This is a genomic window from Nocardia sp. NPDC051990 (assembly GCF_040680755.1).
GTDB lineage: Bacteria > Actinomycetota > Actinomycetes > Mycobacteriales > Mycobacteriaceae > Nocardia.
The window spans coordinates 404,652-462,322 of record NZ_JBFAXH010000003.1 but is presented as its reverse complement, the minus strand read 5'-3'; the positions used below and the strand labels follow the sequence as shown (position 1 = coordinate 462,322).

Genomic DNA, 57,671 nt, shown 5'->3' with positions numbered 1-57,671 from the left:
CGGCCGCGACCACCTCCTGCTCCCGGATGCGCTCACCGTTGGCGATGGCATTCAGATAGCGCTTCACCGACAGCGGGGTCGACTGCATTTGCTGCGGATACGCGAAGGCGACGCGTTGCGCCTCGTCCGGGCCGGGCGTGCGGTTGGTGACGCCCCAGGCGAACGCGGAATCCGCGGCCGCGAAGACGGCGGTGACACAGACACCGACGATCAGGACCCGGTGCTTGCGCACTAACGCGCGGTGGTCGGGTTTGGGACGGTCCTCCCACAGTGCGCGCAGGTCGGGTGTCGGTTGCCGACGCAGCCAGACCAGGCCGTCCCGGCACTCGCCGAGCACCTCGCGCGCCCGTCCCGGCAGCGCACGCAGCTCGGATTCGTGTCGTTCCCGCACCGCGGCGCGCCAATCGGGGGATATGACACCGATGCCACCCACCCCGGGTACTCGGTCCAGCCGCGCACGGCGTGCCTTGTCAAGCATTAACGCCGACAATAACCCGGGCCGGACGCCGCGCACCTGCCGAAACACGCGGTCGGTCGCATTTCGGTATCCGACAAAGTCGAGTATCGGCGCCAACCCGATGTTCGGGACCGTCTACCGTACGACGGGTGTCCAGAGAATCTCGCCGGTCGACCATTCCACCTTTCTACGTGATGGATGTCTGGAAAGCCGCCGCGGAACGGGCCAGGACGCAAGGGGATGTGCTGGTGCTGGCGGCCGGGCAGCCGTCGACGCCGGCACCGGCCCCGGTGCTGCGCGCGACCAAGGCGGCAATCGATGCCGAATTACTCGGTTACACAGAAACATTCGGCATTCTGTCGCTGCGCGAGGCGATTGCCGAGCACCATCGCGATACCTACGGATACGCCGTAGAACCCGACGATGTCGTGGTGACGACCGGATCCTCCGGCGCGTTCACCCTCATCTTCCTGGCCGCATTCGACGCCGGGGATACCGTCGTGGTGGCCAGGCCGGGATATCCGGCCTATCGCAACTCCCTGGCCGCGCTGGGGTGTCGCGTCATCGAACTCGATTGCGGTGCGGAGACCCGATTCCAGCCGACGGTCGCCATGCTGGAGGCGCTTCCGGAACCGCCAGCGGGTCTGATCGTGGCCAGCCCGGCCAACCCGACCGGCACCATGATCGATCCGGATGAGCTCGCCGCGCTGGCCCGCTGGTGCGAGGCGCACGGCACCCTGCTCATCTCCGACGAGATCTACCACGGCATCACCTACCAGGGCGTCAGCGTCGGACGGACGTCATCGGCCTGGGAGACCTCGCGCGAATCCGTGGTCATCGGCTCGGTCTCGAAGTACTTCTCGATGACCGGCTGGCGGCTCGGCTGGATGCTGGCCCCGAGCGGATTGCGGCCGGCACTGCAGCGGCTCGCATCCAATATGACCGTGTGTCCGCCGGCGATCTCGCAGTACGCGGCGCTGCACGCGTTCGGCGCCGAGGCCAAGGCGGAACTCGACGGTCACGTCCGGCGCTACGCGGTGAATCGGCAACTACTGCTGGAGGGGCTGCCGAAGCTCGGCATCACCGACCTGGCTCCGGCCGACGGCGCCTTCTATGCCTACGCCGATATCGGCCATCTCACCGACGATTCCAGGCGGTGGTGCGCCGAGGTGCTCGACCGCACCGGCGTCGCCTTGGCGCCCGGTGTCGACTTCGATACGGCGGCGGGGCACCGGACGGTACGGTTCTCCTTCGCCGGAGCCACCGCGGACATCGAGGCGGCACTTGTTCGGTTGGATCACTATCTACGTGGTTGATCATGCTGTCCGACAACGAGTTTGCACGGTTCGGCACCATGAACGAGCAGATGCGGTAAAACAACGATGGCTGGGTTTCATTCTCTAGGTTTCCTCTCTGATTCGCACGGATGAACTGATGACGACTGGCACGATGGCACGGTGATCACCGCGACGACCCCGAAAGGCGAACGGCGTCGCCAGGCTTTGGTAGCGGCCGCCGCCGAGTTGTTACTCGAAGGCGGATTCGATGCGGTGCGGCATCGCTCGGTCGCGACGCGCGCCGACCTTCCGCTGGCGTCGACGACGTACTACTTCGAGTCGCTCGATGATCTGATCGCGCGCGCGGTCGAATTCAGCGGCAATACGGAACTGGACGCGATGCGGCGTCGGGTCGGCGAGGTGAGCCACCGCAGACGCGGCGCGGAGGCGACCGTCGATTTGGTGTTGGACCTTTTGGTGGGGGCCGACGGACACGACGAGGGCGCCCGCGGGCAGCTCATCGCGCGCTATGAGCGTTCGGTGGCCTCGGCACGGCATCCGGAACTGCGGGAGGTCCAGCTACGACTAAGGGCGCAGCTGGACGAGTTGCTCGCCGATGTACTGCGCCGCTCCGATCGGGCGGTCCGGTCGGAACAGTTGCGCAGGATGGTCGCGGTGGTCGACGGGGCCGTGGTGTCGGCGCTGAGTGAAATTGATCCGGAGCCAAGGCGAATGGCGCGCGGAGCATTGCTCGAGGTCATCGATATCGTCGCGCCCGCGACGCCGCAGCAGGTCGATAGGTTCCGGACACTAGAGTGACTACACGTGAGAGAGCGCAGCGAGCGAACCAAAGGCACAGCGCCTAGGCGTACGACGGAGCCGAGCGCTAGCGAGGCGCAGTCGTGAGCCTTGTCCCGAACGTCCTCGCCACCCGATACGCCAGCCCCGAGTTGGTGCATCTCTGGTCGCCCGAGAACAAGATCGTGCTCGAGCGGCGGCTGTGGCTGGAGGTGTTGCGGGCGCAGTCCGAACTCGGCATCGACCTGCCCGCGGGCGTCATCGCCGATTACGAGCGGGTCATCGATCAGGTGGATCTCGCCTCGATCGCCGAGCGTGAGCGGGTCACCCGCCACGACGTGAAGGCCCGCATCGAGGAATTCAACGCGCTGGCCGGGCACGAGCAGGTGCACAAGGGCATGACCAGCCGCGATCTCACCGAGAATGTGGAGCAGCTGCAGATCCGGCTTTCGTTGGAGCATGTGCACGCGCACGGTGTCGCGGTGGCGGCGCGGCTGGCCGAGCGGGCCGCCGAGTACCACACGCTGGTGATGGCGGGACGTTCGCATAATGTCGCCGCCCAGGCCACCACTCTGGGCAAGCGGTTCGCCTCCGCCGCCGACGAGCTGTTGATCGCGCTGACCCGCCTGCGTGAACTCATCGACCGCTACCTGCTGCGCGGTATCAAGGGGCCGATGGGCACCGCGCAGGACATGCTCGATCTGCTCGGCGGCGATTCGGCCAAGTTGGCGACGCTGGAGCAGCAGGTCGCGCGGCATCTCGGCTTCGCGAATGTGCTGACCAGTGTCGGGCAGGTGTATCCGCGCTCGCTCGATCACGATGTGCTGTCCGCGCTAGTTCAGGTCGGTGCGGGTCCGTCGTCGTTCGCGCACACCATTCGGCTGATGGCGGGCCACGAGCTGGTCACCGAGGGCTTCCAGCCCGGCCAGGTCGGCAGCTCCGCCATGCCGCACAAGATGAACACCCGGTCCTGCGAGCGCGTCAACGGCCTGCAGGTGGTGTTGCGCGGTTATGCCTCGATGGCCGCCGAACTGGCTGGCGCGCAATGGAATGAGGGCGACGTCTTCTGTTCGGTGGTGCGCCGCGTCGCGCTGCCGGATGCCTTCTTCGCCGTCGACGGCATGATCGAAACCTTCCTGACCGTGCTCACCGAATTCGGTGCCTATCCGGCCGTCATCTCCCGTGAACTCGACCGCTACCTCCCCTTCCTCGCCACTACCCGGATGCTCATGGCTGCCGTCCGGGCCGGTGTCGGTCGCGAAACCGCCCACGAGGTAATCAAGGAACATGCGGTAGCCGTCGCCCTGGCCATGCGGGAACAGGGCCGCGAACCCGATCTGCTGGACCGCCTGGCCGCCGACTCGCGCTTTCCTTTGGACCGCGCCGAATTGGAAGCCGCCCTGGCCGATAAGTCGGCCTTCATCGGCGCTGCCGAGGCCCAGGTCTCGGATGTGGTGGCCGCTGTCCAGAAGCTGGTGGACCAGTACCCCGACGCGGCCCGCTACACCCCGTCGCCGATCCTCTAGCCGCGACATCGGTAACCGGCGATAGTGTTCGGCCGTGAATCCGTACACGATCTTTGGCGACATTGTGGCTGGGCTGGCGGAGGCCAGCCGAGTCTATGAGGACGATGATGTGGTGGCGTTCATGGACATTCGGCCCATGACGCCCGGGCATTTGCTCGTGGTGCCGAAGGTGGCGGCGCGGAGTCTGGCCGAGCTGGATCCGGCGGTCGGAGGGAAGTTGTTCCAGGTGGCGCAGAAGCTCGCGGGCGCGCTGCGGGCCAGCGAGGTGGGGTGTGATGGAGTCAACTTCTTCTTGGCCGACGGGGTGACCGCAGGTCAGGAGGTGTTCCATGTGCATTTGCATGTCATTCCGCGGACGCCGGGTGACGGATTCGGATTACGTGGGCGGCCGACCAGTCCGCACCGCGCTGACCTCGACTATCTGGCGAGTTCGATCCGCGGCGCGCTCGCTCGCTGAGCGGTCGCTGTGACTGCCGTGCTGGCGTGAAAGCCGGGCCATAACCGATCTGCACCGGGTGGGCGCGGTCCTCGACGAGATCATCCGAGCGGCCGGCGGTGGCCGGCCCGAACAGTAGGGTGGACCCCATGGCTCTCGACAGTGGAACCGGAACGCTCGCCGGTCCGGGTGATGAATCGGCCGTGGTGACGGCCCCGATCGCCAAGACGGTGCGCACCGAGCGGGTGCACCACGGCGATGTCTTCATCGATGAGTACGAATGGCTCCGCGATAAGGAGAACCCGGAGGTCATCGCCTACCTCGAGGCCGAGAACGCCTACACCGAGGCGCAGACCGCGCATCTCGGCGGACTGCGGAGCAAGATCTTCGACGAGATCAAGACACGCACCCAGGAGACCGACCTGTCGGTGCCGATCCGGATGGGCGAGTACTGGTACTACTCGCGCAGCTTCGAGGGCAAGCAGTACGGCGTGCACTGCCGCTGTCCCATCGATGCCACGGCCGAGGGGATCGATGCCTGGGCCCCACCGCAACTCGAGGTCGACACCGAGATTCCCGGGGAGCAGGTGCTGCTGGACAGCAACGAGGTCGCCGCGAGCCACGACTTCTTCTCCCTAGGCGCGTTCTCGATCAGCCATGACGGCAACCTGCTCGCGTACTCGGTCGACACCTTGGGTGACGAGCGCTATCTGCTGCAGTTCAAGGATCTGCGCACCGGCGAGATGCTCGGCGACGAGATCGCGGGCACCGCACCCGGCGCGACCTGGTCGCTGGACGGCACCCACGTCTTCTATCAGACTGTCGACGAAGCCTGGCGGCCCGACACCGTGTGGCGGCACCGGCTCGGCACAGCCAAGGATGACGATGTCAAGGTCTTCTACGAGCCTGACGAGCGCTACTGGGTGAGCATCGGCGCGACGCGCTCGGAGAAGTACCTGATGATCTCGGTCAACTCCAAAATCACCACCGAGGGCTGGGTGCTCGAATCCGATAATCCCGAAGGGGAATTCCGGGTCATCCTGCCGCGCCGCGAGGGCGTCGAATACGCGGCGGAACATGCGGTGGTCGGCGGCGAGGACCGTTTTCTGATCCTGCACAACGATGTCGTGGACGGGGTGAAGGCGGAGAACTTCGTGCTCGCCGAGGCCCCGGTATCGGATCCGTCGAATATGACGCCGCTGATCGGACATCGCGACGATGTGCGGCTCGAGGATATCGACCCGTTCGCCGGTCATCTGGTGCTGAGCTACCGGCGCGAAGCGTTGCCCCGCATTGCCATTTGGCCGCTGACCGAATCCGGCTACGGCGAGCGGCGCGAACTCGAATTCGATCTGGAACTCTTCTCGGTCGGTTCCGGGTCGAATCCGGAATGGGAACAGCCGACGCTGCGGATCGGGCTGACCTCGTTCATCACGCCGACGCAGGTCTTCGACTATGTCCCCGCCACCGGTGCGTTGCTGCTACGCAAGGAGCAGCCGGTACTCGGCGGCTTCGACGCGGACGACTATGAGCAGCACCGGGATTGGGCGCTCACCGCGGACGGCACTCGGATTCCGATCTCGCTGGTGCGCAAGAAGGGGCTGCCCGCGGGCCCGAAACCGCTGCTGCTGTACGGATACGGCTCTTACGAGACCAATATTGATCCGTCCTTCTCGGTGTCGCGGATCTCGCTGCTCGACCGCGGCATGGTGTTCGCGGTGGCGCATGTGCGCGGTGGTGGTGAAATGGGACGGTTCTGGTACGAGAACGGCAAGACACTCACCAAGAAGAACACCTTCACCGATTTCGTCTCCTGCGCACGGCATCTCATCGATATCGGTGCCACCTCGGCGGATCGGCTGGTCGCCGACGGCGGTAGTGCGGGCGGTCTGCTGATGGGCGCGGTGGCGAATATGGCACCCGAGCTGTTCAAGGGAATTCTGACCAGCGTGCCGTTCGTCGACCCGCTCACCTCGATCCTGGACCCGTCGCTGCCGCTCACCGTCATCGAATGGGACGAGTGGGGAAATCCGTTGGCGGACAAAGAGGTCTACGACTATATGAAGTCCTACGCCCCCTACGAGAACATCGAAGCCAAGGACTATCCGGCCATTCTGGCCATCACGAGCATCAACGACACCCGCGTGCTCTACGTGGAACCCGCCAAGTGGGTCGCCAAGCTGCGCGCCACCAAGACCGGTGACACACCGGTGCTGCTCAAGACCGAAATGAGCGCGGGCCACGGCGGCGTCAGCGGCCGCTACGAGGTGTGGAAGGAAGTCGCCTTCGAATACGCCTGGTTGCTCGACACGCTCGGTCTGGCCGACGCGTAGGTCGGTGCGCGGCCGGTCCACCCCGGCCGCTCACCCGGCGGGTACCAATAGTTTGCCGAGCAGCGCCGTGAGCTGGCGGCGCTCAGCGGCGGTCAGTGCCGCGAAGGTCTTGTCGAGGTAGGCCGGAATCGCCGCCTTCGCCTGGTGCTGCTCGCCGCTCGTGCTCGCGGACTCGGCACCACCTGGACCAGCGCGCACGGAGCAGGGCTGCCTTCACGCCGGAGATCCTAAGGGGGGATGTGCCGCGGGTGTGACGCAGTGTTCGTCGGCGGGTCATCCACCCTGCACGCCGAGTACATCTGCGGCTGGCACCGTAAGGTCATGAACGCTGAGCTGATCGTCTCGATTTCCGGAATCCGGGACACCACGCGGGACGCGGCTATCGAATTCGCGGCCGAAATGGATCGGCGCGATGTCCGACTTTCGCTGCTGGTCGCGCCCCGTTTGCAGGGAGGCTACCGGCTGCTGGAAGACCCGGCGACGCAGTCCTGGTTGCGCGGTCGGCGGGCCCGCGGCGATGCGATCGTGCTGCACGGTTACGACCAAGCGGCGACCAAGCGGCGTCGCGCCGAATTCGCCACGCTGCCCCGGCACGAGGCGCGCCTGCGGCTGACCGCGGCCGATCGGGTGCTCGAGCAGGCGGAACTGCGCACCCGGCTGTTCGCGGCCCCGCGCTGGGATGCTTCGGCGGGCGCTATCGAGGCGCTGCCCGAGGTCGGTTTCCGGCTCGCGCTCGGGCTGACCTCGATCCTCGATCTCGAGCGCAATACCGCGCAGAAGGCGCGCGTCTACGGCATCGGTGAGGGTTTCCGCGCCGAATCGTGGTGGTGCCGCGCATTGGTACTCGGTGCGGCCAAAACCGCACGTCGCGGTGGTGTGCTGCGCTTGGCCATCTCCGCCGCTCAGCTCGGCCGCTCCGGCCCTCGGCAGGCAATGCTCGACGCGGTCGATCTCGCGCTGTTCCACGACGCGGCCAGCGAAGTGTACCGCTGGGAGCCGTTCACCGCCGTCAAAGCGGCCTGATCGAATCTGCTGGAAACCGTGTAGGAGGTGCGGTCGGCGCCGCCGCACGAGGCGCCGCCGCCCGTAATGGCGTAAGCGGGCGGCGGCGCGCGGCGTAATCGATACTCCGCCAGCGCTATTCGGTGCTCGACCGGACGGGTTTGGCCTGCGCGCTCGGTACGGCTGCGGTCGCATTGTGCGTGAAGCCGCCCGCTTCCTCTCGGGTGAGTGGTTCGGTCTGTGGATGCTTCGCGAGTTGCTCCATACCGCGCGCGATATCGGCGAGCAGTAGATCGGCCATATCGATGGTGAACCCGTGCCGGACCAGCGCGCGCATGATCGTCTCGTGCTCGCGGTCGGCGGGCAGCGGATACGCGGCGATCAGCCAGCCTCTGGTTCGCAGCCGATCCGACAGTTCGTACAGATTGAATCCGACATCCTCGGTGAGTCGCCACGACACCGCCGCGATGCCCCGATGCGGATCGCCGCGGTGGACCATCTCGAACGGACCGAGTTTCAGCAGGCCATCGGCCAAATGCTGGGCGACGTGGTAGAGCTGGGACTGCAGGCGGGTGTATCCGGTGTGGCCGAGCCGGATGAATTCGTAGTACGAGGTGATCACCTGCCCGCCGGGGCGGGAGAAGTTGAGATTGAAGGTGGCCATGCTGCCGCCGAGGTAATCCACATTGAAGATCAGCTCCTCGGGCAGATCGGCGGCCTCGCGCCAGATCGCCCAGCCCGCGCCGAGTGGCGCGAGTCCGGTCTTGTGGCCGGAGGCATTGATCGACTTGACCCGCGGCAACCGGAAATCCCAGATCAGATTCGGTGCCGTGAACGGCGCGAGGAATCCGCCGCTGGCGGCGTCGACATGGATGGGGATATCCAGGCCGCTGACTTCCTGCAGCCGATCCAGTGCCCGGCTTATCCCGTCGACATCTTCGAACAGGCCGGTGTAGGTCTGCCCGAAGGTCGGCACCACCATGATGGTGTTCTCGTCGCAGTAGGCGGATACATCGTCGGGATGCATGGTCAGCCGGTCGCCGCGCAGCGGAATCCGGCGTATCTCCACATCGAAATAGCGCGCGAACTTTTCCCAACACACCTGCACCGGGCCGCAGACGAAATTCGGTGTACCGGTGCCGCCACGCTTGCGCCAACGGAATTTGGCGGCCAGACCGCCGAGCATCGCGGCCTCACTGGATCCGGTGGTGGAGGTGCCGTGCGTGGCGGCCGGAATCGGCGCATGCCACAGATCGGCGACCATCCGCACGCAGCGCCGCTCCAATTCGGCGGTCTGCGGATATTCGTCCTTGTCGACGATGTTTTTGTCCATGGATTCGTTCATCAGCCTGCGTGCCTGGTCATCTACCCAGGTGGTGCAGAAGGTCGCGAGATTCATCCGGGAGACGCCGTCGAGCATCAGCTCGTCGTGCACGATCTCGTAGGCGACCTGCGGAATCAACTCGTTTATCGGAAATCGGGCCTTCGGTGCCGACCGGCGCAGGCCCGGCAGGACGAATAGGTCGTCGGGCTCTAGTTCTTCAGTCATCGAACCGCCTCCGAATATGGATCGCGTGATAATTGCGAAGCAGCGGCAACCAGCGTCTATCAGCTTGGCACAGCGGCGGCCGGATTTTCGGTGTTCCGAGCCGGACGACACAGACCGAGCGGTCGGCTGATTTCCCGGTATGTATCGAGCGGTTCATGCCAGAGTGGGCGGGCGGCGCGCGGTCGGCCGCCGCTGTGTGCTGGATCGAATCGCCAATGTGCAGGAGGGAGCGGACCAGACGATGAACGAGGTTTCGCAGATGAACGACGACTCCCGCGTCGCGGCGCTGCGCCAGCGGGTGGCCGCGCTGATGCCGCAGGCGAAAATCGACCTCGCCCAACTGGTTTCGTTCAAATCGGTGGCCGATCCCCGACAGTTCCCGCCGGAGGAGTGCGATCGGACCGCGCAGTGGGTAGCCGACGCATTCGCCGGGGCCGGTCTGACCAAGGTGGGTCTGCACGAAACTCCCGATGGCAGTAAGGCCGTCATCGCCTCGCGTCCCGCGCCCAACGGTGCGCCGACGGTATTGCTCTACTGCCACTACGACGTGCAGCCGCCGCTCGACGACGATGCCTGGCGCACCCCGGTCTGGGAACTCACCGAGAAGGACGGCCGCTGGTACGGGCGCGGCAGCGCCGACTGCAAGGGCAATATCGTGATGCACCTGACCGCGCTGCGGGCCCTGGGCGCGGAGCTGCCGCTCGGGGTCACGCTGGTCGCGGAGGGTTCCGAGGAGCAGGGCACGGGTGGACTCGAACAATTCGTCGCGGCCAATCCTGAGTTGTTGCGCGCGGATGCGATTCTGATCGGCGACTGCGGCAATTTCGCGGTCGGCATGCCGACCTTGACCGAGACCCTGCGCGGCAATGTGAACGTTATCGTCACCATCGAAACCCTTGCCGGAGCAATGCATTCCGGCATGTTCGGCGGTCCCGCCCCCGATGCGCTCGCCGCGCTCGTTCATCTGCTCGCCTCCTTGCACGATGAACACGGCAACACCACGGTGGCCGGTCTGCCCAACGATCAGCGCTGGACCGGTGTGCAGTACTCGAGGGACCAATTCCGCGCCGATGCAGGCGTACTCGGCGGTGTCGAACTCACCGGTGACGGCACCGTCGCCGATATGCTCTGGGCGCGACCGGCTTTGACGGTGCTAGGCATCGACGCACCGAAGGTCGTCGGCTCATCGGCGGCCATCCAGCCCGCTGCCCGAGCCCGGCTCAACCTGCGCATTCCGCCGGGTACCGATGCGGGCGAGGCGCTGGAACTGCTGACCGCACACCTGCGGGCGCATACGCCGTGGCGCGCCGAACTCACCGTAGAAACCGAAGGGATCGGCGCGCCGTTCCGGTCGGCCAACGGCGGCCCCGCGCGCACCGCCATGGAGGCCGCACTCACCGCCGCTTACGGCCGCACCACGACCACCCAGGGCCAGGGCGGCTCGATCCCGCTGTGCAATGTCTTCGCGGACACCTACCCGGATGCCGAGATCATGCTGCTGGGCGTCGAAGAACCCAAATGCCTCATCCACGCGCCCAACGAGAGTGTCGACCCGACCGAAATCGAACACATGGCCCTCGCCGAGGCCCTGTTCCTCGCCACCTATGCCGAACAGGGCCGCTGAGCGGGTCGGACGCCCGATCAACCATGTATCTTGGCGGATTCTCTCGGCGTTTGCCGCCATCGATACATGGTGAGCAGCAGGTCGGGAGTTAGAGGTCGCGGTGGTCTTCAGGGGGGATGACGGTGAATTCGGTACCAGCAGGGCCCATTTCGGCGAGGCGGCCGAAGTAGATGCCCTGCGCTTCGGGTTGGATGATGCCGAAGTGGATGGGGAAGGCGGTGCGGGGGGCGACCGCGCGCAGGTAGTCGATGGCCTCGCTGATCCGCATCCACGGTGCCGAGGCCGGGATGGCGAGAACGCCGACCGGCACCGGTGGCACCCAGAGCGAGTCGCCGGGGTGCACGAGTTCGGCCGGGTCGTCCGGGGTGCCGAGTTGGAAGACGGTGTTATCGATCACCGGGATCTCCGGGTGGATCACCGCGTGCCTGCCGCCGCCTCCGGTGATCTGGAGTGCGCCGAGGGTGATCACGTTGCCCGCATGCACTGCCTCCCACGGTTCGCCGCGCTGCTGTGCGGTCTGTGGATCGCTGAACAGGCGCGCGTTCGGGTTGTTGTCGAGCAGCGCCTCGATCCGGTTCGGATCGATATGGTCGGGATGCTGATGGGTAACGGCGATGGCGTCCAGGCCGGTCAGGCCCTCGAAGCCATGCGAAAAAGTGCCTGGATCGAATAGCACCTTCTTGCCGTGCAATTCGACGAGGATGCAGGAGTGGCCGAAGTGGGCTATGCGCATGGGGCCATGCTATTTGACTCGACCCCGACCGTAGCTCGGACAACCCGGACAACTACGCTGCTCAGGTAACCCCAACACCACCTGAGGAGCAACGCGTGGCACGAGTCGTGGTCGAGGTGATGCCGAAGGCCGAGATCCTGGATCCGCAGGGTCAGGCCATCGCCGGCGCACTCCCGCGCCTGGGATTCGCCGGAGTGTCGGATGTGCGGCAGGGCAAGCGATTCGAACTCGATGTCGACGACAGTGTCAGCGACGCGGAGCTCGAACAAATCGCCGAGGCGCTGCTCGCCAACACCGTGATCGAGGACTGGAAGGTCGTGCGGGTTTCGGCATGAGCGAGCGAATCGAAAACACTGCCGCCATCGCGGGCATGGCGGAGCCGAGCGTCAGCGAGGCGCAGTCATGACCGCACGCATCGGGGTCATAACCTTTCCCGGCACGCTCGATGATGTCGACGCCGCTCGGGCAGTCAAGCTGGCGGGCGCCGAGGCGGTCAGCCTGTGGCATGCCGATGCCGATCTGAAGCAGGTCGACGCGGTGGTCGTACCCGGCGGCTTCTCCTACGGTGACTACCTGCGCGCCGGTGCCATCGCCCGATTCGCCCCGGTGATGGGTGAGGTCGTCAAGGCCGCGGGGCGGGGCCTGCCGATCCTGGGTATCTGCAACGGCTTCCAGGTGCTGTGCGAGGCGGGACTGCTGCCCGGTGCGCTGACCCGCAACGAGGGTCTGCATTTCGTCTGCCGTGACGAATGGCTGCGCGTCGAAACCGCGAATACCGCATGGACCTCGCGCTTCGAGCCCGGTGCCCAGATTCTCATCCCGGTCAAGAACGCCGAGGGTCGCTACCAGGCGTCCGAGCAGGTGCTCGACGAACTCGAGGGCGAGGGCCGGGTGGTCTTCCGCTACGCGGGTGACAATCCGAACGGCTCTCAGCGCGATATCGCGGGCATTTCCTCGGCCGATGGCCGGATCGTGGGCCTGATGCCGCATCCAGAACACGCCACCGAGCCGCTGACCGGCCCGAGCGACGACGGCCTCGGCTTGTTCCTCTCGGTGCTCGACACTCTGGTAGGTGTTTAATTTGCAGCGCCTGCGGGGCTGCGAACGTCGCTCGTAAGACTCGCTCCGTGGTGGTCACCGTGTCAGGTAAGTCACCTCGAGTGATCCGGGCGGTGATGTCGAAATCGATGCCGTCGGCCAGCGCGATATAGCCGTGCTGCTGGGCCTGGTTTCTGGGGAATCCTCGGGAACCGCCGGGTGTTTCGAGTTGAACCGCCCCTCGAGTGCCGCACGTGTTCGCGTTCTACCGAACCTGGGTCGATGATCCGCTCGAGGCGCTGAAGCAGGCGCGGGGTCAGATCGAGATCGAGCCGATCGGATCCCGGGCCCGTCAGAGGTCTGCCTAGGATCACAGGCATGCCCGTATCCACTACCGCTGCCACGGCCGCCGGGTTGTGCGCCTTCATCGACGATTCACCGTCGCCGTTCCATGTGTGCCGGACGGTCGCGCGGGAACTGGACGCCCACGGCTTCAGCCCGCTCGCGGAGTCGGCGCCGTGGCCTTCGGATGGACCGAGCCGCCATTACGTCGTGCGCGGCGGCTCTCTTGTCGCGTGGGCGACGGCCGATTCCGCGGGGGTGACGCCGTTCCGGGTGGTCGGTGCGCACACCGATAGTCCGAACCTGCGGGTGAAGCAGTATCCGGATCTGGCGACGGCGGGCTGGCAGTTGGTCGGGTTGGAGCCCTACGGCGGAGCCTGGCTGAATTCATGGCTGGACCGAGAACTCGGCATCTCAGGACGGCTCAGTGTGCGCGACGGAAATGTGGTGCGCGACCAGCTGATTCGGATCGATGAACCGATTCTGCGAGTGCCACAGTTGGCCATCCACCTTTCGGAGGACCGCCGCGGTGTCACGCTGGACCCGCAGCGGCACGTCAATGCGATCTGGGGCCTGGGTGCGCAGCCGCGCTCGTTCCTCGATTTCGTCGCAGAGTATGCCGAGGTCGATCCGCAGGCCGTGCTCGGCTGGGAGCTGATGACCCATGATCTGGCACCGAGCCGGTTGGTGGGCCGGGACCGCGATCTGGTGAGCGCGCCGCGCCTGGACAATCAGGGCACCTGCTACGCGGGACTGCACGCCTTCCTCGCGGCGATCGCCGAACCGGGTGCGGCCATTCCGGTGCTGGCGATGTTCGATCACGAGGAGGTCGGCAGTCAGTCCGATCGCGGCGCGCAGTCCGATCTGCTGCCTACGGTGCTCGAGCGCATCGTGCTCTCGCGCGGCGGCGGGCGCGCCGAATACCTGGCCGCATCAGCCGGATCCGTCTGCGCTTCGGGCGATATGGCGCATGCGACCCACCCCAACTACCCGGACCGGCACGAGCCCACCCACCGCATCGAGGTCAATGGCGGCCCGGTGCTCAAGGTCAACCAGAATCTGCGCTACGCTACGGACGCGGCGGGTGCGGGTGCCTTCGCCCTGGCCTGCGCCCAAGCCGAGGTGCCTCTGCAGCGCTATGTGCACCGCGCCGATCTGCCTTGCGGCTCGACCATCGGCCCGATGACCGCCGCCCGCACCGGCATATCCACCGTCGATGTCGGTGCCGCGCAGCTGGCTATGCATTCGGCCCGCGAAATCATGGGTGCGGAAGATGTTTCGGCCTACGCGGCCGCGCTGGCTGCCTTCCTGACCCCGGCACCGCTCGACCGGTAGGTGAGGTTGTCGATCAGGCTGCGGCGCTGGTCTTTTCGGGCACCGCGGCTTCGGCCGGACGGTAGGTGACGACGGCGACAACGAACACCGCCAGGGTGGCGAGCACGTAGCTGCTGCCGATGATCTGCTGCCACCAGGCCCAGCCGAGTTCCAGATCCTTCGAATGCGGCAGGAGCCATTGGGGGCCGACCATGAACAGCACGGTGCCGGCGGCGACGGTGCCGATGAACCAGCGATTGCGGGTGCCGCGGGCGATGACGTCGGCGGCGATCAGAATGGCCGGTGCGATCCAAACCCAGTGGTGCGACCAGGAAACCGGCGACACCAGCAGTACCGCGGCCGCATTCACCATCAGTGCGCAAACCTGCTGGCCGGCCTGGATCAGCCGGTGCATCCACACCGCGGCGAGGGCGATCGCGATGAGCGACAGCGTGATCCAGATCAGCGTGGCCAGCGAATCGGAGACACCGAGACGGAAGGCCATGCCCTTGATCGACTGATTGCCCGCGAAATACGGCGGGCCGATGCGACCGGTATCGGCCAGGGTGTGGAACCAGTATTCGACCGAATCGCTGGGGAACAGCAGGAATCCGAGTCCGACCGCGACGATCGCGGAGACGATCAGCGTGCCAGCCGCCTTCCAATCCCGACGTAGCAGGAAGTACAGCAGATATCCGGCCGGAATCAATTTCACCGAGACCGCGATGCCGATGAGCATGCCGCGCGGCCAGACCGGTTTGCGGACAAGGCAATCCATGGTGATCGCGGCCATCAGTACCAGATTGATCTGACCAAAGCCGAAGGTCTGCCGGATCGGTTCGGACATCTGTGCCACTGCGACCACGCCAATGACCAGCGCGAGCATGGTCCGCCGCTCGAGGGTCGGGCGCAGTCGCACGAGCACCAGCCACAGCGTGATGCCGAGGCTGAGCACCGAGGTGGCGGTGACCAGCACCTCGGCCAGCGGCAGCGGCATCAGCGCGAGCGGTGCGAAGAACAGGGCGGCCAGCGGAGGATAGGTGAACGGCAGGCCGATCCCCTCGACCGGAGGCATCGGTCCGTACAACTCGCCGTCGTCGAGCCAGACCCGCGCACCGTTGCGATAGACCTGGAGATCGATATAGCCGTTCCACCAGTGCACCATGAGCGAGACAATGGCCGAGACGGCGAACAGCGCCACGGCGATCAGCAGCCAGCGCACCTGCGGGTTCGACGAGGAGAATCGCGGCGAGATATCCGAGCCGGCGGCGGGCCGAGTGTGCTGCGTGGTGACGGGCTGCTCGGCCGGATCCGCAACCCCCGATCGATCGTTCACGGCCAAAGCGTAGCGGCTGCGAACTCGCGCGATGCGTGTCGACCCGAGGCATCCGCGCGCGAAAACCGACGATCCGACGGACCGGTCGATGCGATCGGCTGCCCATCCAGGGCCACGGCTAAACTTCATGGCGAATCCTCAGCTTCGCGCTCCGGCCCGAAAGGACCCTGGTACTCCGTGACTCCGCAGGTCGACACCGTCAGCGCAGCCGCAGCAACTCCCAACGCCCCGCAGCCGTACAAGGAGCTCGGTCTCAAGGACGACGAGTACGCGCGGATCAAGGAAATCCTCGGCCGTCGGCCGACCGACGCCGAACTGGCGATGTACTCGGTGATGTGGAGCGAGCACTGCTCGTACAAGTCCTCGAAGGTGCATCTGCGCTACTTCGGCGAGACCACTACCGACGAGATGAAGTCCGCGATGCTCGCCGGCATCGGTGAGAACGCGGGCGTCGTCGATATCGGCGACGGCTGGGCGGTCACCTTCAAGGTGGAAAGCCACAACCACCCCTCCTATGTGGAGCCGTATCAGGGTGCGGCCACCGGTGTCGGCGGCATCGTGCGCGACATCATGGCCATGGGCGCGCGGCCCATCGCGGTGATGGATCAGCTGCGCTTCGGTGCGGCGGACGCACCGGATACCCGGCGCGTCGTCGACGGTGTGGTGCGCGGTGTCGGCGGCTACGGCAATTCGCTCGGCCTGCCGAATGTCGGCGGCGAAACCGTCTTCGACGCCTCCTACCAAGGCAATCCGCTGGTCAACGCGCTGTGCGCGGGTGTCATGCGGGTCGAGGATCTGCATCTGGCCTTCGCCTCCGGCGCGGGCAACAAGATCATTCTGTTCGGCGCGCGCACCGGCCTCGACGGCATCGGCGGCGTTTCGGTGCTCGCCTCGGACACCTTCTCCGGTGACGAATCGGGTACCGGCCGCAAGAAGCTGCCGAGCGTGCAGGTCGGCGACCCGTTCGCCGAGAAGGTGCTCATCGAATGCTGTCTCGACCTGTACGCGGCCAAGCTGGTGGTCGGCATCCAGGACCTCGGCGGCGCCGGATTGTCCTGTGCCACATCCGAACTCGCGGCTGCGGGCGACGGCGGCATGCATATCGACCTGACCAAGGTGCCGCTGCGCGCCAAGGGGATGACCCCCGCCGAGGTACTCTCCAGCGAATCGCAGGAGCGCATGTGCGCGGTGGTCACGCCGGAGAACGTCGAGGCGTTCATGGCCGTATGCCACAAGTGGGATGTGCTGGCAACGGTCATCGGTGAGGTCACCGAGGGCGACCGGCTGGTGATCAGCTGGCACGGCGAGACCGTTGTCGATGTGCCGCCGCGCACCGTCGCACATCAGGGCCCGGTGTACGAGCGCCCGGTGCAGCGGCCGGATTTCCAGGACGCGCTCATCGCCGACACCCCGGACACGCTGCCCCGCCCGAAGACTCCAGACGAACTGCGCGCCACCGTGCTGCAGATGGTCGCCAGCCCGCAGCTGTGCAGCCGTCGGTGGATCACCGAACAGTACGACCGCTACGTCCGCGGCAATACCGTGCTCGCCGAACATGCCGACGCGGGTGTCATCCGGATCGATGAGGAGTCCGGTCGCGGCATTGCGCTGGCCACCGATGCGTCGGGCCGCTACACCAAGCTCGACCCCTACACCGGCGCGCAGCTCGCGCTGGCCGAGGCCTACCGCAATGTGGCCACCACCGGTGCGACGCCGAAGGCCGTCACCAACTGCCTCAACTTCGGTTCCCCGGAGGATCCGGGCGTCATGTGGCAGTTCCAGCAGGCGGTCCGCGGTCTGGCGGATGGCTGTGTGGCACTCGGCATTCCGGTCACCGGCGGCAATGTCAGCTTCTACAACCAGACCGGTCAGGACGCCATTCTGCCGACTCCGGTGGTCGGCGTGCTCGGTGTCATCGACGATGTGCACCGACGCATCCCGACCGGACTCGGCCTGGAGCCGGGCGAGACGCTGATCCTGCTCGGCGAGACCGCCGACGAATTCGGCGGCTCGATCTGGTCGCAGGTCGCGCACGACCATCTCGGCGGCGTGCCGCCCAAGGTCGACTTCGCCCGCGAGCAACTGCTCGCCGAGGTGCTGACCGCGGGTTCGCGCGACGGCATGATCAGTGCGGCGCACGACCTTTCCGAGGGCGGTCTGATCCAGACCGTGGTCGAGGCCGCGCTGGCCGGGGAAACCGGTTGCCGCATTCTGCTGCCCGAGGGTTCGGATCCATTCGTGCAGCTGTTCGCCGAATCGGCGGGCCGGGTGCTCGTCGCGGTGCCGCGCTCGGAGGAGGCCCGCTTCACCAAGATGTGCACCGCACGCGACTTGCCCTGGGTGCGCATCGGTGTAGTCGATCAGGGGTCGGATTCGGTCGAGCTGCAGGGCCAGTTCTCGATCACGCTGGAAGACCTGCGTGCGGCGCACGAGGGCACGCTGCCGAAGCTGTTCGGAGCCAGCACCATTTGAGCCCGCCGGAGGCTGGTGCAGTCCCGGTAGCCCTACACGGGGCTCGATTTGCGGCGTTCGCTGTCGCCTCCGCGGTCACGCTCCGCTCCCGCCTCCGGGGCCTGAGTTCGCGCCGCGGGGGCGTCGGCAAGGTAGTCGGCGCCATCGAGCGTTTCTTCCATCCGAATTATGTCGGCGTGATCGTGGCCACGGTATTCTTCGGCTGGTCGCTGACACCCTCACTGCTGCCGCGGGATTGGCTGTTCGAGGGACTGATCAGCGGGATCAACGCGGCCATCGGTTACGGCGTCGGCTGCCTGATCGAATGGGCGTATCGCAAGTGGTTGCGCAAGCCGTTGCGCCGCAAGGTCGCTCAGTTGCCGCCCCGGGTCACGCGGGTGTGGGCGAAACGGCCGAAGTGGCTCTCCGGTGCGGTCAAGACCACGGTTGTGCTGGCCTGTCTAGGTGTCGCCGTTTTCCTGCTGGTCGAATCGGCCAGCTGGCAGCGCGAAATCACCGCGCTCATGGGTATGGAACCCACGACGACCTCCGGATTCCTGCGCACCGGCGCACTGAGCGCACTGGTCGGCGCGATTGTCATCGCGGTATTCCGGTTACTGCGGCGGCTCGTTCGTTCGATCGCATTCGAGCTGATCAGGCGCGCGCACTTTCCGCTTCAGCTGGCGGTTCCGACCGGTGTGCTCGTGGTGGTGGTCGCGGCGGTGCTGCTGTTCAACGGCGTGCTCACCAAGGTCTTTTTCGATGTGGCGAATTCGGCGTTCAGTGTGCGCAACAGCCACACCTCACCGAATGCCGTGCAGCCGCAGCTGCCGGAGCGCTCCGGCAGTCCGAACTCGTTGGCGGCCTGGGACACCCTCGGTTCCGAGGGCCGCTGGTTCGTCTCCTTCGCGCCGACCGCGGCCGATATCAGCCAGGTCACCGGGAAGCCCGCGCGCGAACCGATTCGGGTCTACGCCGGATTGGAATCCGCTGACGGGCCCGAGGCACAGGCCGAATTGGTTGCGGCGGAGCTGGAGCGTACCGGCGCATTCGAGCGCAAGGTGCTGGTGGTTGTGACGACGACGGGCACCGGCTGGGTCGATTCGTCCAGCGCCGAATCCATCGAGCTGATGTACGACGGCGATACCGCGATCGCCGCGACCCAGTACTCCTATCTGCCGAGTGTGTTGTCGTTCCTGTCCGATAAGGACAAGGCCACCCGGATGGGAAAGCTGGTCTTCGACAAGGTCTATCAGCATTGGTCGGCGCGGCCGGCGGGGGCGCGGCCGAAGCTGCTCGTCTACGGCGAGAGCCTTGGCTCCCAAGGGGCCGAAGGTGCATTCAACGGCCTGGCCGACCTTCGATCGAAGACCGATGGCGTGCTGTGGGTCGGACCACCCAATTCAAACCGGCTGTGGAGTGAATTTACGGCCCGTCGCGATCCGGGCACGCCGGAGATCTTGCCCATCTATGCCGACGGACTGGTGGTGCGCTTCGGCGACAGCCGCGCCGACCTGTGGAAGTCTGGGGACAACTGGCTGGAGCCGCGCATCGCCTATCTGCAGCACGCCTCCGATCCGGTGGTCTGGTGGTCGCCGGATCTGCTGTTCAGCGAACCGGATTGGCTGCGCGAACCGCGCGGTCCCGATGTGTCCTCGCGCATGGCGTGGTATCCGATCGTCACGTTCTGGCAGGTCGCCGCGGATCTGCCGAATGCGCAGAGCGTCAGCGATGGTCACGGGCACAACTACGGCAATTTGGTGCTGGATGCGTGGGCCGCGATCGCGCAGCCGCCGGATTGGTCGGCCGATCTGGCGGATCGGATCCGGAACTATCTGGTGATCTCCTCGGCCCGCGAGCGTCAGCTGAAATAATGCCCGCGCCTTGTCCGAGCGGCAGCTGATCTCGCCGATTCGTGTTGACCCGGTTGGGTAGTTCCGCGCCGCATGGTCGTGGACCCGCATACTGGTCGGGTGAAGATCGTTACGGACCCGTTGGCGTCGCCGCCCGTGCCCGATCCCGCCGACGACCCGGCCATCGCGCCGTCCCGCTGACCGATGCTCGAAACCGCGACCACCCTGATGAAGCTGCGTGCGCGCGGCGTCGTTGTGGTGCGGCGCGTCGAGGACATTGTCGATCTGAACTATGTCGGGCTGGTTTTCGCGACGATATTCTTCGCACTCTCGGTGACACCATCGCTGGTACCGCGCGACTGGCTGTTCCAGGGCCTGATCAGCGGTATCAATGCCGCGCTCGGCTACGGCCTCGGCTGCCTGCTGGAGTGGCTGTTCCGGCTCTGGATCCGGCCACGGCTGGCCGAGCTGCTGCGCGATCGGATCGCGCCGCCGCCGACCTGGGTGCGCTATGCGGTGAAATCGGCGATCCTGTTCACTGCCGCCGTCACCGCGGCCTTCATGCTGGTGCAATCGGCCCGCTGGCAGCGCGAGATCACCGCGCTGATGGGCATGGAGGGCACCACCACCCCCGCGTATCTGCGCACGGGCTTGCTCAGTATCGCCGTCGGAACCGGGGTGGTCGCGGCGTATCGGACACTGCGCGAGATCATTCGGTTCCTGGCCCGCCAGCTCAACCGCTGGGTCCGGGTGCCGCGCGAGCTGGCGCCGTCGGCCGGATTTCTGGTCCTGGTGGTGTTGACCGTCACGCTGTTCAATGGCGTCGCCTCGCGCGCGTTCTTCGCAGTGGCCAACTCCGCGTTCAGTGTGCAGAACGATCACACTTCGCCGAATGCGATTCAGCCGCTGCAATCCGAGCGCTCGGGCAGTCCGGCCTCGCTGGCGAAATGGGATTCGCTCGGGTTCGAGGGCCGCTGGTTCGTTTCGCACGGTCCCTCGGCGGCCCGGATCACCTCGATCACTGGTAACCCCGCGCGCGAGCCGATCCGGGCGTACGTGGGTCTGGAGTCGCCGCCGAGCGGTGTATCGCGGGCTGAACTCGCGGTCTCCGAACTGGAGCGCACGGGTGCCTTCGACCGGAAGGTGCTGGTGGTGGTCACCACGACTGGTACCGGATGGGTGAATTCCATGGCGGCCAGTGCCATCGAGTACATGTACGGCGGCGATACCGCCATCGTGGCCTCGCAGTATTCCTATCTGCCCAGCGTGCTGTCCTTCCTGGCGGACCGCGGCAAGGCATCGGATGCGGGCAAGCAGCTGTTCGACGCGGTGTACCAGCATTGGTCGGCGCGGCCGGCGGGGGCGCGGCCGAAGTTGTTCGTCTACGGCGAGAGTCTGGGCTCGCAGGGCTCGGAGGCGGCCTTCGACGGGCTCGCGGATCTGCGCTCGAAGGTCGACGGCGCGCTGTGGGTCGGGCCGCCGAATTCGAATCGACTGTGGGAGCAATTCGTTTCGCGCCGCGATCCCGGATCACGCGAGGTACAACCGGTGTACGCCGACGGTTTGGTGGTCCGGTTCGCCTCCGACAGTGCCGATCTCGCGCGCCCGACGTCCGAATGGCGTGGCCCGCGCATCGCCTATCTCCAGCACGCTTCCGACCCGATTGTCTGGTGGTCCCCGGATCTGATCTTCTCCCAACCGGATTGGCTGTCCGAACCACGCGGCTCCGATGTGTCCTCGCAGATGCGCTGGTGGCCGTTCGTCACCTTCTGGCAGGTGACCTGTGACCTGTCCAATGCGCAGGGTGTCGCCGACGGGCACGGGCATCGGTACGGCAGTCTGGTACTGGACGGCTGGATCGCCGTCGCGGCACCGCCGGATTGGACCGTGGAACAGTCCGACAAGATCCGGGCCCAGCTCGAAGCCGCCGAGGACTACGAGCGCGAGATCAAATGACATTTTTCGGCCCGGTCGCGAAAATCACTGTTGCCGTTGGTATTCCATTGGCATGGAGCAATTGGGTGTTGCCGCACTTGCGGCTGGATCTGCGCGGCCGCACCGTTGCCAACGCCGGATTCGCGACCTGCTACGCACTGGTATTTCGTGGCCGACCGAACTGGCTGTCCGCGCGGGGGCTCGGTTACGGCCTCGCCTCGGCGGGCGTGGTCGTCGCCGGTTATGGTGCGGCCGTTGCCATTCCGGCGCTACGTGATCGCCTCGGCGGCTTCGCCGATCGTGCTCCTGATGTCCCGCTCGACGAGTGGGTCGCGGTACATATCCCGATCGGCACCGTCTACAGCGAGGAACTCGTCTTCCGCGCGACACTCAACCCGTTGCTGGACAACGTGTTCGGACCACACGGCGGTGTGTTGCTCGGAGCGGCCACCTTCGGCCTCTGGCATATCCATCCCGCCCGCGCGGCGGGCGACAGCGTTCCCGCAACGATTGCCGCGACCGCAGCCGGTGGCCTCGTGTTCGACTTGCTGCGCCGCCGCACGGACAGCGCCACCGCCCCCGCGCTGCTGCACTTCGCCCTGAACGCCGGTGGTGCACTCACGCCGCACCTCGCCGCGGCTCGTTCGCCGAGCGGCTGACCGGCTCCCGCCGAGCACGCTGCCGCCGAACCGCTCCGGCTCCAGCCGCTTTCACGCAGCTGGTCGATAGGCGAGCGGCGGACTGCCCTGCCCCGCGGCACACCGATTCGCTGCCGACTGAATGTGCGACAGCCCGCCGCATCGGCGCTGTCGGAGCCCGGCAGTAGTCTCGGCATCGTGGCGGGACGAGCAAAGGTGGATCCAGCGGAACTACGAGCGGCGGTCGCGGCAGTCAGTGCCTGGCTGCGCGACGATTCGATGCCCGCACCCGCCCGGCCCGAACTCGCCGCCGCGGTCCGCACCACCGCCCGCACCCTCGCCGCCGCCGCACCCGGCCACTCCGTCGAGGTCCGCGTCCCACCGTTCGTGGCGGTCCAGTGCATCGAGGGCCCACGGCACACCAGGGGGACGCCGCCGAATGTCGTCGAAACCGACCCGCATACCTGGCTCCTACTCGCCACCGGCCTCCTCGACTTCGACGCAGCGGTGGCGAATGGCATCGTGTCCGCCTCCGGCAGCCGAGCCGCCGAAGTCGCCCTTTGGCTTCCCATCGCCCGCGCGACCACCGAATAACGATCGTGATCGGGTAGCCGCGAGAACCATAGCGCCCGTGCTGCCGTGGTGAGCACCAGATCTTCGGCGTCACGACGACGCACCAGCAGTGCCTGGGCCGGCGAGCGGTGCAGCCGCTCGACCGTCGCCTTCCCCTGCAACTGCAGTTCCGAGAACGTCACCTCATCCACACGCATACATTAAAGGCACTTCAAAAGTGTGGGTCTGTCGATCGTGATTGCATGCCGCGAATCGAGTCGCGGCCCGCCTCAGCTGCGGGATAGATCGCGCCGATGCAGGCCCTTGTAGTCGTAGTACCGGGTGATAACGGTGCCGAGCATCAGTCCGATCGTGAGCCCGAGCACCGACATCCACACCCCGCGCGCCAACCCCGCCTGGTAGTTCGCGTTGAAGTAGAGAATGGCGCGCACACCGACGAACACCTGGTGCATCGGCTCGAATTGCGCCAGCCAGCCCAGATACTTCGGCGTCGCCTCGATCGGCACGGTGCCCCCTGAGGAGGGCAGCCCGAGAATGATGAACAGGATCAGATTGATCAGCAGCCCTGCCGAACCGAGCGCCGCGAGCACGGACAGTCCGGTGATTCCGACCGCCATGATGGCCAGTGCACTGAAGAGGAACAGCGTGAGCGGATGATCGATCGGCATATCGAGCAGCCTCGCCACAGCGAGGAATACGCCCGCGACGATATTCGCGGTGATCACCATGACACCCCATTTGATCAGCAGCGTATTGAACCGTGAGATCGGAGTGGCCGGGAAATGCACGTACCACGGCCCGTATTCGGTGGGCACGAAACCGAGCGCGGCATCGATCATGGTGTGGATGGTCATCGAGCCGACCAGTCCGGCGAGCAGGAGCAGCAGCGCGTAGAAGAACGCCGTCAAGCCCTGTCCGGTGCCGGATGGCAGCGGACGGAACTGCGAGGTGACGATGTGCACCGGATCCGCGAGCGCCACCCGCGTCGCACCCGTCAACTCGGGTGCGGCCCCGCCGCCCGGCGGCGTCAACTGCGCGTGCACCTGATCGGTCAGCTGCTTACCGACCTGCTCGTTCACCTGAGTCAGCGCCCGGGTGCCGATGGTCGTGACGATCTCGGTGACGAACGCGCCACTGCGGGGATTCGTCTGCAGTGTCAGCGTCGGGCGCTGGATTTCACCCGGCACCACACTGCCGACCCCGAGAATGCCGAGGCGTTTACTGAAATCGCTGGGGATGAGGATCGTGCCGTAGACCGCGCCGGACTGCATCTTCAGTTGGGCCTCGTTGATGCCGAGCACCTGCAGATCGACCTTGTCCGCCGGAATGCCCTGCCGCAGCGCATCGGTGATCTGTGTGCCGAAATTCACTTGGTGCCCGCCGACCGTATCGCCCACGTCCTGGTTCACCACCGCGATCGGGAAGTCGTGCAGGTTCTTTTCCGGATCGACGACGTAATCCAGATACATCGTGCCGAGCAGCGCCATGAACAACGTCAGTACCGCGATCGGGGCCAACCACGTGCGCGTGGTCAACCGTGTAACCGACCCGCGGGTGCTCGCACTGTCCGAAGTCGTCACGGCTGGCACGGTAACACCAGGCGGTGCGGAAAAACGGCAGCGTCGCTCGGCGATTGCTCTGCCGACCCGGTGGCGGTGATCACGGCGGATGATCCACCCGTAGAATGGCCTTTGCCCCCAGCCCGCCCGAACAGGGAGCAAACGGTGACCAACGCCGAGATGCCGGTCGAAACTACCCCCGATCAAGTCGAGAACGAACCACGCGAAGAATGTGGTGTGTTCGGAGTCTGGGCGCCGAGCGAGGACGTGGCCAAGCTCACGTACTACGGCTTGTACGCGCTGCAACACCGTGGCCAGGAAGCCGCGGGTATCGCCGTCTCCGACGGCTCACAAATTCTGGTCTTCAAGGATCTGGGCCTGGTCAGCCAGGTATTCGACGAGCAGACACTGGCCGCGATGCCGGGTCATATCGCCGTCGGTCACTGTCGCTATTCCACCACCGGCTCCACCACCTGGGAGAATGCGCAGCCGATCTTCCGCACCACGACGGTCGGTTCCGGACTCGCGTTGGGCCACAATGGAAATCTGGTCAATACCGCCGAGTTGAGCGCGCGCGCACGCGAACTCGGGTTGATCGGTACGCCGCCGATCGCTGGCGGTCGCCCCGCGCCGATCACCGCCACCTCCGACTCCGATGTGATGACCGCGCTGCTCGCGCACGCCGCCGCGGATTCGAGCATCGAGCAGGCCGCCATGAAGCTGCTGCCGACGCTGAAGGGCGCGTTCTGCCTGACCTTCATGGACGAGCACACCCTCTACGCCGCACGGGATCCACACGGCGTTCGTCCGCTCTGCCTCGGCCGGCTCGAGCGTGGCTGGGTTGTAGCCAGTGAGACCGCCGCGCTGGATATCGTCGGCGCCGCCTTCGTCCGGGAGATCGAGCCGGGCGAACTGCTGGCGATCGATGCCGACGGTGTGCGGTCCATGCGCTTCGCCAATCCCGAACCCAAGGGCTGCGTCTTCGAATACGTGTACCTGGCCCGGCCCGACAGCACCATCGCCGGTCGCTCGGTGCACGCCACCCGGGTGGAGATCGGCCGTCGCCTGGCCAAGGAACATCCGGTCGATGCCGATCTGGTGATCCCGGTGCCGGAGTCCGGTACGCCCGCCGCGGTCGGTTACGCGCAGGGCTCGGGCGTGCCATACGGGCAGGGCCTGATGAAGAACGCCTATGTCGGGCGTACCTTCATCCAGCCGAGTCAGACCATCCGCCAGCTCGGCATCCGGCTCAAGCTCAATCCGCTGCGCGAGGTGATCCGCGGTAAGCGGCTCATCGTGGTGGACGACTCCATCGTGCGCGGCAATACCCAGCGCGCGTTGATCCGAATGCTCCGCGAGGCGGGTGCGGTGCAGATCCATGTGCGGATCGCCTCGCCGCCGGTGAAGTGGCCGTGCTTCTACGGCATCGACTTCGCCTCGCGCGCGGAGCTGATCGCCAATGGGGCGGGTGCCGATGACAGCTACGACGACATGGTGGAGGCGGTGCGCCGCTCGATCGGCGCGGACACGCTCGGCTACATCTCCACCGAGGGCATGATCGCCGCCACCGAGCAGCCGCGCTCGCGGCTGTGTAGCGCCTGCTTCGACGGCGACTACCCGATCCCGCTGCCCACCGAGGCGGCCATCGGCAAGAACCTGCTCGAGGGCATGCTCACCGGCCAGTCCGAGGCGATGCTGTTGAGCGAGAACGCGAATGCGAGTGCGTTGAGCCGGCCCTGACGGCATCCGACCGATACGAACCCCTCGGCGACAAGACCGCCGGGGGGTTCGATCTTGTTCGGGACACGTTTCTCGAGCCCATCTGTCTGCCACTGTGCCGTGGCCTCCTCGAGACGCGACAACGTCGCTTTCGGGGCGAACCTGGTCATTCGTCCGGTGATCCGGTGTTTCAGCGCACTTTTCGCAACCTCCGCATCACGCCCGTGATTTTTTCTTTGAAAACGCAACATCCCAGAAATGGATCCTGGGTACGGTGCCCGACATATCGGAAGTTCACCGTGCCCACCGCGGTCCTGTGACCCAGCACATGCGGTGTGGCGCGCTCGAGAAGTGGGGCCTGATGATGGTTTCGAAGAAGCCTGGGCGAGGGGACCGGACGCGACGAATCGCGGCGATCGGGATGGCGGCGCTGGCCGTGTCCGCGATCGCGGGATGCGGATCGGGGCGCACCGGTGGGGGTGGTGACGGGGCCGGTCTGGTGGCGGGCACCACGGACAAGATCTTCTCGCTCGATCCCGCGGCCGCGTACGACAACGGCTCGCTGCTGGTCGAAACTCAGATCTATTCGTATCTGATGAATTTCGCGCCCGGCGATGCCACCCCGAAACCTGACGCTGCGGAGAAGTGTGACTTCAGCGCGCCCACGGTGTACACGTGCAAGCTGAAGTCGGGGCTGAAGTTCGCCAATGGGAACCCGTTGACCGCCAAGAGCGTCAAGTTCTCCTTCGATCGCATGCTGGGCATCAACGACCCGAACGGTCCCGCCTCGCTGCTGGGCAGCCTCGAGAAAACCGACGTGGTCGACGATCTGACCGTGAACTTCACCTTGAAGGTCGCCAACGATCAGACCTTCCCCGCGATCCTGCCCACCCAGGCGGGTCCGATCGTGGACGAAAAGGTCTTCCCGGCCGACAAGGTGCTGCCGGATGAGGACGTGGTGAAGGCCAAGGGCTACTCCGGCCCGTACACGATCGCCAGTTACGACAAGAACAAGCTGGTCGAGTACAAGGCGAACCCGGACTACAAGGGCATTCTCGGCACACCGAAGACATCGCAGATCTCCACCAAGTACTACGCGACCTCCGACAATATGAAGCTCGATCTGCAGAGCGGCGCGCTCGATGTGGCGTACCGATCCTTCACGCCCACCGATATCGAATCGCTGCGCAAGGACAACAAGGTCAAGGTGGCGGACGGGCCGGGTGGCGAACTGCGCTACATCGTCTTCAATATGAACACCATGCCGGGCGGAACCCCGGAGCAGAAGTTGGCGGTGCGCAAGGCCATCGCCTCGTCGATCGACCGACCCGCGCTGGCCGAGGGGGTCTACAAGAACACCTTCCAGCCCGCGTATGGCTTTGTGCCGCAGGGCATGCCGGGTGCGGCGGAGCCGCTGAAGGATCTCTACGGAGCCAAACCCAATAAGGATGCGGCGGCGAAATTCCTCTCCGGTGCCGGCGTCGCGACACCGGTGGAACTGAACCTCCAATACAACCCGGATCACTACGGTTCGAGCAGCTCCGAGGAGTATGCGGCGATCAAATCGCAACTGGAGGCGACCGGGCTGTTCAAGGTGAATCTGCAATCCACCGAATGGGTTACCTACCAGAGGGAACGGGCTCGCGACGGTTACCCGCTCTATCACTTCGGCTGGTTCCCGGACTACCCGGACGCCGATGACTACCTGACCCCGTTCTTCGCGCCCAACAACTTCCTGCAGTCGCACTTCGAGGATCCGAAGATCACCGCGCAGCTCACCGCGGAGACGACCGAGAAGGACAAGACCAAGCGTCTCGAGCTGATCAAGGATGTGCAGAAGGATCTCGCGCAGAACTACCTGCCGACCCTGCCGCTGCTGTCCGGTAAGCAGATCGCGGTGTCGAATCCGAGCGTGCAGGGGGTGTCGGACACACTCGACGCGTCGTTCAAGTTCCGATACACGGTGCTGAGCAAGTGACCTCCGGCGAAGCCGGGCCCGAAGCTGTTGCCGCCGCGGAAACGCGGGCACCGGTTCGGGGCCGGCGCTTCGGGCTGCCATGGGCCGGGAAGTCGAGTGCGGATTCCCGACAGCTGGCGTTGTTGCGCTACTTGGTGATTCGACTGTTCTTGATCCTGCCGACGGCGTGGATCCTGGTCACCGTCGTGTTCTTCCTGATGCGGGTGATCGGCGATCCGATCAGCGCCGCGATGGGCGGACGGATGACCCAGGAGCAGATCGAAGTGCGCAAGGAGGCAGCCGGTTTGAACCGGCCGATCCTGACCCAATACTGGGAGTACATCTCCGGGCTGATGCACGGGGATTTCGGTCACTCCCAGGACAATCGGCAGATCAGCGAGGTGGTGACCACCTACGGTGCGGCGACCCTGGAGCTGGTGTTCTGGGCGCTGCTCGTCGCCTTCGCGATCGGCGTGCCGCTCGGCAGATACGCTGCGACACACCGTGATTCGACGGCGGACGCCGGGCTACGGCTGTTTGCCGTCTTGGCCTACGCGGCGCCGGTCTTCTTCGTCGGCCTGCTGCTGAAGCTGATCTTCGCGGTGAAGCTGGAGTGGCTGCCGGTCGCCGGGCGGGCGAGCACCTCTGTCGAGCTGCAACTGCAGCATGTTTCGCCGAAAACCAACATCATGGTGATCGACGCGATCCTCTACGGGGACAGCGGTTATCTGATCGATGTGCTGAAGCACGCGATACTGCCCGCGGTCGCCCTCGGTCTGTTGACGGCGGGCATATTCCTGCGTCTGGTGCGCGTCAATCTGATCCAGACGCTGCGCAGCGAATTCGTGGATGCCGCACGGGCCCGAGGACTTTCGGCGCGGGTGGTGACGGGCCGACATGCCGTGCGCAACGCGATGATTCCGATCATCACGGTGATGGGCATGTATATCGCGACAATGCTCGGCGGCGCGGTGCTCACCGAGACCACCTTCGAATGGAAGGGGTTGGGTTATCAGCTCGCGGAATACCTGCATCAGCGCGATTTCATCGCGGTGCAGGGCATTGTCGCGTTCCTGGCGCTGGCCGTCGCGGTCATCAGCTTCCTGGTGGATGCCATCGTCGCGCTGATCGACCCGAGAGTGAGGTTCTGATGACCGCTCCGGAATTGGCGAACGAGCCACTGGTCATACCGCCGGTGCCGCCGACGAAACGCAGGCGGATCCCCGGACTGCGACTGTTCACCATGACCGCCGGATTGCAGCGGGTGACGCTGATCGTCGGACTCGGCCTCGTCGCGGTATTCGTATTCGTGGCGATCTTCGCGCCGCTGCTCGCACCGTACGGGCTCGCCCAGAACTCGTCCGACGGCGTCGCCTTCGTCGCACAGCAACCACCATCGGGTCAGCACTGGTTCGGCACGTCGGTGCGCAGCGAGGACGTGCTGTCCCGGGTGATCTTCGGCGCCCGTACCGCGCTGTTGGTAATCGCGATCTCGCTGCTGATGTCACTGGTTGTCGGGGTGCCGCTGGGATTGGTGTCCGGGTACATCGGACGTGCGCTGGACCGGGTGCTCGTACTGTTCATGGACGCCATCTACGCGTTCCCGACCCTGCTGCTCGCGATCGTCGTCTCCATCGTGGTCGCGGGTGGGCAGTCGAGCAGCTTCGGTGGCGTGCTGTCGGCGGCCGTCGCGATTACGGCGATCTATGTGCCGCAATACTTTCGGGTGGTCCGCAATGCGACCGTCGCGGTGAAGAACGAACCGTATGTGGACGCGGCCCGAGTCACCGGCGCGTCCACCAGTCGAATCATGTTCCGGCACATCCTCGCCAACGTCACTCAGTCGCTGCCGGTGATCGTCACCCTCAATGCGGGCGACGCCATCCTGACCCTTGCGGCGCTCGGCTTCCTCGGTTTCGGTATCGAACCGACCCAGGCCGCCGAATGGGGCTACGACCTCAATAAGGCGCTTTCCGATGTCTCCAATGGCATCTGGTGGACGGGCATCTTCCCCGGCACCGCAATCGTCTTGGTCGTACTCGGCCTGACGCTGGTCGGTGAGAGCCTCAACGAGGTGCTCAATCCGATGTTGCGCACGCGCCGGGCATTGAGTCCGGCCACCGTCGCCGGTGACAGCGCGCGTATCGATCTCGAAAAGGACGCTCCCGCAACGGAACTCACTGTCGCTGAATTGGAGCTGCTCGACAGCGATACCGTCGCCGATAAGGACAGTTCAGCAGGGGAAGGAGTAGCGTAATGACGAAAGCGGTTGCCGAGACCAGGCGTCCGGCGCTGTCCATCGAATCGCTGTCGGTCACCTTCGCCACCGACGCCGGGCCGGTCTATGCGGTCGGCAATGTCTCCTACGAGGTGTTTCCCGGCGAGGTGCTGGCCATTGTCGGGGAATCCGGCTCGGGCAAATCGGTGAGTTCGCGCACCGCGATCGGACTGCTGCCGAATACCGCTCGGGTCGAGGGCTTGGTCACCCTCGGCGCGGACAAGGTCACGTCCATGAGCGAGCGGCAGCTCACCGCCCTGCGCGGCGGCGCGATCTCGATGATCTTCCAGGAACCTGGCCGAGCACTCGACCCGCTGTTCACGGTGGGTTATCAGATCTGCGAGGCACTGCGGGCGCACAGCGATATCAGTCGCAAGGCGGCCAAGGCTCGCGCGATCGAATTGCTGCGCATGGTCGGACTTCCCGATCCGGAACATCGGGTGGACTACTACCCGCATCAGCTCTCCGGTGGACAGAAGCAGCGGGTAATGATCGCGATCGCGATTTCCTGCGAGCCGAAGGTGATCATCGCCGATGAACCGACCACCGCACTCGATGTCACCGTGCAGGCCGAAATCCTGGAGCTGTTGCGTGATCTGCGCGATCGCATCGGCAGCGCCATCGTGTTGATCACCCACAACATGGGTGTGGTCGCCGATATCGCCGACCGGGTGGTGGTGATGCGCGACGGCAAGGTGGTCGAGCAGGCGCCCGTGGACGAGCTTTTCGCACGGCCGAAGCAGGATTACACCCGCAAACTCCTCGCCGCCGTACCGCATCTGGGTACCGAACAGTTGGAGCACGGTGCGGTCGAGGAGGTCGCCGCCGCCGAGCCGGTGCTCGAGGTGACCGATCTGGTCGTGCAGTTTCCCGGACCGTTCGGCCGGCCGCCATTCCGTGCGGTGGACAACGTGAGTCTGTCCATTCGGCCGGGTGAAACCCTCGGCCTGGTCGGCGAATCCGGCTCCGGAAAGTCGACCATCGGCCGCTGTGTCGCGGCATTGCAGCGCCCGACCTCCGGGGTCGTGCGGGTGCGCGGACAGAACATCGCGGAGCTGTCACAGCGGCAGCTGCGGCCGATTCGCCGCCGCTTCGGTTTCGTCTTCCAGGATCCGGCCAGTTCGCTGAATCCGCGGCTCACTGTCGGCGACTGTGTGGCGGAACCGCTGATCGTGCACAAGGCGGGCAGTTCCGAGCAGATCCGTGCTCGGGTCCGCAAACTCCTCGATGACGTGCAGCTGCCCGCGGGCACCGAACGCCGGTATCCGCATGAGCTGTCCGGCGGCCAACGTCAGCGCGCCAGCCTGGCCAGGGCGCTCGTCCTCGATCCGGACCTGCTGGTTGCCGACGAGCCGACCAGTGCGCTGGACGTTTCGGTGCAGGCGGCGGTGCTGGAGCTGTTCGGACAGCTGCAGCAGGAGTGCGGCTGGGCTTGCCTGTTCATCAGCCACGATCTGGCGGTCGTCGACCAGCTGGCGGATCGGATCGTGGTACTGCGCAACGGCGCGGTGGTGGAGCAGGGCGATCGTGATCGCATTCTGCGCCGTCCGGAGCAGGAGTACACCCGACGGCTGGTCGCCGCGGTGCCGGTGCCCGATCCGGTGGAGCAGCGCCGCAGGCGTGCGCAAACGGCGGCGCTATTCGCGACAGAGCAGGCTCCCACGCCTCCCCGGGACTTCGGCGGGTCGTGAGTCCCAGCGGGCTTGGTCACCGGGCCGGCGGTTCGCTGGGCGGCATGTGTTACCCATGTACTTGCGAAATCAGTCGTCGCGTTCGTACTGGTGGCCGCCATTGCGCGCTATGTCCGCTGCAAGCTTGTTATGTGTCTCCGGTAGCGTGAGCTGGCATCTATCCGCCGATTCGGTTTGGAGCTTTCCCCGAAAATGACTGAACAGACCCCCAGTGGTGCTGGTGCTTCGTACGCCGCGGCCGGCGTGGACATCGAGGCAGGTGACCGCGCAGTCGAGTTGTTCGGGCCATTGGCGAAGAAGGCCAGCCGGCCCGAGGTGCAGGGTGGGCTCGGCGGATTCGCCGGGCTGTTCGCACTGAAGGGTGGCTACCGCGAGCCGTTGCTCGCGGCCTCCACCGACGGGGTCGGCACCAAGATCGCGGTCGCCCAGGCAATGGACAAGCACGATACGGTCGGTCTCGACCTGGTCGCCATGGTCGTGGACGATCTGGTGGTCTGCGGCGCCGAGCCGCTGTTCCTGCAGGACTACATCGCCATCGGCAAGGTCGTCCCCGAGAAGGTGGCCGAACTGGTCTCGGGCATCGCGGACGGCTGCGTCCGCGCGGGCTGCGCCCTGCTCGGCGGCGAGACCGCCGAACATCCCGGCCTGATGGATCCGGACGACTACGACCTGTCCGCGACCGGCATCGGCGTCGTCGAGGCCGATTCGGTGCTCGGTCCGGACCGGGTGCGTCCCGGCGATGTGGTGATCGCCATGGGTTCCTCGGGTCTGCATTCCAACGGCTACAGCCTGGCCCGCAAGGTGCTGCTCGATATCGACCGGATGTCGCTGACCGGCCATGTCGAGGAATTCGGCCGCACCCTCGGTGAGGAGCTGCTGGAGCCGACGGTCATCTACGCCAAGGACTGCCTCGCGCTGATCGCCGAAACCGATGTGCGCACCTTCGCGCACGTCACCGGCGGTGGCTTGGCCGCGAATCTGGGGCGGGTGATTCCCGCGGGCATGGTCGCCGAACTGGATCGCGGCACCTGGAATCCGGCGCCGGTATTCAAGATGATCGCGCAGCGCGGCCGGGTCGAGCGGGTCGAGATGGAGAAGACCTTCAATATGGGTGTCGGCATGGTCGCCGTGGTGGCGCCCGAGGACGTCGACCGGGCCTTGGCCGTGCTGACGGCACGACACATCGCCTGCTGGACCCTCGGCACTGTGAAGAAGGCCAAGGATGCCGACGCGGTGCGCGCCGTACTGGTCGGCGAGCACCCGCGCTTCTGAGAGTCGATATGACACAACAGCGTCCCGCATCGTCGGATGCGGGACGCTGTTGTGGTGCAAGCCTCGAATGGTTGTCCGGTCACGCGGCGTCAACTGGTGAAGGGGGAGGCCTGTCGGCCTCCCCCTTCAGCGTCTACCGAGTCAGCGGCGCCAGTCGTCGTAGTTGTCTTCCTCGTCCCAGCGGGATGAGGATTCGTCCGCGTCGTGCTCATCGGACAGCACGCCACCACTCCGCTGAGAAGTGGGGCTACCCGAAAGCTCGCGCTGAAGGCTCGCGAAGTCAGTCGGCGCGGAGCTGTACTTCAGCTCGCGTGCGACTTTGGTCTGCTTTGCCTTAGCCCGGCCACGGCCCATGGCTGACCCCCTCGCGTCACTGCGGGGCGGCCTGGGGTTTGTTGGCGGCCCCGTTCGAATTAATACTCTTCCTGACAGACACTCTAGCGTGTGTCCGGCGGTCGCGCCTCCAGGAGTGGGGCAGACCTCCGGAAGTGGCGCCGTTTGCCCGGTTGTCGCCGTCAGGCCGACCCTCAGACGACCCCGGGAATCGCTCGGATGACCCCGACCCTGGTACTGCCGCCGAGCACCGGCGGCGCCGCGAGTTCGGCGTGCGCGGCGCTCCATTCGATGCCCATGCGATGCAGAATTGCCAGCGTCAGGGGGATTCGCGCGCGGTCGTGGCCGTCGGCGATCTTGTACGCGAACGCCGTTCCGTCCGGCAACGCACCCGCGTGCACACCGTCCGCGCCGATTTTGCAGACCAGGCCGGGGGTGGCCTGCATGGTCAATAGATCGGGTGCGTTCGTGCCGGAAATCACTCGCGGATGGGCGCGGATCGCATCGGCGACGCGCCGCTGGGGTGAACCGGGGGCTGCGGTCACCATGGCCGCGAAGGCCCGAGCCAGATTCACCAGTGGGATCGGGATGATCGGTAGTCCGCAACCATCGATGCCGAGGTCGGTTTCGGGTTCACCGGTGAGGTCGGTAATGGTGGCGAGCACCGCTTGTTGCAGCGGATGTGCCTGGTCCAAGTAGTCCTTGGTGGGCCAGCCGTTGATGGCGCAGGTGGCGAGCATGGCCGCGTGCTTACCGGAGCAGTTCATGTACACGCGGCGCGGTTCGGGTAGTGCCTCGGCCCGCGCGCGTTCCTCCTGCGGCAGGTCGGGTGGGCATTCGAGGGCCTTCTCGTCGAAGCCGAAACGGTCGAGCAGGCGCTCGACCAGGGCGACGTGATCCGGTTCGCCGTAGTGCGATGCGGTCGCGATGGCCAGCTCGGCATCGTCGAGCGGTTCGAAGCCATTGCGCAGCAGGGTAATCGCCTGCATCGGCTTATTGGTGGAGCGCGGGAAGATCGGGACGTGCACCTCGCCGAGCGCGAGGGTCGGCTCGCCGTCGGCGCCGAGGATCACCACCGAACCGCTGTGCACGCATTCGCGGAAGCCGGAGCGGACGACCTCGACCAGTTCGACGGTCATAGCTCGGCTCCTGTCTGTTTGCCGCGCTGTGCGTGGGCGCTTGTCGTATCGACCCGCTCTGCGTGGGCGCTTGTCGTATCGACCCGCTCTGCGCGGGCGCTTGTCACATCGACCCGCTCTGCGCGGGCAGGCTGGCATTCGCGTGGCGGCGGCTGTGCCGCTCGATCTGCATCCGCACATCATCGGAGATCGTCGGTTCGGTCGCGAGCAGAATCGCGAGCAGATCGGGATCGTGGCCGGTGAACAGGTCGCGCACGGTGATGCCGTGGTCGGGCGTGTGCACGATACGCACCTCGTCGCCGGCGCCGATCGTGCCCTCGGTGAGTACGCGCAGGTAAGCGCCGGTATCGCTCTGCAACGTGAACCGCTTGACCCATTGCGCCTCGCCGGACCAATGCTGGAAGGTCGAGCACGGCACGCGGGGCGCGCTTACCTCGAGCAGGGTGTCACCGATGGTCCAGCGCGCACCGATCACTGCATCGCTGATCGGCAGTCCGGCGATGCGCAGATTCTCACCGAACCAACCCGGGGGCAGTTCGCGGTCGAGTTCGGCACCCCAGCGCAGCGCGTCCTCCTCGGCGTAGGCGTAGACGGCCTGATGCACACCACCGTGATGCTTGGTGTCGCATACGTGATCGCCGTCGAGCCCGAGGGTCCGCACGGCGACGCGACCGGCAACCGGTCGCTTGTCGATGGCCGTCCGGCCGACGCGGCCCGGGACCTCCAGTTCGGCGTGGACCACGCACACCGCGAGCACCCGAGCGCTATCGGGCTGCATCAGCGCCCACGCAGCCGGTCGACGGCGATCCGACCCGCCTGCGGTGCGTCGTCGGCGGGGACCGAATCCGGATCGATGGCGGCGGCGGTCGGACCAGCGACCAGTTCGGTATCGGCCGGGATGGTGCGTTTGATCAAAGCCAGTGCGGTGGGGCCGTATTCGTAGTGGTCGACGACGGTGCCGAGGCGGCCGACGGCGCGACCGCCCGCGGTGACGTCCGTGCCGGTGGTCGGGCGTTCGTCGGCGGAGCCGTCGAGATGCAACAGCACCAAGTGGCGCGGCGGCTTACCGAGGTTGTGCACCCGGGCCACGGTTTCCTGGCCGCGGTAGCAGCCCTTGTCCAGGTGCACCGCGCCGTGTTCGGCGATGCCGCCGATCCAGCGGGCCTCATGCGGGATGGTCCGTTCGTCGGTATCGAGTCCGATCCGGGGTCGCAACGCCGCGACACGCAGTGCCTCGAAGGCCCACATGCCCGCGGGTTCGGCGCCCGCGGCGGTCAGGCGGGCCCAGCGGTCGGCGAGTTGGTCGCGTGGGATGACCAGGTCGAAGGAGTCCGCGGTCGGCCACGGCATCCGGCGCAGAAACCCGCCGTCCGTCAGCGGCACCGCCGCGTAGGTCTCCGGGAGGGTCGAAATCCCGAGCGCTTCGGTCAGCTCGGTAATGCGCGGGCCGAGCAGGCTGAGCACCGCGTGATCGGCGGCCTCGACCGGTTTGGCATCGGCCCAGAAGACCATTTTCGCCAGGAACTCCAGCAGCGCCGGCCCGCGCTCGCCCTCGGTGTCGATCCACAGCGTGGCGTCCAGATCGGTCAGCACGAAGTGATGCAGCACCCGGCCGTTGAGATCGAGGTCCAGATTCTCGGCCGAATGACCGTCGCCGAGGTTCGCGATGTGCTGGCTGCTGATGGTGTGCAACCAGGTCAGCCGCTCGGCCCCGGTGATTTTCAGGACGAAGCGATGTGACCGGTCGATGATCGCCACCCGCTCCACGGCGGCGCGCTGCTCTCGGAATGGATCCCCGTAATGCCAGGCGACGGCGGCATCCGGCGAACCGGCCGCGGCCGCGACAGCGCCCGGGACAGCGAGGATGGGACTGGGTGCTACGACCACGGACACGTAACCACTCTAAGCGCGAACCTGATTGGCTGCTGCCAGCGGCCTGTCGACCAGCCCGGAAAGTCCTCCGCTCAGTAACACACGACGAAGTCTTTCTTACGAGTGGCCCGTCTCGCGTCCGCGCGAGGGCTTGGCCATCGACTCAGCCGAGTCGTCGAAGCGCATGCGCCGCAGACGCGAGTCTCGACGGCTCGGACGCGACACAGCAGGGGGCCGCGAACCCGCAGCGCCGCAGGCGCTGCAAATCAAACACGGCGCGGTCGAGGAACACCGCCTACGCTCGACCCATGGTGGATCGAGTTCTTGTCACACTTGACGGCGCCGTCCAGGATCCGGACGCGCCGCTGTTGTTCGCCGACGACATCGGCGTGCTGCGCGGCGATGGTGTCTTCGAGTCGGTTTTGGTTCGTGCTGGAAACGCGTGCGCGATCGAATTTCATCTAGGCCGACTGCGCCGTTCTGCGCAGGCGCTCGATCTGCCCGAGCCCGAGTTGGGGAAATGGCGGGACGCGGTCGAGACGGCGACGAAGGAGTGGGGGACCGAGCGCGAGGGGCTGATGCGGCTGGTCCTCACCCGTGGGCGTGATACCGAGCTTTCGGCTCCGTCCAGCGTCACCTCGGGTGATCTGGCGGCCGCGGTGCCGGTGCCGACCTCGTACGTGCTGGTGCTGCCGGTGCCGGAGCGGGTGCAGAAGGCGCGCGCCGAGGGCGTTGCGGTGGTGTCGCTGGCGCGCGGGATCTCGGTCGATCTGGCCCAGGCCGCGCCGTGGCAACTGTTGGGTGCGAAGACGCTCTCCTATGCCACCAATATGGCGGCGCTGCGGTTCGCGCAGCGGATGGGCGCAGATGACGTGATCTTCACCAGCACCGAGAACCGGGTGCTGGAGGGGCCGCGCTCGTCGGTGGTGATCGTGCGCGATGACCACCTGATCACCCCGCCCGCGAAGAATGGCGTACTGCCCGGGGTTACCCAGCGCGCGCTATTCGCCGAGGCCGAAAAGGCCGGGTGGAAGTGCAGCTACGACTCGTTGTTCACCGCGGACCTGCTGACCTGCGACAGCATTTGGCTGCTGTCGAGCATCACGCTCGCCGCCCGGGTGAATTCACTGGACGGATTGCGCATGATGGCGCCGGACAATGCGGCCGAAATCGTCGAGTTGGTCGACCGGGGAGTGGAGCGGGCCGGGGCAATCGGCGATTGGTGAGTTCGCCGAGCCGTGATCTTCGTCCTACTACAACATGTAGGAGCACCCGGCGAGCTTGGAAAATGGGTCATTGAGGGTCGTAAGCCCCGGTATGTCGTGGCGTAGGACTCCTTGATGGACCCTTCTCCGGGCGTACTCTTACTACGTCATGTCGTAGTGTCGTAGTACCGCGGGAGGTCGGTTTTGAGCGTCCTGGACTTATCACGTTGGCAGTTCGGCATCACGACCGTTTATCACTTCATTTTCGTACCGTTGACGATCGGTCTGGCCCCATTGGTGGCGGGCATGCAGACCGCTTGGGTGATTACCGGCAAAGAGCATTGGTACCGGCTGACCAAATTCTTCGGAAAACTGTTCCTGATCAACTTCGCACTCGGTGTCGCGACCGGCATCGTGCAGGAATTCCAGTTCGGTATGAACTGGAGCGAATACTCCCGCTTCGTCGGTGACGTCTTCGGCGCACCCCTCGCGCTGGAGGCGCTCGTCGCGTTCTTCCTCGAGTCGACATTCCTCGGACTGTGGATCTTCGGTTGGACCCGATTGCCGAAAATGCTGCACCTGGCGACGATTTGGCTCGTCGCGATCGGTGTGAATGCCTCCGCGTACTTCATTGTGGCGGCCAATTCGTTCATGCAGCACCCGGTCGGCGCCAGATACAACCCGGAGCGCGGGCGCGCCGAACTCACCAGCATCTGGCAGGTGCTCACCAATAACACGACGCTGGCGGCATTTCCGCACGTGGTTTCCGGGGCATTCCTGACCGCGGGGACCTTCGTGGTCGGCATTTGCGGCTGGTGGATGGTGCGCAATGCGCGCAGTGGTGACGACACCAAAATCGCCGAGGCGCGAACGATGTGGCGCTCCGGCGGACGCGCCGGCCTGTGGGTGATCGTGGTCGCTGGTGTCGCGCTGTTCTTCACCGGCGATGTGCAGGGCAAGCTGATGTTCGAACAGCAGCCGATGAAAATGGCTTCGGCGGAATCGCTGTGCAATACCGAAACCGACCCGGACTTCTCGGTGCTGACCATCGGCACGCACAACAACTGCGACAGCGTGACGCACGTGATCGAGGTGCCGTACGTCCTGCCGTATTTGGCGAAGGGCCAGTTCAGCGGCGTCACCCTCGAGGGCGTCACCGACCTGCAGCACGCCTACAACGCCAAGTTCGGGCCCGGCGACTACCGACCCAATCTGTTCGTCACCTACTGGTCCTTCCGCGCCATGATCGGCCTGTCGGCCGGTGCGATCCTGCTCTGGTTGGTCGGCCTCTGGCTGACTCGCGGTGGTCGGATCACCGATAAGCGCTGGTACTCGTGGCTGTGCCTGATCGCCATCCCGACACCGTTCCTGGCCAATAGTGCGGGCTGGATCTTCACCGAAATGGGCAGGCAGCCTTGGGTTGTCGCGCCGAATCCGACCGGTGATCAGAGCCTGCGGCTGATGGTGCAGCAGGGCGTCTCCGACCACGCCTCGGGCACGGTGATCACCTCGCTGGTGGTCTTCACCCTGCTGTACGGCGTCCTCGCGGTGGTGTGGTTCTACCTGATGCGGCGGTACACGATCGCCGGACCCGAAGCGCCCGCGACGACTCCGCCCGGCGGGCCGGACGATACCGGCGGCGGTCAACGGGCCGAAGAACCTGCCGTCGAACAGCTTTCCTTCGCCTATTAGGAGCCGACGATGAATCTGCAACAGTTCTGGTTTCTGCTGATCGGCGTCTTGTTCACCGGCTATTTCGTGCTGGAGGGCTTCGACTTCGGGGTCGGCATGCTGATGCCGATCCTCGGCAAGGGCAGCGATACCCGAAGGCGGGTGGTGCTCAATACGATCGGGCCCGTGTGGGACGGCAATGAGGTCTGGTTGCTCACCGCGGGCGGTGCGATGTTCGCGGCCTTTCCGGAGTGGTACGCGAGCCTGTTCTCCGGTTTCTACATCGCACTGCTGCTCGTGCTGGTCGCGCTGATCGTGCGGGTCTGCGCGATCGAATATCGCAGCAAGATCGACGATGCGCGCTGGCGCGGCTGGTGTGACGCCGCGATCGGAATCGGTTCCTGGGTACCGGCATTCGCGTGGGGTTGGGTATTCGCGAATGTGGTGCGCGGGGTGCCGTTGAACGAGAAGAAGCAGATCGTCGGTTCGGTGTGGGATCTGCTCGGACCGTACGCACTGCTCGGCGGGCTCGCGACCGGATTGCTGTTCGCGCTGCACGGTGCGGTCTTCCTGGTGCTGAAGACCGGCGGCGAGGTGCGCCACGATGCGGTGCGGACGGTGCGGTTGTTGCTGGTGCCGACCGCGGTGGTGGTCGGGGTGTTCGGGGTGTGGACGCAATTGGCCTACGGAACCGGATGGACCTGGATTCCATTGGCGCTGGCCGTAATCGGGCTGCTGCTCGCGGGTGCGGCGAGTTTCGCCCACCGCGACGGGTGGGCGTTCGTCGGCACAGCGGTCACCACCGCCGCGGCGACGGTGCTGCTGTTCGGGTCGCTGTATCCGAATGTGCTGCCGTCCACCATCAGTGACATGTTCAACCTGACCATCGACAATGCGTCCTCGACGCCGTACACGCTGAAGGTGATGAGCTGGGCGGCCGTGGTCGTCACGCCCGTGGTGCTCGGCTACCAGGGGTGGACGTATTGGGTCTTCCGCAAGCGGATTACCGTCGAGCATATTCCGGCGCCGATCGGCCTGCCGCTGGAAGCCGCCAAGGACTGATCATGGCTCGTCCGCCCGTCGACCCCCGGTTGTGGAAGTACGCACGCTCGGCTCGCCGCTATCTGGTGCTGAGTGTGGCACTGTCCGTGGTGATTACGGGTTCGATCGTGGTTACGGCCGTCGCACTGGCGAAGGTGCTGGCCGGGGTCGTCACCGATCCCGGTCGGCGCAGCTTCGGCGCGTGGACATTCGAGTTGATCGTGCTCGCGGTCGCCATCGGCTGTCGAGTGCTCGCCACCTGGGTGCAGTCGCGGATCGCGCATCGGGCCGGGGCCGCGGTGGTCACGGAACTGGAAACCAAGGTGCTTGCCGCCGGAGCTCAGCTACCGCCCCGCGAGCTCGAAACTCGACGAACCGAACTCGCGGTTGTCGTGAGTAGCGGGCTGACCGGGCTGCGGGCATATCTCACCGGATATCTGCCCGCGCTGCTGCTCGCCTGTCTGGTGCCGCCGATCGTCTTGGTGGTCATCGGATTTCACGATCCGATCTCCGGTGTCATCGCGGTGGTCACGTTGCCGTTGATTCCGGTGTTCATGGTGCTCATCGGTCTGCTCACACAGGGGCGGGCGGCGGCGACGCTCGCTGCGACCACTCGGCTCTCGGATCAATTGCTCGATCTCTTCGCCGGGATGCCGACATTGCGTGCGCTGGGGCGGGAGGGACGCGTCGCGGGGCGGACGGGTTCGATGGAGCATCGGGTGCGCGAGCTCGGGGATGCGTTGCGGCAGCGCACCATGCGTGCGCTGCGGATCGCGTTCCTGTCGTCGATGGTGCTCGAGATGCTCGCCACGCTGAGCGTCGCACTGATCGCGGTGTCCATCGGTCTGCGCTTGGTATACGGCGGGATGAGTCTGTATGCCGGGCTGGTGGCATTGATTCTCGCGCCGGAGGTGTACCTGCCGCTGCGGATGGTGGGGGAGCGTTTCCATGCGGCGCAGGACGGAATGGCGGCTGCGGATAAGGCTTTTGCTGTTCTCGAACCTCGGGTTCAGCCAGAGTCGGGTGCCGGTGGTCCGGATACCGCTGGGAATGCGGGTGCGGTTCGGCCGGTCTCGAGCACGAGTGCTACCGGTGCTGCGGCCGGTGTTGAAGCTGGCAGCGAGAGTGCGGAACCGAGCGGGTCGGATGGCCGGGATATCAGTCAACGCAATGTAGAAGCGTCTCTTGACGGTCATACCGACTCGGGACCTAGTGGTGGAGATGACTCGGGCGTCATCGAGATATGTGAACTCTCGGTGCGTGCCAGAGATGGCTTTGCGCCTGCCGAACTGACAGCGGTGCTGCGGCCGGGGGTAGTGACTGTATTGACCGGCCCCAACGGGAGCGGGAAATCGACGGCGCTGCAAGCAATTCTAGGTTTGCTCACCCCTGAGCTCGGCTCGGTGAAGGTCGACGGCACAGATGTGCGTGCGCTGGATCAGAACGCGTGGTGGTCACGTATCGCCTGGTTGCCCCAGCGACCGGTCCTGGTCCCCGGAACGCTGTGCGAGAACCTGGAACTGCTCGGCGCGCACACATCCGACACCACGGCGAAGGGCGCGGCCCGAGTACTCGACGAACTCGAAGCCGCCTGCATCGCAACCGGATTCGACACGGTACTCAGCGAACTCCCCGACGGCTGGAACACCATCGTCGGCGCGGGCGGCATCGGTCTATCCCTCGGCCAGCGCCAACGCCTCGCCCTCACCAGAGTCCTCGCCGCCGACCGCCCCATACTCCTGCTGGACGAACCAACAGCCCACCTCGACCCCGCCGCCGAAGCCACCGTCCTCGCCGCCCTACAACGGCGAGCCCGCACCGGCGCCACCGTAATCGTCATAGCCCACCGTCCAACCGTCCTCACCGCCGCCGACCGCATAATCCCCGTCCACTCCACCGAACCCCAGGCAGTTGCCTCATGAACAGCACGGGAGACACTTCGGTGCCGCGGACAACGGCTCGTCGCGGCGGTAGCGCCGTGCGGGCGGATCTGCGGCGGATATGGGAATTGCTCGAGTTGTCGCTGTGGCGAGTTGCGGTGGCGATCGGGTGGGGGGTGTTGGCGCTGGGGAGTGGGCTCGGGCTGGCGGCCTTGGCGGCTTGGTTGATTGCGCGTGCCTGGGAGATGCCTCCGGTGCTCGATCTCAGCGTTGCTGTTGTCGCGGTGCGGGCGCTGGGTATCTCGCGCGGGCTGTGCCGGTATCTGGAACGCCTCGCCACTCATGACGTTGCGTTGCGCGCGATGACCACTGCTCGGACAACCGTTTACCGGACGCTCGCGCACTCCGATGTCTGGATGCGGCGGGATATGCGAGGCGGCGATTCGGACGGAGCAGCCGCAGCCAACGGCAGCGATGGCGTTCTGTCCGGTCGATGTGGCGCGGTGTCTGCGTTCGACCAGGGAGATACCTCGGACCGCAGCGCGGATTCGACGAGCGCGGCTGGTGCTGCGTCGTTGCGGCGTGGGGACCTGCTGGTTCGAATCGGTAGCGATATCGACGATCTCGGTGCCGTCGTTGTGCGCGTATTCGTGCCGATCGCGGTCGCGATTGTGCTGTCGCTGGCGGCGATCGGACTCATGGCCACGATTTCGGTCGGCGCGGCGGCGATTCTGGCCGTATCGCTCGGCATTGCCGGAATCGTCGCACCGTGGCTGTCGGGGTGGGCGGCTCGTGCGGCCGAGCGTGCGGTGCGCGCCGACCGCGCCGAATTCACCGCGCAGTCGCTCACCGTTCTCGACCACGCGGCCGAACTCCGTGTCGCGGGCAAGTTGGATGCCGCGCTGGCGGCCGCCGACCGCGCCGGACAGCATGCGGTAGCCGCCGAAGATTCCGCCGCCGCGCGCAGCGCCTGGGCCGCCGCGGCAACGCCTCTCTCGATCGGCGCCAGCGTCCTGGGCGCGCTCCTGATCGGCATCGCCACCTACGGCGCCGATTCGCCCGCAATGACCCCCATGGCCCTGACCATCCTCGTCCTGCTTCCCCTCTCGGCCTTCGAAGCGGTCGCGCCCCTCCCCGCCGCCGCCCAGGCCCTGACCACTGCCCGTGCCGCCCTCCATCGCCTGCCTCTGCTCGAACCCACCAACCGAAACCCGATGCGATCCACTACGAACCACCGCAGCGGCTCGGCACGAGATCATCTGCCGGACAAGGCGACCGGCCGAGCCGAGGACAGCATCGCCCGATGGTCGCCGACCGGTGGCCCGCGCGCATCCGATCGTCTGAATGCCGATGACGATATCCGTCGCGGAGATTTATCGCCGTACAGTGCGTCCGGCCCAGCGCAGGACCGTGTGTGCGGTGTTGCTGGCTCGTTGTCAGACGGCATTCCGCAGGCATCCGATCGTCCGAGTGCTGATACGGCTGTCCACGACTCACGAAATCTATTGCCCGGCAACCTTCCCGAGCGCCCCGCAGGAAAGCGGATTGCCGTCGTCGGACCGAGCGGTGCGGGGAAGACCACACTGCTCATGGCGTGGGCGGGGCTGTTCGGTACACCCGTGCCCGGCGTGACGTTCTTTGCCGAGGATGCGCATATCTTCAGCACGTCCGTGCTCGAGAACCTGCGAGTCGCGCGTGGAGATCTCACGGTGACAGAAGCCGAGAAGGCTTTGTGCGCAGTCGGTCTCGGGGATTGGCTGGAATCGCTGCCGGATGGTGTGCATACGGATCTGGTCGGGGGTGCTGCGGCGGTTTCGGGTGGGCAGCGGCGGCGGATTCTGCTCGCCCGCGCGCTCATTTCGCCCGCGCGGGTGCTGCTGCTCGATGAGCCGACCGAACATCTCGAGGCCGAGGCGGGCGCCCGAATGCTGCGCCAGCTACTCGATATCGACAGCGGCTTGGTCGAACCCGACCGAATTGTGGTTGTCGTCACACACCAGCTGCCCGCCGACCACAGCGCCGCGGTGGTGCTGCACATCGATGCATCAGGCCAGGTCACGACCACTTTCGACGCCGAGGAGCCGGCCGCTGCAGCGCCCCGCGAAATTCCGTTGCCGACGCACTGACCGTTGACTAGATTCGTTTGTACACAAGGAAGGAGGTGGTTCGAAGAATGTATGTTCATAGGACTTGTGAGGTGGCTGTCCGCTAGCGCCACCGCTGCAACGGATTTCCGTTCGCGCGAGCGCTGAGCGAATTCCAGGCAGCCACCCGGCCCCCGAGCTACCGGTCTAGTCCGACCGGGACCCATGCAGGCTGCACAGTCGGCAGGGTATGGCTCGGGGGTCGTTCCTTTTCCGGGGACGATTGCACGAAGCGGTAGAGTCCGGCGACCGGTTCGATACGAGGGGTAGCCAATGCCATCGGAGGGACTCGCAGCAGTGGTTGGTCGCCAGATCATGGCGATTCGCCGCATGTTCTATGTACACGGCACCGACGTCGACCGCACCGAAGGCCCGATCGAACTGACCTTCGACGATGGTTCGGTGCTGCTGCTCGACGCCGGAACGGACGGCGAAGAACTCCGCGTCGGATCAACGCGATGGCGCGATCCCTTCGCGGGCCTCACCGAACCCGAATATATCGACTACATCGCCGAAACCGGCAAATACACCGCATTCGACGTCGGCGCGGAACTGCCGTACGCACAGCTGCTCGGCTGCCGAATCTCCGCCGTCTCTGAATCCCGCCTGCACGACGACCGCCTCCGCGCCGCAACCTTCTTGGTGAACGGTTCGAAACTCGCCATTGAAACCCTCGCCGACGAACTCCTCGTCACCTGGCGCCCAATGTGATTCCTAGGTGACTAGGCTCGAGGATCTTGTCCTTGCGGTGGCGGCTGTGTCTCCGGACTCCGAGGAGCGCGACCGTGGCACGAAGCCGGGCAAATACGCCAAGGCCGGGATTCCACATTATCGGCGAATCGAGCGGCGGGATGCGGACGCCGTCGTCTATGCCTCCGAACTCGACCCCGCCTCGGGAACTTACGGCTTGGTCGGCATCTTCCACGACCGCCTGAAGATCAGTGTCCCGTTCCCGATCGATATCGACCTGACATCGATCGGGCGGCGCGGCTACCCGATGTAGCGCTGCAAACGGGCCGACAGGCGTGGCTCGAGGGGGCCGTCGGCCACAACGCGCTCCTCGACGTAGGCCAGGTCACCACCTTCGACGATGCCGTACAGGCGCTTGGCGCCGCCGACAACGATGCCGGATTGGCTGCGGATGACGACATCGGTGGCCAATTCCCAGGAGGACTGGGTCAGCGCGGTGCCGTAGAAGAGTTCGACGATGCCGGTGCTGTGGGTCAGCAGCAGTTCGATAACCTCGTCATCGCCATCGATGCCGACCCGCCAGAAGCCGCTCTCCCGCAGATCGGGGCCACCGTATGAGCCGTCGGCTTCGATGACCCAGGAACGGGAGTCCCAGGACAGGTAGTCGCCACCGTCGTGGGAGACGATGATCTGCTGGCCGAAGCGGTAGTCGCCGCGATCGGGATGGTTGCCCTCACCCTCACCGCGCCAGACCCCGACCATCGGCAGCAGCGCCAGCATCGATGAACTCAGATCCGGGCCGAGCCGCAGATTAGCGGTGTCCTCCGGCAGCGGCAGATCCGGTAGCACCGGAATATTGCGCACACCAGTCGATTTCGCCCGCTCGGCCGCGTCGGCCACGGCCTCGTCGCCACTGCGGCGCGGTGCGGAGTCGGCCGGGCCGTTGCCGTTCAGTTGTTCACTCGCTCGCTCGGCCGGGTTGGAACCTTCGCTCGCGAGCTCACTCATGATTCGGTGAACAGCCGGTAGAAGACGTACAGGCCGAACCAGCCGATGAGAACGGACACGGCCACCAGCAGAATCTCGAAGAAGAGGACCACGTTTGGAGTCTAACGACTCGCGCCCCGTCCAGCACAACGGCCCCGTTGCTTCCCGGCTATCGGGAAACGACGGGGCCGTAGGCGGTACTACTTACTTGGCGACCGCCACATCGACGGCGTGGATGCCCGCGCCCGCCGGACGAACCTCGGCCGAGCCGTTGCCCGAGGAGGACAACGCCCGCACGGTCCACGTGCCCGGCGCCGCGAAGAAGCGGAAATCACCGGTGCCCGAGGCTACAACCTCGGCGGTGAAGTCACCGTTGCCGTCGAGCAGGCGCACGAACGCGCCACCGACCGGCTGACCGTCGCTCAATACACGGCCGGTGATGACCGTTTCCTTCTCGACATCGACTCCGGCCGGAATGGCCTGGCCCTGGGTAGGTGCTGCGCACATGTGATTAAGCTCCCAACTCGATAGGTGCACCGACGAGCGAGCCGTATTCGGTCCAGCTGCCGTCGTAGTTCTTGACATTCTGGTGGCCAAGCAGCTCCTGCAGCACGAACCAGGTGTGCGAGGAGCGCTCACCGATGCGGCAGTAGGCGATGGTGTCCTTGGATCCGTCCAGCCCGGCGTCGCCGTAGAGCTGGGTCAGCTCGGTATCGGACTTGAAGGTGCCGTCCTCGTTCGCGGCCTTGCTCCACGGCACGTTGATGGCGCCGGGGATGTGGCCCGGACGCTGGCTCTGCTCCTGCGGCAGGTGCGCTGGAGCCAGGATCTTGCCGGAGAACTCGTCGGGGGAGCGCACGTCGACCAGGTTCTTGGCGCCGATGGCGGCGATGACCTCATCGCGGAACGCGCGAATGGACAGGTCGGGCGCGGCGGCCTTGTACTGGGTGGCCGGGCGAACCACAGCATCTCGGGACAACGGACGACCGTCGAGCTCCCACTTCTTGCGGCCGCCGTCGAGCAGCTTGACGTTGTTGTGGCCGTACAGCTTGAAGTACCAGTAGGCGTACGCGGCGAACCAGTTGTTGTTGCCGCCGTACAGCACGACCTCGTCGTCGTTGGCGATACCGCGCACCGAAAGCAGATCGGAGAACTGCTCCTGGTTCACGAAGTCGCGACGAACCTGATCCTGCAGGTCCTTCTTCCAGTCGAGCCGAACGGCACCCTCGATGTGGCCGCCGTCGTAGGCGGAGGTGTCCTCATCGACCTCGACGAAGACTATGCCGGGTGCGTTGAGGTTCTCTTCGGCCCAGTCAACGGAGACCAGGACATCGGAGCGGGCCATGTTGTTCCTTTCGGGGTGGTGACTTGCAGGGTCAGTTCGCCGGGGACCCGGCGGTGTCCGCGTCGGGCCCGGAGGCGAGAGCTTGGGTGACCACGGAGGGCCCGCGGACACCGCCCATCGGATCAGTCCGGCGGAGGCGGGCGACCAACGGATAGATCTGGCAACCCAGGCAGATTTCGAACGCGGCGTTCAAGAACGCCGCGAACAGGGCGAAGCCGGCGAACACCGCGCCGACGACGGTGGAGCCGACCAGGAAACCCAGCAGGCTGACGGCACTGAAGACCAGGCCGAGTAATTGGGCGAACCGCAGCGGGGCCACTGGTTCGGTTTGGAGGGTCGGACCCAGGTGCGGCGCGACGAACGTGGCGAAGATCCGGCCGTAGGGATGCCGCCGCGGTCCGTAGGCCGCGCCGATCGCGAAGACCACCGCCTGCGCGGCGATGAGTACCGTGGCGAGCGGCGTCGAAACGGCGGCGGCGAGCAGAACCAGAACGAGCGCGCCGGTGGTGACCCACGCGGCGAAGCGTGGACCGCGCACATCGACTAGAGCTGGATTTGCGGCGCTGCCTGCCCCTGCGTGGTTACGCAAGCTACCGCCTCCGGTGCTGAGGAAGCGCCGCGGGGACGGAATTCCGGTCTCAACCAATGTGTTTCGGAAATTTGTGGACATTGTGCGTACTCCTGCGCTGAATTTCGCTGTTGGCGGGAAAATTGCCAGTTCGCCGGGGGATCAAGAGATCACTCGCACGACGGACGCAGGTCGGCATCAGAAATTTTGCGGGAGCCGACCGCTCAGCCACACAGGCAGCAACAACCACCGAGGCGACACAGATCAACTGTGCGGCGTCGGGTGAGCATCAGCTCGTGGTTGGCTTGCACGCAGAGCAGTTTACCTGGTTCTGCCGGAGAATTGGACCCGGGGTTCGTCACAGTTGCCATGAACCCTTGTCACGCCCTGGTTTTCCACCGTCAGCCGCGATCCGCCGGAGGAGCTATCCCACGGTCAGCGGCTCGAGCGCGGTGCGCAGGTCCGCGGACTTGGGGACGCCGGAGATCCGGAACCGTTCCCGCCCTTCGATATCGAAGACGAAGGTGGTCGGCAGCGAGAGCACGTTCAGTTCCTTGGCCAGCGCGGGTTCGGCATCGATATCGACCTCGATATCCAGCGGTGGTCGCGGCGATCCGGACAATTCCTCGGTCACCCCGGCAACCACGTGGCGCACCGCGGTGCAGGGTCCGCACCAGTCGGCGGAGAAGTGCAGCACCGCAGGGCCCGAGTGGTCGGCACCGACCGATGCCAGCAGATCGGTACGCGCCGACTCGACCTGTGCCTCGGTGCCGCTCGCGCGCAGCTTGCCGTCGCGGCGCTGCAGCACCACGCCGACGGCCACAGCGGCGAGCACCACCACCAGCAGGATTGTGATTTCAGTCATGGTCGCCGCAATCTGTCCAGGTCGATGGTCACGTTCTCGGCCTTGCCCTCGATGACGATCTGTCCACCCTGTGCGGACACCTTCGTCGGCCGCAGCCCGAACGGCAGTTCGTTCGTATCGATGGTCCGGGTGAACGACTCGAGCACCTTGGGGCGGTCGCTATCGGTGACGACCGCGGTCGTCGTGGCATCACCCGTGCCGTGGTAGATGCTGGTCGCGATGATCTTCACCTGATCGCCGTCGACCGTGAGGTCTGCCGTCACGCTCACATTGTCACCGCCGAGCGGCGCGCCCGGCTTGCTCGGCGTCTTGCCCGGCATGGTTCCGGTGAGCAGGAGTTGCCCGCCGGTGGTCATGCCGGACCCACCCGATCCGCCCGTTCCGTCGGATTTATCCCCCGGCGCCGAATGTACTTGCAGGTCCGGAATTTTGAACAGCCTGCCGAGTTCGGTCGGTTCGAGCCGCATCTGCCCCTCGACCCGATCCACCGGCACCGCGCTCACATTCCCGTTGGTGAGATCGCCCATGGAAAGGTGCGCTCCGGTCAGTTTCGCGCCGACCGAAATCTCACCCGGAATATCGGGGCGCATGATGCGCGCGCGGATATCGACGGTCTGGTACCGACCGTCGAGCGCCTGGGTGAAAAACGGGAACCCATAAATGATCACGTCGGGATCCGCGGTGAGGTCCGCGCCGACACGCAGGGCACGCGAAACGCGGTACTCGGAGTAGGCGGCGGTGCCGAAATCGATGACTACCGCCAGTACCGCGAGGCACAGCAGCCCGATGATCAGCTTGCGCATGCGGGCCACACTACTTGGCATGCTTTTCGGGTATCGAATGTCTCGCCCGAGATGCCACACTAACCCCGGATAGCGAGGTCATCGGGGTTCACGCGCTAATCTTGCATCCGACTACCTGTGACTAGCGACGTGCCCCGGCGGTGTGGCTGTTTGCCCGGAGCTACTAGATGGGAGGAGGGCTTGTGGAGCTGCTCCTGCTGACTTCCGACCCCAACCCAGAGTCGGTACTGCCCGCACTGTCGTTGCTGGCGCACCATGTGCGCCCGGCCCCGACCGAGGTGGCGTCCCTGCTCGAGGCGGGGACCGCGGATGTCGCACTGGTCGACGCGCGTACCGACTTGGCCGCGGCCCGCGGCCTGTGCCGACTGCTCGGCAGCACCGGCTCATCGGTGCCGGTGGTCGCCGTGCTGACCGAGGGCGGACTGGTCGCCGTCAATGCCGACTGGGGTCTGGACGACATTCTGCTACCCGGTACCGGACCGGCCGAGCTGGACGCCCGGCTACGCCTGCTGGTCGGCCGCAATGGCGGTGTCGCGAGCCCGGAGAACACCGGCAAGATCACTCTCGGCGAATTGATGATCGATGAGGGCACCTATACCGCAAGGTTGCGCGGTCGCCCGTTGGATCTCACCTATAAGGAATTCGAACTCCTCAAATACCTTGCGCAGCATGCGGGCCGGGTCTTCACTCGGGCTCAGTTGTTGCAGGAGGTCTGGGGTTACGACTTCTTCGGTGGCACCCGCACGGTCGACGTGCATGTGCGACGCCTGCGCGCCAAACTCGGCAGCGAATACGAATCGCTGATCGGCACCGTCCGCAATGTCGGCTACAAGGCCGTCCGCCCCGCGCGCACCAACACCAAGGGCGAGCACATCACCTTTCCCGACGACGAATCCGCCGAGGGCACCGACGATTCCCCACCCGTCACCGTCAACGGTTCCGTCTCGTAGTCCGCGAGATCACATGAAATCCATGGCGGTATTCCTGGTAAAGCCACACCACCAGTTCCACCTGATCTCGAGCCGATGGAATGGCGCGCTGGATTCGCGCGTTCGTCGCGGTGACGGGTTCGACGAGGGAGACGCTCATGGGTGAGACGACGCTGCGATGGAGCGCGGGGCTCGATGCCTCGGTGGCGCAGGCGGTGCGTGAACTGTTGGAGCGAGCGAGTGCCGCGGACGGTGTTGCGCCGGTCTCCGAACAGGCCGTACTTTCGCTCGTCGCGACCGACTCCGCGGCCGAACATCTGCTGGCGCTGCGTGACGGTGTCGTCGCCGGGTACGCGAATCTCGTTCCCGCACATCACGAACACCCCGCAATGGCCGAGGTCGCCGTCGATCCCGCCGCGCGCGGCCATGGCATCGGTGCGGAATTGGTCTCGGCGGCGCTGGCGAAGGGCGGACCGGGTGCTCGGGTCTGGGCGCACGGAAATCGGCCCGCCGCCGCGGCGCTCGCGAATCGGCTCGGACTGCGCATCGCACGCGAGTTGTGGCAGATGCGGCGGTCGCTGGCAACGCCGGAGCTACCGGAGTTGGTCGTGCCGGCAGGTATCGCGTTGCGGACCTATGAAGGGCCCGCCGACGATACCGAACTGTTGCGCGTCAATAATGCTGCCTTCGCCTGGCATCCGGAACAGGGCGGGTGGACCCGGCACGATATCGAGGTCCGGCGCGCGGAGTCCTGGTTCGACCCGAAGGGCCTGTTCATCGCGGTGGATCCGGCCGATCCTGACCGCATCCTCGGATTCCACTGGACCAAGGTGCATTACGAGGAGAACCCGCCGGTCGGCGAGGTCTATGTGGTCGGTATCGATCCGGCCGCGCAGGGGCGGGGACTCGGCCGCCTGCTCACCCTCGCGGGCCTGCGCTACCTCCGCGAACGTGGGCTGCCGGAGGTTCTGCTCTATACCGAGGCCGATAACACCGCGGCTGTGCACACCTACACGCGACTCGGCTTCGCCACGGCGCATGTCGATGCCGCGTATTCGCCCGCCGACTGAATATCAGGCGGACCGCCGAGGGTACTCGAGTAACGCCGGGGCAAATGTCACACACAACGGTCGCAATCGCGCCGGGCTGTTCACCCGCCGTTCACCCAGCCTGGTCCAAATGTCAACCGAGCGACCTTACGTTACATAAGGGCGGCACCGTTGCCGCCTGGTGCGCAAGTTCCTCGCGAACGGCACCACGAAACCCGCCCGGGCCGGTGAGGGACCGGGCGTGTCGGACGCGATTCCCCGGAGGAATAAGTGAACTTCAAGCGCAGCAGCGCCCTGATCGGTGTGCTGGCCGCCGTCGCCATGCCTCTGGCTGCCTGTGGCAGTGACGACAACACCTCTGCCAGCGGCGATTCCACCGCCAAGGTCGATGTCGCCTGCGGCGGTAAGAAGGCCCTCAAGGCCAGCGGTTCCTCGGCCCAGAAGAACGCCATGGACCGCTTCGTCGCCGCTTACGAGGCCAACTGCAGCGGCTCCACGCTGAACTACACCTCCAGCGGTTCCGGTGCCGGCGTCAACGAATTCCTCGGCGGCCAGACCGATTTCGCCGGTTCCGACTCGCCGCTGAGCGCCTCGAAGGGTGAGCCGGCCAAGGCGCAGGAGCGCTGCGGCGCCCCGGCATGGAACCTGCCGACCGTCTTCGGCCCGATCGCCGTCACCTACAACATCGACGGCGTGACCGATCTGGTGCTCGACGGCCCGACCGCCGCCAAGGTGTTCAACGGCACCGTCGCGACCTGGGACGCCCCGGAGATCAAGGCGCTGAACCCGACCGCCAAGCTGCCCTCGGACAAGATCGCGGTGATCTTCCGCAGCGATGAGTCGGGCACCACCGACAACTTCCAGCTCTACCTGGATGCCGCCTCCGACGGCGCGTGGGGCAAGGGCGCGGGCAAGACCTTCAACGGCGGTGTCGGTGAGGGTGCCAAGGGCAACGAGGGCACCTCGGCCGCCATCAAGACCACCAAGAACTCGATCACCTACAACGAGTGGTCCTTCGCCAAGGCGCAGAACCTGTCCATCGCGCAGATCGTCACCTCGGCCGGCAAGGATCCGGTCAAGCTGAGCCCGGAGTCCGCGGCCAAGGCCGTCGACAGCGTGAAGATCAAGGGTGAGGGCAACGACCTGGTGCTCGACACCTCGTCGTTCTACAAGCCGACCGCGGCCGGTGCCTACCCGATCATCCTGCCGACCTACGAGATCGTCTGCTCGAAGTACGCCGACGCCGATACGGCCAAGGCGGTCAAGGCTTTCCTGACTTCGGCCGTCAACAATGGCCAGCAGGGTCTGGACACCGCGGGCTACGTCTCGATCCCGGACAAGTTCAAGACCAAGCTGACCACCGCGATCAACGGCATCAACTGATAGCCGCAACGCCATGACCGTGCACCATGAGGTGTCCGCCGCGGACCAGTCGGACTCGACTGGTCCATTGGCGGCTGGAGATACTGCCCCTATGTCGAGTGAACCGAGCGCCGAACCGGCCTCACCGAAGGATCCGGCGGCGACACCGGCCAGGAAAGGCCACAACCAAGGGGCCGAGGTTATCTTCCGGTCGCTTGCTACCGCAGCGGGTGCCACGGTCGTGGCGGCTATCGCACTGATCGCCCTATTCCTCTTGATCCGGGCCTGGCCCTCGATCATGGCGAACGAGGCGAACTTCTTCACCAGCAGCGAGTTCAGCACCTCCAATGCCGACCACCTGCGGTTCGGCATTCGGGACCTGCTCATGGTCACGGTGCTGAGCTCGATGCTGGCGCTGGTGATCGCGGTGCCCATCGGTGTGGGCATCGCGCTATTCCTGACCCACTATTCGCCGAAGTCGATGGCGCGTCCGTTCGCGATGCTCGTCGACCTGCTGGCGGCGGTGCCGTCGATCGTGTTCGGTCTGTGGGGCTTCCTGGTGCTCGCGCCGAAGCTCGAACCGGTAGAGACATTCCTCAACGAAAAGCTCGGCTGGTTCTTCCTGTTCGCCGCCGGCAATGTGTCGATCTCCGGGGGCGGCACCGTCTTCACCGCGGGCGTGGTGCTCGCAGTGATGATCCTGCCGATCATCACCTCGGTCTCGCGCGAGGTCTTCAACCTGACGCCCGTCTCGCATATCGAGGCCGCGCAGGCGCTCGGCGCGACCAAATGGGAAATGGTGCGGATGACGGTGCTGCCCTACGGTCGCAGCGGTGTGATCGCCGGATCCATGCTCGGCCTCGGTCGCGCGCTCGGTGAGACGATCGCGGTGTTGGTCATCCTGCGCACCTCGGCGCAGGCCGGAAACTGGTCGCTGTTCGACGGCGGCTACACCTTCGCCTCCAAAATCGCCGCCGCCGCTTCGGAATTCAGTCAGCCACTGCCGACCGGTGCCTATATCGCGGCCGGCTTCGTGCTGTTCGCACTGACCTTCATCGTCAATGCGCTGGCGCGGCTCGTATCCGGTGGAAGGGTGAACGGGTAATGACCACCACGACGACTCTCGACAAGCCGGTCAAGGCGGCCACCTTCCGGCATGTCAGCACGGCTCGCCGGGTCAAGAACAATATCGCCACCGCGATGGTCTGGCTCTGCTTCGCGATCGCACTTGTGCCGCTGATCTGGGTGCTGTTCATGGTCGTGTCGAAGGGCATCGACTCGGTCGTCTCGCCGGACTGGTGGCAGAAATCGCAGAAGGGCATCCTGCCGGATCAGACCGGTGGCGGTGTGTACCACGCGATTTACGGCACCATCGTGCAGACCGTCGTCGCTGCGATCCTCGCGGTGCCGCTCGGCATCATGGCCGCGGTCTACCTGGTCGAATACGGCCGTGGCGTGCTGGCCAAGGTGACCACCTTCATGGTCGACATCCTCGCGGGTGTGCCGTCCATCGTCGCGGCCCTGTTCATCTTCGCGCTGTGGATCGCGACATTCGGCTTCCCGCAAAGCTCCTTCGCGGTATCGCTGGCGCTGGTGCTGCTGATGCTGCCGGTGGTGATCCGCAGCACCGAGGAAATGCTGAAGCTGGTACCCGATGAGTTGCGCGAGGCATCCTACGCACTCGGAATTCCCAAGTGGAAGACCATTGTTCGGATCGTCGTGCCGACCGCGGCGCCCGGCATGATCAGCGGTATCCTGCTCGCGCTGGCCCGCGTCATGGGGGAGACCGCGCCGGTGCTGGTGCTGGTCGGCTACAGCAAGTCGATCAATACCAATCTCTTCGACGGCAATATGGCCTCGCTGCCGCTGTTGATCTACCAAGAGTTGGCGAATCCGGAGCCTGCGGGCCGGGCGCGAGTGTGGGGTGCGGCGCTGACGCTGATCCTGCTGATCGCCCTGCTGTACGCGGCGGCCGCGGTCGTCAACAAGCTGCTCACGCGGAACCGATAGAACCGAACGGATATTCAGAGATGGCCAAGCGGATCGACGTCAAAGACCTGAACATCTACTACGGCAAATTCCATGCCGTCGCCGATGTGGACCTGACAGTGCTGCCGCGTAGCGTGACCGCATTCATCGGCCCGTCGGGTTGCGGTAAGTCCACGGTGCTGCGTTCGCTCAACCGGATGCACGAGGTGACCCCGAGTGCCCGCGTCGAGGGCGCGGTGCTGCTGGACGGCGAGGACATCTACGGCTCCGCCGTCGACCCGGTCGGCGTGCGCCGCACCATCGGCATGGTGTTCCAGCGTCCGAACCCGTTCCCTACCATGTCGATTCGCGACAATGTGGTGGCCGGGCTGAAGCTGCAGGGCGTGCGCAGCAAGAAGGAGCTCGACGAGGTCGCCGAGCGTTCGTTGCGCGGAGCCAATCTGTGGAACGAGGTCAAGGACCGGCTGGACAAGCCGGGCGGCGGTCTCTCCGGCGGTCAGCAGCAGCGTCTGTGCATCGCGCGCGCCATCGCGGTCTCGCCCGATGTGCTGCTGATGGACGAGCCGTGTTCGGCGCTGGACCCGATCTCCACCTTGGCGATCGAGGACCTGATCACCGAGCTGAAGAAGGAATTCACCATCGTCATCGTCACGCACAATATGCAGCAGGCCGCGCGCGTGAGTGATCAGACCGGCTTCTTCAACCTGGAGGCGCAGGGCAAGCCGGGCAAGCTGATCGAGATCGACGATACCGAGAAGATCTTCTCCAACCCGGGGCAGAAGGCGACCGAGGATTACATCTCCGGCCGCTTCGGATAGGCTCGCCCGCTTCAGGCGCCAGACTCAGGTGCGGGAAGACGGTGTTGGCGGCCAGCGGTATCAGTCGATCAAGTTAGCCCGTACCCGGCGAGTTACCCATGTGCTTGCGAAATCAGTTGATCCGGCTGTATCGAAAATGCCCGCGTCCGACGCGGGCATTTTCGATACTTCACGGCGCGGTGTCGAGATCTGGCGGGAGCTCACCCGTTACCAGGAAGATCACCCGGCGGCCGATCTCCACGGCGTGGTCGGCGAAGCGCTCGTAGTAGCGGCCGAGCAGCGTGATATCGACGGCCGCGGCGACGCCGTACTTCCAGTCGCGATCCATCAGCAAGGTGAATAGATGACGGTGCAGATCATCCATCGCCTCGTCGTCCTCGTTGAGCTGCGCGGCGCGCTCCGGATCGCGGGTCTCGAGCACCTCCTCGGCGCTGGCGCCCATATTCACGGCGATACGGCCCATTTCCGCGAAGTAGCCGTTCACCGCCTCGGGCAGCGCGTGGTTGGGGTGGCGGCGCCGGGTCACCTTGGCGACATGCAGTGCCAGCGCGCCCATCCGGTTGACATCCTGGACGATCTGGATCGCGCTCACCACCTGCCGCAGATCACCCGCCACCGGTGCCTGCAGCGCAAGCAGGGCAAACGACTTCTCCTCGGCATCGGCGATCATTTCGGCGATCCGATCGCCCTCGGTGATCACCGACTCAGCCAGAGCGAGATCGGCCTGGAGCAGAGACTGGGTGGCCCGCTCCATCGCCGAACCCGCCAGACCGGCCATCTCGCCCAGCAGGTGGGCAAGGTCGGCCATTTGCTCGTTGTAGATGACACGCATGAAAACAGACACTAGTGCCATGTGCTGACCTAGTCACCAACACAGGGTTAATGGGTGGTGCCGAACGATAGCGGGGCGTTGCCCCAGCTCGCGGCGGCTCCTACTTGCAGGTTTCGTCGGCGGCGTTGACGTGCTCGAGGTCCGAGGGCAGTGTGACCGGTTCCGCACTCGATACGGTGACCGAGACGTTCGGGATCGGATCACCGACCGGTGTAGGAGTCCGAATGGTCGGGTTATCGGCGCCGATCACGACCTCGACAATGCCACCGAGACTATTCGACTGCTCCATCGTCGCGCCGGGCAGGGAACTGGCCACCGTGGCCGCCTCGGCCTCGTGACCGGTCCCGAAGCGCACCTTGGTGGCGACCTCGGAATTGCCGCCGGAGTAATTGCCGGTGTTGTAGATCTGGAAGCCCTGATTGCCGAGCTTGGTCGCCGCCTTATTGGCCGCGCCGGAC

52 protein-coding genes (2 of these 52 cut by a window edge) are annotated in these 57,671 nt (G+C 65.7%); 34 read left to right on the top strand and 18 right to left on the bottom strand.

The genetic code is table 11. From position 1 onward, the window contains the following. Positions 1-478, bottom strand: the beginning of a protein-coding gene (locus tag AB0L63_RS08505) for a M23 family metallopeptidase (protein WP_364496563.1). It extends 506 nt beyond the left edge of the window; only the first 478 of its 984 coding nucleotides appear in the window; its start codon is at positions 476-478; its stop codon lies off the left edge, out of view. Positions 479-606: 128 nt separating this feature from the next. Here AB0L63_RS08505 and AB0L63_RS08500 point away from each other — a divergent pair, with 128 nt between their 5' ends. The 5 genes from AB0L63_RS08500 to AB0L63_RS08480 all read left to right on the top strand — a co-directional run bounded on the left by AB0L63_RS08500 (position 607) and on the right by AB0L63_RS08480 (position 6,827). Beyond that, positions 607-1,773: a pyridoxal phosphate-dependent aminotransferase gene (locus AB0L63_RS08500; protein WP_364496560.1), complete on the top strand. Its 1,167-nt coding sequence runs from the start codon at positions 607-609 to the stop codon at positions 1,771-1,773. Between the two features lie 141 nt (positions 1,774-1,914). Further along, a complete protein-coding gene (locus tag AB0L63_RS08495) occupies positions 1,915-2,553 on the top strand; it encodes a TetR family transcriptional regulator (RefSeq protein WP_364496557.1) in 639 nt (212 codons plus the stop codon). An 83-nt stretch (positions 2,554-2,636) separates the two neighbouring features. Continuing rightward, positions 2,637-4,058 carry an adenylosuccinate lyase gene (gene purB / locus AB0L63_RS08490; protein ID WP_364496555.1) on the top strand — a complete coding sequence of 474 codons (1,422 nt, stop codon included), beginning with the start codon at positions 2,637-2,639 and terminating at the stop codon, positions 4,056-4,058. A gap of 34 nt (positions 4,059-4,092) precedes the next feature. Then, on the top strand, positions 4,093-4,515 hold the full coding sequence (locus AB0L63_RS08485) for an HIT family protein (protein ID WP_364496552.1): 423 nt from the start codon (positions 4,093-4,095) through the stop codon (positions 4,513-4,515). Between the two features lie 128 nt (positions 4,516-4,643). Further along, entirely contained in the window at positions 4,644-6,827 is a 2,184-nt protein-coding gene (locus AB0L63_RS08480) for a S9 family peptidase (RefSeq protein WP_364496549.1), read from the top strand. Between the two features lie 30 nt (positions 6,828-6,857). Here AB0L63_RS08480 and AB0L63_RS08475 read toward each other — a convergent pair whose 3' ends face one another. Next, on the bottom strand, positions 6,858-7,025 hold the full coding sequence (locus tag AB0L63_RS08475; RefSeq protein ID WP_364496546.1) for a hypothetical protein: 168 nt from the start codon (positions 7,023-7,025) through the stop codon (positions 6,858-6,860). A gap of 123 nt (positions 7,026-7,148) precedes the next feature. On the opposite strand from AB0L63_RS08475, the gene AB0L63_RS08470 reads away from it, so the two are divergent. Next, positions 7,149-7,850 carry a DUF2334 domain-containing protein gene (locus tag AB0L63_RS08470; RefSeq protein WP_364496543.1) on the top strand — a complete coding sequence of 234 codons (702 nt, stop codon included), beginning with the start codon at positions 7,149-7,151 and terminating at the stop codon, positions 7,848-7,850. Between the two features lie 115 nt (positions 7,851-7,965). Here the strand turns inward: AB0L63_RS08470 and AB0L63_RS08465 are convergent, their stop codons facing one another. Next, positions 7,966-9,378 (bottom strand): glutamate decarboxylase, encoded by a 1,413-nt coding sequence (locus AB0L63_RS08465; protein WP_364496540.1) that lies wholly within the window; start codon positions 9,376-9,378, stop codon positions 7,966-7,968. Between the two features lie 259 nt (positions 9,379-9,637). On the opposite strand from AB0L63_RS08465, the gene AB0L63_RS08460 reads away from it, so the two are divergent. After that, positions 9,638-11,002, top strand: a complete 1,365-nt coding sequence (locus AB0L63_RS08460) for a dipeptidase (protein WP_364496538.1) — start codon at positions 9,638-9,640, stop codon at positions 11,000-11,002. Between the two features lie 88 nt (positions 11,003-11,090). On the opposite strand, the gene AB0L63_RS08455 is transcribed toward AB0L63_RS08460, so the two are convergent. Then, on the bottom strand, positions 11,091-11,735 hold the full coding sequence (locus AB0L63_RS08455) for an MBL fold metallo-hydrolase (RefSeq protein ID WP_364496535.1): 645 nt from the start codon (positions 11,733-11,735) through the stop codon (positions 11,091-11,093). A 95-nt stretch (positions 11,736-11,830) separates the two neighbouring features. Between AB0L63_RS08455 and purS the strand changes: the two genes are divergently transcribed. From purS to AB0L63_RS08440, 3 genes are all read left to right on the top strand, one after another. Then, positions 11,831-12,070, top strand: coding sequence for a phosphoribosylformylglycinamidine synthase subunit PurS (purS, locus tag AB0L63_RS08450; protein WP_040686358.1), 240 nt, complete (start codon positions 11,831-11,833; stop codon positions 12,068-12,070). 67 nt (positions 12,071-12,137) lie between these two features. After that, the gene (gene purQ / locus AB0L63_RS08445) at positions 12,138-12,815 is read left to right on the top strand and encodes a phosphoribosylformylglycinamidine synthase subunit PurQ (protein ID WP_364496531.1); all 678 of its coding nucleotides are present in this window, start codon (positions 12,138-12,140) and stop codon (positions 12,813-12,815) included. Positions 12,816-13,151: 336 nt separating this feature from the next. Beyond that, positions 13,152-14,450 (top strand): M18 family aminopeptidase, encoded by a 1,299-nt coding sequence (locus AB0L63_RS08440; protein WP_364496529.1) that lies wholly within the window; start codon positions 13,152-13,154, stop codon positions 14,448-14,450. Between the two features lie 13 nt (positions 14,451-14,463). Here AB0L63_RS08440 and AB0L63_RS08435 read toward each other — a convergent pair whose 3' ends face one another. Further along, positions 14,464-15,765, bottom strand: coding sequence for a glycosyltransferase 87 family protein (locus AB0L63_RS08435; RefSeq protein WP_364496527.1), 1,302 nt, complete (start codon positions 15,763-15,765; stop codon positions 14,464-14,466). Between the two features lie 177 nt (positions 15,766-15,942). On the opposite strand from AB0L63_RS08435, the gene purL reads away from it, so the two are divergent. The 5 genes from purL to AB0L63_RS08410 all read left to right on the top strand — a co-directional run bounded on the left by purL (position 15,943) and on the right by AB0L63_RS08410 (position 23,236). Next, the gene (gene purL, locus AB0L63_RS08430) at positions 15,943-18,237 is read left to right on the top strand and encodes a phosphoribosylformylglycinamidine synthase subunit PurL (RefSeq protein ID WP_364496524.1); all 2,295 of its coding nucleotides are present in this window, start codon (positions 15,943-15,945) and stop codon (positions 18,235-18,237) included. 176 nt (positions 18,238-18,413) lie between these two features. Beyond that, a complete protein-coding gene (locus AB0L63_RS08425; RefSeq protein ID WP_364496521.1) occupies positions 18,414-20,090 on the top strand; it encodes an alpha/beta-hydrolase family protein in 1,677 nt (558 codons plus the stop codon). A 183-nt stretch (positions 20,091-20,273) separates the two neighbouring features. Continuing rightward, the gene (locus tag AB0L63_RS08420) at positions 20,274-22,025 is read left to right on the top strand and encodes an alpha/beta-hydrolase family protein (RefSeq protein WP_364496519.1); all 1,752 of its coding nucleotides are present in this window, start codon (positions 20,274-20,276) and stop codon (positions 22,023-22,025) included. Next, complete coding sequence (locus tag AB0L63_RS08415) at positions 22,022-22,663, top strand: CPBP family intramembrane glutamic endopeptidase (protein WP_364496516.1); 642 nt, start codon at positions 22,022-22,024, stop codon at positions 22,661-22,663. The genes AB0L63_RS08420 and AB0L63_RS08415 overlap by 4 nt, the downstream gene beginning before the upstream one ends. Before the next feature lie 177 nt (positions 22,664-22,840). Beyond that, positions 22,841-23,236: a sterol carrier family protein gene (locus AB0L63_RS08410; RefSeq protein WP_364496513.1), complete on the top strand. Its 396-nt coding sequence runs from the start codon at positions 22,841-22,843 to the stop codon at positions 23,234-23,236. A gap of 248 nt (positions 23,237-23,484) precedes the next feature. On the opposite strand, the gene AB0L63_RS08405 is transcribed toward AB0L63_RS08410, so the two are convergent. Beyond that, a complete protein-coding gene (locus AB0L63_RS08405; protein WP_364496511.1) occupies positions 23,485-24,750 on the bottom strand; it encodes an ABC transporter permease in 1,266 nt (421 codons plus the stop codon). Between the two features lie 204 nt (positions 24,751-24,954). Between AB0L63_RS08405 and purF the strand changes: the two genes are divergently transcribed. The 6 genes from purF to purM all read left to right on the top strand — a co-directional run bounded on the left by purF (position 24,955) and on the right by purM (position 33,691). After that, positions 24,955-26,514: an amidophosphoribosyltransferase gene (gene purF / locus AB0L63_RS08400; protein WP_364496894.1), complete on the top strand. Its 1,560-nt coding sequence runs from the start codon at positions 24,955-24,957 to the stop codon at positions 26,512-26,514. 340 nt (positions 26,515-26,854) lie between these two features. Next, positions 26,855-28,471, top strand: a complete 1,617-nt coding sequence (locus AB0L63_RS08395) for an ABC transporter substrate-binding protein (protein ID WP_364496508.1) — start codon at positions 26,855-26,857, stop codon at positions 28,469-28,471. Positions 28,472-28,590: 119 nt separating this feature from the next. After that, the gene (locus AB0L63_RS08390; RefSeq protein WP_364496891.1) at positions 28,591-29,601 is read left to right on the top strand and encodes an ABC transporter permease; all 1,011 of its coding nucleotides are present in this window, start codon (positions 28,591-28,593) and stop codon (positions 29,599-29,601) included. 92 nt (positions 29,602-29,693) lie between these two features. Continuing rightward, entirely contained in the window at positions 29,694-30,707 is a 1,014-nt protein-coding gene (locus tag AB0L63_RS08385; protein WP_364496888.1) for an ABC transporter permease, read from the top strand. Next, positions 30,707-32,419, top strand: a complete 1,713-nt coding sequence (locus tag AB0L63_RS08380; protein ID WP_364496506.1) for an ABC transporter ATP-binding protein — start codon at positions 30,707-30,709, stop codon at positions 32,417-32,419. The genes AB0L63_RS08385 and AB0L63_RS08380 overlap by 1 nt, the downstream gene beginning before the upstream one ends. 192 nt (positions 32,420-32,611) lie before the next feature. Continuing rightward, positions 32,612-33,691, top strand: coding sequence for a phosphoribosylformylglycinamidine cyclo-ligase (purM, locus tag AB0L63_RS08375; RefSeq protein WP_364496503.1), 1,080 nt, complete (start codon positions 32,612-32,614; stop codon positions 33,689-33,691). Positions 33,692-33,832: 141 nt separating this feature from the next. Here the strand turns inward: purM and AB0L63_RS08370 are convergent, their stop codons facing one another. The 4 genes from AB0L63_RS08370 to AB0L63_RS08355 form a co-directional block, all read right to left on the bottom strand. Next, a complete protein-coding gene (locus AB0L63_RS08370) occupies positions 33,833-34,045 on the bottom strand; it encodes a DUF3073 domain-containing protein (RefSeq protein WP_364496500.1) in 213 nt (70 codons plus the stop codon). A 173-nt stretch (positions 34,046-34,218) separates the two neighbouring features. Continuing rightward, positions 34,219-35,163: an asparaginase gene (locus tag AB0L63_RS08365; RefSeq protein WP_364496497.1), complete on the bottom strand. Its 945-nt coding sequence runs from the start codon at positions 35,161-35,163 to the stop codon at positions 34,219-34,221. A gap of 103 nt (positions 35,164-35,266) precedes the next feature. Next, positions 35,267-35,941 (bottom strand): MOSC domain-containing protein, encoded by a 675-nt coding sequence (locus AB0L63_RS08360; RefSeq protein ID WP_364496494.1) that lies wholly within the window; start codon positions 35,939-35,941, stop codon positions 35,267-35,269. Further along, positions 35,941-37,056: a folate-binding protein gene (locus tag AB0L63_RS08355; RefSeq protein ID WP_364496492.1), complete on the bottom strand. Its 1,116-nt coding sequence runs from the start codon at positions 37,054-37,056 to the stop codon at positions 35,941-35,943. The genes AB0L63_RS08360 and AB0L63_RS08355 overlap by 1 nt, the downstream gene beginning before the upstream one ends. A gap of 287 nt (positions 37,057-37,343) precedes the next feature. Here AB0L63_RS08355 and AB0L63_RS08350 point away from each other — a divergent pair, with 287 nt between their 5' ends. The 7 genes from AB0L63_RS08350 (at position 37,344) to AB0L63_RS08320 (ending at position 45,979) form a co-directional block, all read left to right on the top strand. Beyond that, positions 37,344-38,261 (top strand): aminodeoxychorismate lyase, encoded by a 918-nt coding sequence (locus AB0L63_RS08350; protein ID WP_364496490.1) that lies wholly within the window; start codon positions 37,344-37,346, stop codon positions 38,259-38,261. Positions 38,262-38,444: 183 nt separating this feature from the next. Beyond that, positions 38,445-39,932: a cytochrome ubiquinol oxidase subunit I gene (locus tag AB0L63_RS08345; RefSeq protein ID WP_364496487.1), complete on the top strand. Its 1,488-nt coding sequence runs from the start codon at positions 38,445-38,447 to the stop codon at positions 39,930-39,932. Between the two features lie 9 nt (positions 39,933-39,941). After that, positions 39,942-40,973 (top strand): cytochrome d ubiquinol oxidase subunit II, encoded by a 1,032-nt coding sequence (gene cydB / locus AB0L63_RS08340; RefSeq protein WP_364496484.1) that lies wholly within the window; start codon positions 39,942-39,944, stop codon positions 40,971-40,973. A gap of 2 nt (positions 40,974-40,975) precedes the next feature. Next, complete coding sequence (gene cydD / locus AB0L63_RS08335; RefSeq protein WP_364496481.1) at positions 40,976-42,874, top strand: thiol reductant ABC exporter subunit CydD; 1,899 nt, start codon at positions 40,976-40,978, stop codon at positions 42,872-42,874. Beyond that, positions 42,871-44,958 carry an ATP-binding cassette domain-containing protein gene (locus AB0L63_RS08330; RefSeq protein WP_364496479.1) on the top strand — a complete coding sequence of 696 codons (2,088 nt, stop codon included), beginning with the start codon at positions 42,871-42,873 and terminating at the stop codon, positions 44,956-44,958. Before cydD ends, AB0L63_RS08330 begins: the two co-directional genes overlap by 4 nt. Before the next feature lie 291 nt (positions 44,959-45,249). Continuing rightward, the gene (locus AB0L63_RS08325; RefSeq protein WP_364496476.1) at positions 45,250-45,687 is read left to right on the top strand and encodes a hypothetical protein; all 438 of its coding nucleotides are present in this window, start codon (positions 45,250-45,252) and stop codon (positions 45,685-45,687) included. Between the two features lie 7 nt (positions 45,688-45,694). Further along, positions 45,695-45,979, top strand: a complete 285-nt coding sequence (locus AB0L63_RS08320) for a hypothetical protein (RefSeq protein ID WP_364496473.1) — start codon at positions 45,695-45,697, stop codon at positions 45,977-45,979. On the opposite strand, the gene AB0L63_RS08315 is transcribed toward AB0L63_RS08320, so the two are convergent. From AB0L63_RS08315 to AB0L63_RS08290, 6 genes are all read right to left on the bottom strand, one after another. Continuing rightward, positions 45,967-46,674, bottom strand: a complete 708-nt coding sequence (locus AB0L63_RS08315) for an FABP family protein (protein ID WP_364496471.1) — start codon at positions 46,672-46,674, stop codon at positions 45,967-45,969. The two genes, AB0L63_RS08320 and AB0L63_RS08315, sit on opposite strands and share 13 nt — an antisense overlap. 183 nt (positions 46,675-46,857) lie before the next feature. Continuing rightward, a complete protein-coding gene (locus AB0L63_RS08310; RefSeq protein ID WP_364496468.1) occupies positions 46,858-47,160 on the bottom strand; it encodes a DUF1416 domain-containing protein in 303 nt (100 codons plus the stop codon). Positions 47,161-47,164: 4 nt separating this feature from the next. Beyond that, entirely contained in the window at positions 47,165-47,998 is an 834-nt protein-coding gene (locus tag AB0L63_RS08305; protein WP_364496466.1) for a sulfurtransferase, read from the bottom strand. Positions 47,999-48,029: 31 nt separating this feature from the next. Next, positions 48,030-48,587: a DUF4395 domain-containing protein gene (locus AB0L63_RS08300; RefSeq protein WP_364496463.1), complete on the bottom strand. Its 558-nt coding sequence runs from the start codon at positions 48,585-48,587 to the stop codon at positions 48,030-48,032. 403 nt (positions 48,588-48,990) lie between these two features. Then, positions 48,991-49,431 (bottom strand): thioredoxin family protein, encoded by a 441-nt coding sequence (locus tag AB0L63_RS08295; protein ID WP_364496460.1) that lies wholly within the window; start codon positions 49,429-49,431, stop codon positions 48,991-48,993. Continuing rightward, positions 49,428-50,234 (bottom strand): LmeA family phospholipid-binding protein, encoded by an 807-nt coding sequence (locus AB0L63_RS08290; RefSeq protein ID WP_364496885.1) that lies wholly within the window; start codon positions 50,232-50,234, stop codon positions 49,428-49,430. The genes AB0L63_RS08295 and AB0L63_RS08290 overlap by 4 nt, the downstream gene beginning before the upstream one ends. A 182-nt stretch (positions 50,235-50,416) precedes the next feature. On the opposite strand from AB0L63_RS08290, the gene AB0L63_RS08285 reads away from it, so the two are divergent. The 6 genes from AB0L63_RS08285 (at position 50,417) to pstB (ending at position 56,381) form a co-directional block, all read left to right on the top strand. Further along, positions 50,417-51,184, top strand: a complete 768-nt coding sequence (locus tag AB0L63_RS08285; RefSeq protein WP_364496457.1) for a response regulator transcription factor — start codon at positions 50,417-50,419, stop codon at positions 51,182-51,184. Between the two features lie 137 nt (positions 51,185-51,321). Continuing rightward, a complete protein-coding gene (mshD, locus tag AB0L63_RS08280; RefSeq protein ID WP_364496454.1) occupies positions 51,322-52,233 on the top strand; it encodes a mycothiol synthase in 912 nt (303 codons plus the stop codon). A 249-nt stretch (positions 52,234-52,482) separates the two neighbouring features. Continuing rightward, positions 52,483-53,595, top strand: coding sequence for a phosphate ABC transporter substrate-binding protein PstS (pstS, locus tag AB0L63_RS08275; RefSeq protein ID WP_364496451.1), 1,113 nt, complete (start codon positions 52,483-52,485; stop codon positions 53,593-53,595). A gap of 91 nt (positions 53,596-53,686) precedes the next feature. After that, positions 53,687-54,679, top strand: a complete 993-nt coding sequence (gene pstC, locus AB0L63_RS08270; RefSeq protein ID WP_364496448.1) for a phosphate ABC transporter permease subunit PstC — start codon at positions 53,687-53,689, stop codon at positions 54,677-54,679. Beyond that, positions 54,679-55,584, top strand: coding sequence for a phosphate ABC transporter permease PstA (gene pstA / locus AB0L63_RS08265; RefSeq protein ID WP_364496446.1), 906 nt, complete (start codon positions 54,679-54,681; stop codon positions 55,582-55,584). Before pstC ends, pstA begins: the two co-directional genes overlap by 1 nt. A gap of 20 nt (positions 55,585-55,604) precedes the next feature. Next, positions 55,605-56,381: a phosphate ABC transporter ATP-binding protein PstB gene (gene pstB / locus AB0L63_RS08260; RefSeq protein ID WP_364496443.1), complete on the top strand. Its 777-nt coding sequence runs from the start codon at positions 55,605-55,607 to the stop codon at positions 56,379-56,381. Positions 56,382-56,550: 169 nt separating this feature from the next. Here the strand turns inward: pstB and phoU are convergent, their stop codons facing one another. Beyond that, positions 56,551-57,213, bottom strand: a complete 663-nt coding sequence (gene phoU, locus AB0L63_RS08255) for a phosphate signaling complex protein PhoU (RefSeq protein WP_364496441.1) — start codon at positions 57,211-57,213, stop codon at positions 56,551-56,553. 100 nt (positions 57,214-57,313) lie between these two features. Beyond that, positions 57,314-57,671, bottom strand: partial view of an LCP family protein gene (locus AB0L63_RS08250; protein WP_364496438.1) — the final stretch only. Its footprint extends 1,502 nt past the window's final position; 358 of the gene's 1,860 nt are visible here — the last part of the coding sequence; the start codon falls outside the window, past its right edge — the gene reads right to left on this strand; it ends in the stop codon at positions 57,314-57,316.

Coding starts and splice junctions, on each gene's coding strand:
- AB0L63_RS08480 (WP_364496549.1), top strand. CDS start 4,644: ATGGCTCTCGACAGTGGAACCGGAACGCTCGCCGGTCCGGGTGATGAA.
- AB0L63_RS08470 (WP_364496543.1), top strand. CDS start 7,149: ATGAACGCTGAGCTGATCGTCTCGATTTCCGGAATCCGGGACACCACG.
- AB0L63_RS08465 (WP_364496540.1), bottom strand. CDS start 9,378: ATGACTGAAGAACTAGAGCCCGACGACCTATTCGTCCTGCCGGGCCTG.
- AB0L63_RS08460 (WP_364496538.1), top strand. CDS start 9,638: ATGAACGACGACTCCCGCGTCGCGGCGCTGCGCCAGCGGGTGGCCGCG.
- AB0L63_RS08455 (WP_364496535.1), bottom strand. CDS start 11,735: ATGCGCATAGCCCACTTCGGCCACTCCTGCATCCTCGTCGAATTGCAC.
- purQ (WP_364496531.1), top strand. CDS start 12,138: ATGACCGCACGCATCGGGGTCATAACCTTTCCCGGCACGCTCGATGAT.
- AB0L63_RS08440 (WP_364496529.1), top strand. CDS start 13,152: ATGCCCGTATCCACTACCGCTGCCACGGCCGCCGGGTTGTGCGCCTTC.
- AB0L63_RS08420 (WP_364496519.1), top strand. CDS start 20,274: ATGCTCGAAACCGCGACCACCCTGATGAAGCTGCGTGCGCGCGGCGTC.
- AB0L63_RS08415 (WP_364496516.1), top strand. CDS start 22,022: ATGACATTTTTCGGCCCGGTCGCGAAAATCACTGTTGCCGTTGGTATT.
- purF (WP_364496894.1), top strand. CDS start 24,955: ATGCCGGTCGAAACTACCCCCGATCAAGTCGAGAACGAACCACGCGAA.
- AB0L63_RS08395 (WP_364496508.1), top strand. CDS start 26,855: ATGATGGTTTCGAAGAAGCCTGGGCGAGGGGACCGGACGCGACGAATC.
- AB0L63_RS08385 (WP_364496888.1), top strand. CDS start 29,694: ATGACCGCCGGATTGCAGCGGGTGACGCTGATCGTCGGACTCGGCCTC.
- AB0L63_RS08380 (WP_364496506.1), top strand. CDS start 30,707: ATGACGAAAGCGGTTGCCGAGACCAGGCGTCCGGCGCTGTCCATCGAA.
- purM (WP_364496503.1), top strand. CDS start 32,612: ATGACTGAACAGACCCCCAGTGGTGCTGGTGCTTCGTACGCCGCGGCC.
- AB0L63_RS08370 (WP_364496500.1), bottom strand. CDS start 34,045: ATGGGCCGTGGCCGGGCTAAGGCAAAGCAGACCAAAGTCGCACGCGAG.
- AB0L63_RS08365 (WP_364496497.1), bottom strand. CDS start 35,163: ATGACCGTCGAACTGGTCGAGGTCGTCCGCTCCGGCTTCCGCGAATGC.
- AB0L63_RS08360 (WP_364496494.1), bottom strand. CDS start 35,941: ATGCAGCCCGATAGCGCTCGGGTGCTCGCGGTGTGCGTGGTCCACGCC.
- AB0L63_RS08350 (WP_364496490.1), top strand. CDS start 37,344: ATGGTGGATCGAGTTCTTGTCACACTTGACGGCGCCGTCCAGGATCCG.
- cydB (WP_364496484.1), top strand. CDS start 39,942: ATGAATCTGCAACAGTTCTGGTTTCTGCTGATCGGCGTCTTGTTCACC.
- cydD (WP_364496481.1), top strand. CDS start 40,976: ATGGCTCGTCCGCCCGTCGACCCCCGGTTGTGGAAGTACGCACGCTCG.
- AB0L63_RS08330 (WP_364496479.1), top strand. CDS start 42,871: ATGAACAGCACGGGAGACACTTCGGTGCCGCGGACAACGGCTCGTCGC.
- AB0L63_RS08325 (WP_364496476.1), top strand. CDS start 45,250: ATGCCATCGGAGGGACTCGCAGCAGTGGTTGGTCGCCAGATCATGGCG.
- AB0L63_RS08315 (WP_364496471.1), bottom strand. CDS start 46,674: ATGAGTGAGCTCGCGAGCGAAGGTTCCAACCCGGCCGAGCGAGCGAGT.
- AB0L63_RS08310 (WP_364496468.1), bottom strand. CDS start 47,160: ATGTGCGCAGCACCTACCCAGGGCCAGGCCATTCCGGCCGGAGTCGAT.
- AB0L63_RS08305 (WP_364496466.1), bottom strand. CDS start 47,998: ATGGCCCGCTCCGATGTCCTGGTCTCCGTTGACTGGGCCGAAGAGAAC.
- AB0L63_RS08295 (WP_364496460.1), bottom strand. CDS start 49,431: ATGACTGAAATCACAATCCTGCTGGTGGTGGTGCTCGCCGCTGTGGCC.
- AB0L63_RS08290 (WP_364496885.1), bottom strand. CDS start 50,234: ATGCGCAAGCTGATCATCGGGCTGCTGTGCCTCGCGGTACTGGCGGTA.
- mshD (WP_364496454.1), top strand. CDS start 51,322: ATGGGTGAGACGACGCTGCGATGGAGCGCGGGGCTCGATGCCTCGGTG.
- pstC (WP_364496448.1), top strand. CDS start 53,687: ATGTCGAGTGAACCGAGCGCCGAACCGGCCTCACCGAAGGATCCGGCG.
- pstA (WP_364496446.1), top strand. CDS start 54,679: ATGACCACCACGACGACTCTCGACAAGCCGGTCAAGGCGGCCACCTTC.
- pstB (WP_364496443.1), top strand. CDS start 55,605: ATGGCCAAGCGGATCGACGTCAAAGACCTGAACATCTACTACGGCAAA.
- phoU (WP_364496441.1), bottom strand. CDS start 57,213: ATGCGTGTCATCTACAACGAGCAAATGGCCGACCTTGCCCACCTGCTG.